Origin of the sequence: Proteus penneri (assembly GCF_003144535.1) — a bacterium.
GTDB lineage: Bacteria > Pseudomonadota > Gammaproteobacteria > Enterobacterales > Enterobacteriaceae > Proteus > Proteus penneri.
The window spans coordinates 57,672-115,342 of the sequence record NZ_PHFJ01000002.1 but is presented as its reverse complement, the minus strand read 5'-3'; the positions used below and the strand labels follow the sequence as shown (position 1 = coordinate 115,342).

Here is a 57,671-nt window from a genome sequence, read left to right as displayed (position 1 = left end):
CCTTTTGTTCTTCTTTTGCTTTAGCGGCAGCTAATGCTGCTTCACGCTTTTGAGCCTCTGCCGCCTCTTTTGCTTGTAAACGTTCAACTTCTAACGTTTTCAAACGTTCTTGTTCTTTCATTTGCTGCTGACGCAACTCTTCTTCTTGTTGCTCAGCTCGCTCTTTACGCTCTTGCTCGGCTTTTTGGACGTTAGCTTGTTGCGCTTTTTGCTGATTATACTGTTGCACCACAGCATTAGGATCGACCATAATAGCATCAATAACTTGTCCATCAGATCCACCGCCACCACCTAAATCCCATTTCTGAGTTAACGAACCCCAGATAAGTAAGGCTATAACGAGTAAATGCAAGGCGGTAGACAAGATAACTGAACCGCTCAATTTACTTCGAATTGGCTTCGTTTTCTTTCCCACGCTATTATCCAAACTTATTTCAACCTAATTACATAGGTTGAGTCATTAAACCTACAGATTTAACACCTGCTTGACGTAACATGTTGAGCGCTTTAATTATCTCATCATAAGGAACATCTTTAGCACCGCCAATAAGAAATACAACTTTCGGATTTTTTTCCAGTTGTCGTTTAGCTTCAGCCATAATCTGTTCTTGTGGTAATAATTCTAATACTTCCTGATCAACACGAATATTGTATTGCCCAACCCCTGCCACTTCGACAATCACAGGAGGGTTATCACTACTTGAAACAGTTTGTGTCTCTGTTGCTTCAGGAAGATCAACTTCAACACTTTGCGAGATAATAGGTGCCGTTGCCATGAAAATAAGTAACAGCACTAATAATACGTCGAGCAAAGGAACAATGTTAATCTCTGATTTTACGCCTCGGCGGCTACTGCGACCCCGTGCCATCAGCTCTCTCCTTCTGCGTTAACTATTTCTTTTCTGCGGAGGCAAAAGCTTGGCGATGTAAAATCGTCAGGAACTCTTCCATAAAGTTATCGTAACTTTGTTCCAGTTTATTTACACGCTGCGTAAACCGGTTATAAGCCATAACTGCGGGGATTGCCGCAAATAAACCGATAGCTGTTGCAATCAACGCTTCAGCAATGCCGGGAGCAACCATTTGTAATGTTGCTTGTTTAACACTACCTAATGCAATAAATGCATGCATAATTCCCCATACTGTACCAAACAGACCAATATATGGGCTGATAGAACCAACAGTGCCGAGGAAAGGAATATGAGTTTCTAAAGATTCTAATTCACGATTGAAAGAAACACGCATTGCTCTTGATGCCCCATTAACAACTGCATCAGGAGCATGAACGCTTGCTTGATGCAAACGGGCAAATTCTTTAAAGCCAGAATGAAAAATTTGCTCTGAGCCAGATAATTCATCACGGCGAGCTTGGCTATCTTTATATAAACGAGCCAAATCAGTACCTGACCAGAATTTATCTTCAAAATCTGCAGCTTCACGATCGGCGGCATTCAGAACTTTAGTTCGCTGAATAATAATCGCCCAAGATGCAATAGAAAATCCGATTAAAAGCAACATGATCAACTTAACTAAAAGCCCTGCTTTTAGAAAGAGATCGATAACATTCATGTCAGCCACTACTTAAACTCCGCGATAATGGACTTGGGAAGCGCTACTGGCTTCATTTTTGATGAATCTACGCAGACAACAAGCACTTCTGCGCTACATAATACACAACCATCTTCATTAATAATCTTTTGAGAAAATGTCATTGAAGCACCACGCAATGTGGTAATTTCACTTTCTACTTGCAAAAGATTATCAAGTCGAGCTGGCGCAATATATTCTATTGATAATTTACGTACAACAAATACAACATGATCATACTCCCGTAAATCATGCTGATGAAAACCTTTTTCTCTGAGTAGTTCAGTTCTAGCGCGTTCAAAATATTTCAGATAACTGGCATGATAAACAACACCACCGGCATCAGTATCTTCATAATAAACACGAACAGGCCAAAGAAACTGCATATTACCTCCATTACCTTTCCCGAGTTAAGTCCATAAATAATGTAGCTATAGGTTATCTAACTATACTTAAGAGGTCGCTCTAAGGGAATCGTAGTAACGTAAAGAATAGAAAACGCAGTTTTCAGGCGCCAATCATAAACTCTTCTTTGCAACACGCAATATGCTTTGTGCTCTGAATAGAAAAAATATTTTTATTAAGACAGCATAAAAATGCTTGCTAATTAGAAATTCATAGATTGTTTAATTTAATAGTATTATTTTTAATGACAGAAAAAAAACCAGTTAAAAACTGGTTTTATATATAAATCAATTAATTACTTACGATTGGAGTTTCATGAAGATAGTGCCATTGCCAACACTCATCATGAGAATTACGTCTCAATAACACTACAGATTCGCGCATAAGAATTTTCTTATTTTCACTGTGTATTTCTTGATATCTGACAAGCGCCAAACAATCTGACTGATAAATTATTTTATAATCTCTCGTTTGTATTTTCAGACCACGTCTTTTTCCTGCATTTTGTCTGAACATCGCGATAACGTCATCATAACTCACTGCTTTCCCACTGATCCCTACCATTGAAAACTCTTGAGATAAAAGGTTTTCTATTTTTGTAATGGCATCAACTGATAGTGGGTATTGTGTAAAAACTGTTTCAATCTCATCATGCAAAGATTTAATGCTTTCTATAATTGAGTCAGTATTAAAATTCATCTTGTGTTTCCTGTGTAATCACTTTTTTCTTTATTGTAAATAATAAAGTAAGAGGTAATATGCCTATCAATGCACATATTAAAAAGGTCATGCTATAAGCTGTTTGTGGTAAACAAAAAAGAGAAAGAATATTAAATAACATAGCAACCATAGTTGCCCCGATACTAAAAACAACTTGTCTATTAATATTCCAAATAATACTTGCTTGAACTAATTTTTGTGTACTAAAGTCATACAACGCTGTGGTTTGAGCGGTGTTAGCACCAATCCCCCCACCCACTCCGATAATTAGATAGGCAATAATCAGTAATGGAATATCTGTATTACTATTTACAAATGTTAATAAAGAAATACCAATACTGTGCAATAGCAATGCAATTATAAATAAATATTTCATACCTAATTTATTATAAAGTGCACCACTTATTGTCATTGAAATAAAAGCACCCAGTGCATACAACAACATGAAAAAACCTGTTCCTTGAGCAGTAAATTTTAAATATTGTTGTAAATAAAAAATAGCGAGAATATTCACCCCAGTAAAAAGACCTGGAATACAGTAATAAATAAAAATAGAGAGTGATAGATTTCTATTTTTTAATAATGCTAAATTAATAACCGGCGATGAATGATGCCGATAATGGTAATAATAAAGTACAGCAAAATTTGTTGAAAGTGCGGCAATCACTAAGGCAAATAATGTTGAGTGATATTCACCATAAGCAGATAATGCGAACAATCCAGATACAATGATCAAACTAATAAGAATGATCCCTTTAATATCAGGTATAACATTTTCTTTAGGTAAAGGCTCTTTTACCCAGATAAAGGCCAGAAACGCAGTTAACAATGAGAATGGAATATTACTATAAAAAACCCAACGCCACGAAACAACATCAACAATAAATCCACCTAATGTCGGTGATATTGCCGGTGCAATCAAAGCTATCGCCATAATGATCGTTGATATTTTGCTTCTTTCATGTCCTTGAAAATATTGAAAAGTTAATGCTTGTCCGATTGGGATTAGCAGTCCACCACTCACACCTTGAATAAAGCGCCAAAAAATAAGTTCGCTGAAAGCGTGAGAATATCCGACTAATGCGACCGATAAACTAAACATCAACATTGACGTTACCATCAATGCTTTAATTCCAAAACGTTGAGATAACCAGTGACTCAAGGGAATAATTAATGTTAATCCCAGAATATAACTATTTGAAACCCATGTAACAGAAACGATAGAGATCTGCATATCATTGGCTATTGCAGGTAATGCAATGGCTGACATAAAAATGTTAATACAATCGATAAAAAAGCCCAGCAAAAATATAGATGCAATTCGATAGCGGTAAGTCATAAAAATCCTCCGCACATAGAGTACGGAATATTGACGAATTTCGTCTATCTGACAAAATAGAATTTATTGTTTAATCAGAGTAAACAATCATGCAAAATCAAATTGATCGAATTCGCTCTTTTATTGCTGTTGTTGATACCGGTTCATTTACTCAAGCAGCAAAATATTTGCGCCTAAGTAAATCGATGGTGAGTATTCATATCAAAGCATTAGAAACAGAATTGGATGTCTCTTTACTCAATCGTAATACTCGACGATTTTCACTGACAGAAACGGGTGAAATGCTTTATCAAGACTTTCGTCTTGTGTTAAGTCAGTTAGAACAAACTTTGGATAAGGCGCGATTAGGACAACAAGAGCTGCAAGGATCGTTACGATTAAGTTCAACAACTGAATTTGGTGAACACTATATTTTGCCATTACTCAATCAATTTATACAGTTACACCCAAAGCTAAAAATACAATATGCATTTAATTCTTCTATTGAGGATTTAATAAACCATAAGCTTGATCTCGCTATTCGACTTGGTACATTGAAAGATAGCAATTACCGATCTACAAAGCTGGCTGATTATAAGATAAGTTTGGTTATTTCCCCTGGTTTATTACAGAAATTCTCAATAAAAACTATCGACGACTTAAAGGTTATTCCTTATTTAGCAAATAGTAATTTACGTCAAAGTAAACTTTCACCATCTTTAGAATTTAATATCTTACTCTCTCAGTTATCTCAAAATGCTTATTTTGAAACTAATACTATTTCGGCATTAAAAAAAATGGTACTTTCGCATACAGGAATGGCTATTTTACCACATTGGTTCATTCATCAAGAATTATTGGAAGAGAAATTAGTCGTGCTGTTTCCTGATATTTCTTTGTTAACACAATCCGTTAATATTATTTTCCCTTATAGTGAATATATCCCAAGAAAAACACGTTTATTTATTGATTACTTAAAAGAAAATATCCAGCTATAACGTTAGAAAAGTGAGCGAATGTAGCAAGGATATTTAGAAAATAAAATACCTTATTTCTTTTTCATACACTGAGTAGAAATAAGGTATTTTCTTAGAAGAAAAAGTAAATTAGCCCAACAACCAAAATAATAATTGCAGGGATTGGATGTAATAAACATTTTGCAACAACATGCTTAGGACGGAATGCTAGACCAAAAGTTGCTCCAGCACATACAGACCAAATAAGAAGGACACTTTGCCAAATTGCCAGTGAACTTGTGTTCGCGGCAAATCGGCTAGGGTCCCACATGACACAAAATGCCATTACCAACGCCATGATTAAAACAAGAGCCCTAATAGGGCCCTTGTCTAATAGTTGGTAGCTTTTATCCAACATTATTCTTCACTTTCTGAAGCTTTTTTCGCTTCAGCATGCTCGAAAGCCAGTCCTGCGATCACCGCAATACTACAAGCGAAGAGCGTTCCGAGAAGCCATGTAAAATACCACATTCTCTATGCTCCTTAGTACAGAGTATGATTATTGCCTTCGATAAATTTCTTATCGAGGCGACCATGCATTTTCCAGTAACACCAAATGGTGTAAAGGAGAACGATAGGTACAAAGATAATCGCAACAACTGTCATCACCTGAAGAGTAAACAGGCTAGAAGTTGCATCCCACATAGTTAAGCTCACATCTGGGAAAGTGCTTGAAGGCATCACAAATGGGAACATGGTCACACCACACGTCAGGATAACACCCGCAATTGTCAGTGAAGTGAACAGGAATGCCCAACCCCCTTTATTTGCTTTAGTTGCAACAATCGCCAGTAATGGAGATAACAGACCTAAGGCCGGTAATACCCATAACACAGGATAATTGTTGTAGTTAGTCATCCAAGCACCTGCTTCATGAGAAACGGTTTTCAGTAGTGGAGATGATGGACCAGCTGTATCAATAGCGCTTGTAATAATAAAGCCATCGATACCATAGATTAACCATACACCTGCTAATGCGAATGCGATGAAAGTAATTAATGAGGTAATGTACGTTGTTTTACGAGTACGCTCATGTAATTCACCAGTTGTACGCATTTGAAGATAACTTGCACCATGTGCAACAATCATCATTAAACTAACCACACCCGCTAATAAACCGTATGGGTTTAACAGACTTAACAGGTTGATCAGCGCATTAGTCGTACCATTATAAGATACACGTTGCATGCTATCGACTTCTAAAGGTACACCTTGTAACAGGTTACCAAAAGCAACACCGATAACTAATGGTGGAACGAAGCTACCAATAAAGATACCCCAATCCCACATACCACGCCATTTTGGAGATTCCAGTTTAGAACGATAATCAAAACCCACTGGGCGGAAGAATAAAGCCGCCAGTACGAAAATCATACCAAAATAGAAACCCGAGAATGCTGCAGCATAAACCATTGGCCATGCAGCGAATAATGCACCACCTGCTGTGATTAACCATACTTGGTTACCATCCCAGTGAGGTGCAACAGAGTTAATCAAAATACGGCGTTCAGTGTCATCTTTCGCGATAACGCGTAGTAACACACCAACACCCATATCAAAACCGTCAGTGACTGCAAAGCCAATTAGTAAGATACCAATCAGTAGCCACCAAACAAATCGCAATACTTCATAATCAAACATAGTGGACTCCTGTGTTACTTACTTTGAGAAGAAGCTGTCTTCTGTTCAAAGTGATAGCGACCCGTCTTCAGGCTGCTCGGCCCAAGGCGACCAAATTTGAACATCAGGAACATTTCAGCAATTAGGAACAGTGTATACAGACCACAGATAAGTCCCATAGATACTAGGATATCAGCCTGTGTCAATGAAGAAGTTGCTACAGCCGTAGGCAGGATTTCACCAATCGCCCATGGTTGACGTCCATATTCTGCAACAAACCAACCTGCTTCAACTGCGATCCATGGTAATGGAATACTAAACAGAGCAGCACGCAGTAACCATTTATAGTTACCAATGCGGTTAGACAGAACTGTCCAGAAGGAAATCGCAACAACTAGTAACATCAGGAAGCCTGAAGCGACCATGATACGGAACGACCAGAACAATGGTGCGACATTAGGAATAGTATCTTTTGCAGCAGATTTGATTTGCTCTTCTGTTGCATCAACAACTTTATCAGTATAACGCTTCAGTAATAAGCCGTAGCCTAAATCTTGTTTAGTATCATTAAATGCTGCACGAATAGCAGGATCAGTATTACCTGCGCGTAATTCGCTTAATAATTCGTAAGCTTTCATACCATTACGAATACGAACTTCGTGCTGACTCATCAGATCATTAAGGCCTAATACAGGTGTGTCGAAAGAACGCGTTGCAATAATACCCATGACATAAGGGATTTGTAATGCAAACGAGTTTTCCATTTTTTCTTGATTAGGGAATGCAATCAGATTAAATGCAGCTGGAGCGGGTTCTGTATGCCATTCACCTTCAATCGCAGCCAATTTGGTTTTCTGTACGTCACCCATTTCGTAACCAGATTCATCACCCAGCACGATAACAGATAATACAGCTGCGATACCAAAAGTAGCAGCAACTGCGAAAGAACGTTTTGCAAAACCGATATCACGACCTTTGAGCAGGTAGTAAGAGCTGATACCCAGAACAAAGAATGCACCAGTACAGTAACCAGCAGCAACGGTGTGAACAAATTTAACTTGAGCGACAGGGTTTAAAACCAGATCAGCAAAACTCAACATTTCCATTCGCATGGTTTCAAAGTTGAAGTCTGCAGCGACAGGGTTTTGCATCCAACCATTCGCAACAAGGATCCACAGAGCAGAGAAGTTAGAACCGAAAGCAACTAACCAAGTTACCATCAAGTGTTGCTTCTTACCTAAGCGATCCCAACCAAAGAAGAACAACCCGACGAAAGTTGATTCTAAGAAGAACGCCATTAAACCTTCGATTGCTAAAGGTGCACCGAAGATATCACCGACGTAATGAGAGAAATATGACCAGTTAGTACCAAATTGGAACTCCATGGTCAATCCAGTTGCGACACCCAGAGCAAAGTTAATACCAAATAACTTACCCCAGAACTTTGTCATATCTTTGTAAACTTGTTTACCCGACAGAACATATATCGTTTCCATGATTGCCAGCATAAACGCCATACCCAGCGTTAATGGGACAAACAGGAAGTGATACATTGCTGTTAAGGCAAACTGTAACCGTGACAGTTCGACAATATCAAACATCTTGACTCCTTGCTCCTAGCAGGAAGACACCGACTTGCGGCAACCCGACTTTATTAAATTATAAAGCCTCATAACTACCAGCAATAAATGCCTCTAAAAACAACAACGAATATTAAAGACCAAAAACACAATACCTTACAAATAGTACGCTTATATTTACATATAATAAATATATTTTGCGTGACCCAGATTTGAATTTTGAGCTTAGGTCAACAATACGACTTTTAGGTTTGTAACAGCATATTTGATCGTGTGCCAATTTAAGCATATTCAGAATTTTTTTCCACAATTAATAACTTGACCCACATCAAAAAAACACTTTAATGTTAACTAGTTGCGAATAAATTGCCCAATAGTTACCATTGTGTTAATGCAATGTTGTTTTTATTTTTGAGTGTTATTTACCTCCTTATAACTTCCATAATAAAATTAACTTTTTATTTTCATAAAAGACTTAAAAATAAACACATTTAATTGTGTTTTATTAATTTTAATATCAATTTTATTTTTTTGCAGGTAAATAATAAATATTTTAAAAAAATAAGCTATTAATTAATAAGTTGAAATTTACAAAAATGTATATATAAAAAAAATACTCTCAATTTTTGATCTAACAAAGATATATGAAAAAGTCTAATCTTGCTTATTTATTCCTAATATTATTTTTTATAACCTCTTTTTTATTCTAAATAGAAAAAGTACAATAAATCCATATTTAGCTGACAAAATACAAAACAGCCATTTACACAAAAACAAATAACCACAAATAAATCAATAAGATAGATAATTTAAATAAGTCAATCATTGAACGACATGAGAAATAATACGAAAACTTTTTTATTATTTTTTCTTATTTAAACAAAATGTTCTTCGAGATAATACCAACTTCTTATTATCAATTCTTATAACGATAAATAGAACATAATCTGACTTTAATCGTCATTTTGATGTTTTGTATAATAGAAAGGTATTTTTTCCTACCAAAGAGCTTGCCTCCTTCTCTTCTTTATGCATTCATTAGCATGCTTAACCGTCTTATATTCTTAGTAAAAATCAGCGTTACAGGGTGATCCTTGTATAAATTTAACGCTAATTATTACGATATTTATAGAAGAACCTAGTATTGAAAACACCATAAAACAAATGTTCATTTTTTCTAGATGACACTCTTTTCATTCAAAACACGTATTTAAAATATTATTTTTAACAATCCAAGAGACTTGTTTATGGTTTTTATCATTATTTTTAGGATCGACAATAAAGTAAATAAATAGAAAAATGCGTTTTCGCATACAGATCAATTTTTAAAAAAGATAATATAAAACAACTTATTAGCGTAAATTTAGGCAAGGTATTGATATGTTAATTACAATACTAGCTATTTATATAAGCTGTTAAATGAAACTAGAAATAAAAATGCCAGCTTCTTTTTTGGAAACTGGCATTTTAGATAGTATTAATCTGAAATTATTAACAGAATTGTTACTTACTTGATCAGTGATTTAATTGCTTCACCGATATCAGCTAAGCTACGGACAGTTTTCACACCAGCAGCTTCAAGAGCAGCAAATTTCTCGTCTGCGGTGCCCTTACCACCAGCAATAATTGCACCCGCATGTCCCATACGTTTGCCTTTAGGCGCTGTTACACCAGCAATATAGCCGACAACCGGCTTAGTAACGTGATCTTTGATATAAGCGGCCGCTTCTTCTTCCGCTGTACCACCAATCTCACCGATCATTACAATCGCTTCTGTTTGTGGATCTTCTTGGAAAAGCTTCAGAATATCAATAAAGTTAGAACCCGGAATTGGGTCACCACCGATACCAACACAAGTTGATTGACCTAAGCCAACGTCTGTTGTTTGCTTAACAGCTTCATAAGTTAATGTACCTGAACGAGATACAATACCTACTTTACCTGGTAAGTGAATGTGGCCAGGCATAATACCAATCTTACATTCACCTGGAGTGATAACACCTGGGCAGTTAGGGCCAATCATACGCACGCCAGCTTCATCTAATTTCACTTTAACAGTCAGCATATCCAGCGTAGGAATACCTTCAGTAATAGTAATAATTAGTTTGATGCCTGCATCAATCGCTTCTAAGATTGAATCTTTACAAAATGGCGCCGGTACATAGATAACTGTCGCAGTTGCACCTGTTGCTTCAACGGCTTCACGCACTGTATTGAATACCGGTAAGCCTAAGTGCGTAGTGCCGCCTTTACCTGGTGTAACGCCACCGACCATTTGTGTACCATAAGCAATTGCTTGCTCAGAGTGGAATGTTCCTTGGCTACCAGTAAAACCTTGGCAAATTACTTTGGTGTTTTTATCGATTAAAATAGACATTATTTTGCCTCCGCTGCTGCAACAACTTGTTTCGCGGCATCAGTTAAGCTTTTAGCTGCGATAATATTTAATCCACTATCCGCTAATTTTTTGGTGCCTAACTCTGCATTGTTTCCTTCGAGACGAACAACCACAGGAACATTAACGCCAACTTCTTCAACTGCGCCAATAATACCGTCTGCGATTAAGTCACAACGAACAATACCGCCGAAAATGTTGACTAATACAGCACTGACATTTTCATCTGACAAAATAATTTTAAATGCTTCAGTTACACGCTCTTTTGTTGCACCACCACCTACATCGAGGAAGTTAGCGGGTTCGCCACCGTGAAGTTTAACAATATCCATAGTACCCATTGCTAAACCTGCACCATTGACCATGCAACCAATGTTGCCATCTAATGCAACGTAGTTCAGTTCCCACTGTGCCGCTTGTGCTTCACGAGGATCTTCTTGTGAAGGATCGTGCATTTCACGCATTTCTGGTTGACGATACAACGCGTTGCTATCTACGCCTAATTTACCATCAAGACAAATCAGATCGTCTTCTTTAGTGATAACCAAAGGGTTAATCTCAATTAGCGCAAGATCACGCTCTAAGAAAATAGAGGCTAATCCCATAAAGATCTTAGCAAATTGACTGACTTGCTTGCCTTTTAAACCCAGTTTAAATGCTAATTCTCGTCCCTGATAAGGCATAGGGCCTGTCAGTGGATCAATAATTGCGCGATGAATAAGTTCTGGCGTTTCTTCCGCCACTTTTTCGATTTCAACGCCGCCTTCTGTTGAGGCCATAAAGACAACGCGACGGGTACCACGGTCAACAACCGCACCAAGATAAAGTTCTTTAGCAATATCAGTTGCTGCTTCAACCAAAATCTGTGTAACAGGCTGACCATTAGCATCTGTTTGATAAGTGACTAAACGTTTGCCTAACCATTGTTCAGCAAATGCGCGGATCTCTTCTTTAGATTTAACGACTTTTACGCCGCCCGCTTTACCACGTCCACCCGCGTGAACCTGACATTTCACGACCCAAGGGCCTTGACCAATTTTTGATGCAGCTTCTTCTGCCTCACGCGGTGTAGTGCAGGCGAAACCAGCAGGTGCTGGTAATCCATACCGTGTGAAAAGCTGTTTTGCCTGATACTCGTGTAAATTCATGATGTTCTATCCATAATCTTGTTGAAAGTCGGGCTTTCTTATTTTTTTGACTATAAGCCAGTAAAATCTGGCTTCACGAACACACTGTACTTCTTTGATGCTTGTGTCTGTTGCTAAGTAGGCAGGAGGAGCATCTCCTGCCTAAAAGCGATATCTATTACCTATACATCAAGTAATAAACGAGCTGGATCTTCTAGCATCTCTTTAACGGTTACTAAGAAACCGACAGACTCACGACCATCAATTAAACGGTGGTCATAAGACAGAGCCAGATACATCATTGGTAGAATAACAACCTGGCCATCTACTGCCATTGGGCGATCTTTAATAGCATGCATCCCTAAAATGGCACTTTGTGGTGGGTTGATAATTGGAGTTGACATTAATGAACCGAAAACACCACCATTTGTGATAGTGAAGTTACCGCCAGTTAAGTCTTCAACAGTTAACTTACCGTCACGACCTTTTACAGCTAATGCTTTGATATTTTTCTCAATATCGGCCATGCTCATTGCATCCGCATCACGTAATACTGGTGTTACCAGACCACGTGGTGTCGATACTGCAATACTGATATCGAAGTAGTTGTGATAAACCACATCAGTGCCATCAATAGAAGCGTTCACTTCTGGATAACGTTTCAGGGCTTCAACAACGGCTTTAATATAGAAAGACATAAAACCTAAACGTACACCGTGACGTTTTTCGAATGCTTCACCATACTGAGCACGTAACTCTTTGATTGGTTGCATGTTGATTTCGTTAAATGTTGTCAACATTGCAGTGGTGTTTTTCGCTTCTAATAAACGTTCTGCTACACGTTTACGTAAACGTGTCATTGGTACACGTTTTTCGCTACGGTGAGATAACGGTGCTTGAGGAACTTCTGCTACAGGTTGTGCCGTTGACTTATTCGCAACATGGCCTTCGATATCTTGGCGAGTTAAACGTCCACCTACACCGCTACCTTTCACATCCGCAGGGTTAATATCGTGTTCAGCCACTAAGCGACGTGCTGTTGGACTTAAGGCATCATTATTGTCTTTTGCAGCAATATCTGCGCTTTGACGCTGTGCTGGCGTACTATCTTGAGCAGGTTTCACATCAGCAGGAATGCCAGTGCTATCACCTAAACGAATACGGCCTAGCAATTGGCGTGAACCAACAGTAGCGCCCTCTTCTTCAAGAATGCTTTCTAAAACACCAGCTTCACTTGCAGGAACTTCTAAAACAACTTTATCTGTTTCGATTTCAACCAGCACTTCATCGCGTTGAATGCTATCACCAGGTTTTTTATGCCAAGTTGCGACCGATGCGTCAGCAACTGATTCAGGGAGATCCGGTACTAGAATGTCTACACTACTCATTTTCTATCCTTATTTATTCAACTTTCAGTGCGTCTTCAACCAGAGCTTTTTGTTGCTCCTGATGAACAGAGGTATAACCAACAGCTGGAGAGGCTGATGCAGGACGTCCTGCATAACGTAATGTTGCACCCGTAGGGATCGCATCACGGAAATTATGCTGGCTGCAATACCAAGCCCCCTGATTTAAAGGCTCTTCTTGACACCAAACGAAATCTTTCACATGGGAGTAAGGTGCCAGAATTTGCGCAATATCTTCGTGTGGGAATGGATACAGTTGTTCAATACGAATAATGGCAACGTTGTTTTGTTCATTAGCACGACGCTGCTCTAATAAATCGTAGTAAACCTTACCTGAGCACATCACAACACGTTTCACATCAGCTGGTTTTAAATCATCAATTTCACCAATGACCGGTAAGAATTTACCATTGGCTAATTCATCTAACGCAGAAACCGCTAATGGATGACGTAACAGTGATTTTGGTGACATTACGATAAGTGGGCGACGCATGCCACGTAACGCTTGACGGCGTAACATATGATAAACCTGGGCCGGAGTTGACGGCACACAAACCTGCATATTTTGTTCTGCACACAGTTGCAGATAACGTTCTAAACGTGCAGAAGAGTGCTCTGGGCCTTGGCCTTCATAACCGTGTGGCAACAACATGACTAAACCACACATACGACCCCATTTTTGCTCACCTGAGCTAATGAATTGGTCGATAACCACTTGAGCAACGTTTGCGAAGTCACCAAATTGTGCTTCCCAAATCGTTAAACCTCGAGGTTCTGTTGTGGCATAACCATATTCAAATGCAAGTACTGCTTCTTCTGTTAATACAGAGTCCCAGGCATTAAATTGTCCTTGAGCATTATGAACATTAGCTAATGGTACATAAACAGAGCCATTTGTTTGGTTATGAATAACGGCATGGCGATGGAAGAATGTGCCGCGTCCCGCATCTTCACCAGAAAGTCGAATGGTGATACCTTGATCAACTAAAGTTGCATACGCTAATGTTTCTGCTGCCCCCCAGTCGAGTAGTTTCTCTCCTTCAGCCATAGCAGCACGGTCAGCATAAATTTTCTCAACCCGAGACTGCATCACGATTTCTGAAGGAACGGTACTCACACGACGCGCTAAATCTTGTAAACGCGTTTTCTCTACTTTATGTGGATACTCTTCATTCCATTCGTGATTTAAATACGGTTCCCATGTGTAAGAATGCAGCCCCATTGGGCGATATTCTTCAACAACACAATCACCCCGATCCAACGCATCGCGATAGAGATTAACCATCTCTGTCACATCATTGGCATCAAGCAATGATTGAGCAACCAGTTTATCCGCATAAATTTTACGTGGTGTTGGGTGTTTTTTGATTTTTTGATACATCAGAGGCTGAGTCGCATTTGCCTCATCCGCTTCGTTGTGACCATGACGACGGTAACAAACGAGATCAATCATAACATCACGTTTAAAGGTATTACGGAAATCTAATGCTAGGCGAGTGACAAAAGCAACCGCTTCAGGATCATCTGCATTAACGTGGAAAATTGGTGCCTGAACCATTTTCACAATATCAGTACAGTATTGTGTTGAACGGGCATCTTTTGGATTTGAAGTCGTAAAACCAACTTGGTTATTGATAACAATACGAACTGTACCGCCGACTTCATAGCCACGCGCTTGAGACATATTCAGGGTTTCTTGCACAACACCTTGACCTGTCACAGCCGCATCACCATGAATAGTGATAGGAAGAACCATATTGCTACGCGCTTCATCTAAGCGATCTCGACGAGCACGAACAGAACCAATGACAACTGGGCTAACAATCTCTAGGTGAGATGGGTTAAAAGCTAATGCGAGATGAACTTGAGCGCCTTCAGTCGCAAAATCAGATGAGAAACCTTGGTGATATTTAACGTCACCTGTTCCCAAATGTTCTTTATGAATACCCGCAAATTCATCAAATAAATCAGCCGGTTTTTTACCTAAGATATTAACCAGCACGTTTAAACGTCCGCGGTGCGCCATACCAAGAACCACTTCACGAGTGTCTTGTTTACCAGCATGGCGGATTAAATCTTTTAACATCGGAACTAATGCATCACCACCTTCTAAAGAGAAGCGTTTTGCACCTGGGAATTTCGCGCCTAAATAGCGCTCTAAACCTTCAGCTGCGGTTAGCTCTGTCAGGAAGCGTAACTTTTCTTCTTTCGTGAATTGGTCTGCTACATTCACTGATTCTAAACGTTGTTGTATCCAGCGTTTTTCTTCAGTATTAGTGATATGCATATATTCAGCACCGATTGAACCACAGTAAATGCGTTTCAGTGCTTCATATAAATCACCTAACTTCATCGTTTCTTTGCCGATAGCAAAAGAACCGACATTGAAGGTTTCTTCAAAGTCTTCTTTAGTTAGATTATGGAAAGCTGGATCTAAATCTGGCACAGATTCTTGTTTCCATAAACCAAGCGGATCGAGATTAGCGTTTTGGTGACCACGAAAACGGAAGGCATTAATGAGCTGCAAAACTTTCACTTGTTTTGAGTCCATTGCCGGATCGCTTACCGAGGTATGATATCGAGTGGATTCTTTTGCGAGGCGTCTGAAATAGTCGCGGGTTTGAGAATGCGACTGTTCTATGCCTTGACTTGCGGGCAGTTGTTGAAAAATCTCTCTCCAACTTTCGTCAACAGAGTTTGGGTCAGTTAGGTAGTCTTCATAGATATCTTCTATGTAAGACTGATTCTCTCCTGCTAGAAAGGTTGATTCTAGCCAGTCCTTCATTGCGCCGTTCTGCATTATGATCCCTTAAGCTATACAGCTTTAGTTCGCCGTGGATAACTAATACCGTGATTAAACGGTGTCGATTGCAAGGTTCTCTTATGACCCGCTATCTCGCAGGTTCTTTAAATATGGAGCTTTAGCTCTCAAGGAACCTTTAAGCACTGTCTAACAGTGTTTAAAGGTGCCTTACTATTTACCGCAAACGTCTAACTTAGTTTTTCCATTAACCGCCCTAACTATTTTAGGGCGGTTATTATTTTATGCACTACGTTTTAACAACATCGACTTAATATGGCCAATCGCTTTTGTTGGATTGAGTCCTTTAGGACATACGCTGACACAGTTCATGATGCCATGACAACGAAACACACTGAACGCATCGTTAAGATCATCAAGGCGAGATTCTGTTTCTGTATCGCGACTATCAATTAAGAAACGATATGCAGCTAACAATCCAGCAGGTCCGATAAACTTATCTGGATTCCACCAGAATGACGGACAAGAGGTTGAACAACAAGCACAAAGGATACAATCGTAAAGCCCATCAAGCTTTTCACGCTGTTCTGGTGACTGTAAGTTCTCACGAGCAGGAGGATTCTTGCCATTATTAATTAAATACGGACGAATTTTCTCGTACTGTGTATAGAACTGAGTCATATCCACTATTAAATCACGAATTACTGGTAAACCAGGTAACGGTCTGATCACAATTTTCTTACTTCCTTTCTGTAAAGATGAAATAGGTGTGATACAAGCCAAACCATTTTTACCATTCATGTTCACACCATCAGAGCCGCAAACACCTTCACGACAAGAACGACGAAACGATAAGGTAGGATCTTTTTCCTTTAATTGAATTAATGCATCCAACAGCATCATGTCACGCCCTTCAGGAACTTCTAGGGTGTAATCTTGCATATGCGGCGCATTATCAACGTCGGGATTGTAACGATAAATCGAAAATTCAAGTTTCATATTTAAAAGTCTCCGCAACTTCAATAACACCGCTAATTAATATGTACGCACTTTTGGTGGGAAAGCTTCACGCAGTTTCGGCTGCATATTGACTTCACGTCGTGCCATTGTTTCGGTTTGCGGTTGATATAATGTATGGCATAACCAATTAGCATCATCACGTTCTGGGAAATCGAAACGGCTATGAGCTCCACGGCTTTCTGTACGGAAGTTTGCAGATACCGCGGTGGCATAAGCTGTTTCCATCAAGTTATCTAATTCTAAGCATTCAATACGCTGTGTATTGAATTCACTTGAATTATCATCCAGTCGTGCATTTTGTAAGCGCTCACGAATCACTTTCAGTTCTTCTAAGCCTTTTGCCATTGCATCACCTTCACGGAATACCGAGAAGTTATGCTGCATACAAGATTGCAGTGCTTTACGGATTTCAACTGGATCTTCACCAGAACGGTTATTTTCCCAGCGATTTAAGCGAGTTAATGCAGCTTCAATATCAGAATCGCTCGCATCACGCATTGTGCCTTGTTCCATCAGTGATTCTTTTAAGTGCACCCCTGCTGAACGGCCAAATACAACGAGGTCTAACAACGAGTTACCACCTAAGCGGTTTGCACCATGAACAGATACACAAGCAATTTCACCAACTGCGAACAGTCCAGGAATAACCACGTCCTCGCCTTTCTCGTTCACACGAATAGCTTGACCCGTTACTTTTGTTGGAATACCCCCCATCATATAGTGACAAGTAGGTATAACAGGGATTGGCTCTTTAACTGGGTCAACGTGTGCGAAAGTACGAGAAAGATCAAGAATACCCGGTAAACGAGACTCAAGAACTTCTTTACCGAGGTGATCAAGTTTCAATTTCGCATGAGGTCCCCAAGGACCATCACAACCACGACCTTCACGAATTTCGATCATAATAGAACGAGCAACCACATCGCGGCCGGCAAGATCTTTGGCGTTTGGTGCATAACGTTCCATAAAGCGTTCACCGTCTTTATTTAACAGATATCCGCCTTCACCACGACAACCTTCGGTCACCAATACGCCCGCACCCGCAATACCGGTTGGGTGGAATTGCCACATTTCCATATCTTGCAGAGGAACACCTGCGCGAACCGCCATACCTACACCATCACCTGTGTTGATATGCGCATTTGTAGTTGACTGGTAAATACGACCCGCACCGCCAGTCGCTAAAATCGTGGCATTTGCTTTGAAATAAACAACTTCACCCGTTTCGATACAAATTGCAGTACATCCAACAATATCGCCATCTTGGTTTTTCACTAGATCCAGTGAATACCACTCTGAAAAGATGGTTGTGTGATTTTTTAAATTTTGCTGATAAAGGGTATGCAATAATGCATGTCCAGTACGGTCAGCAGCAGCCGCTGTACGCGCAGCTTGTTCACCACCAAAGTTTTTTGACTGACCACCAAATGGACGCTGATAAATACGGCCATCATCTAATCGAGAAAATGAGAGCCCCATATGTTCCAACTCTAAAATTGCTTCAGGGCCGGTTTTACACATATATTCGATAGCATCTTGGTCACCAATATAATCGGAACCTTTTACCGTATCGTACATGTGCCATTCCCAGTTATCCTCATGAGTATTACCTAGCGCAACAGTAATACCACCTTGAGCGGAAACAGTATGAGAACGAGTGGGAAAAACTTTAGAAATCAGTGCACAAGACAGACCCATTTGAGAAATCTGTAAAGCGGCACGCATACCGGCACCACCCGCACCAATAACAACAGCATCAAACTCTCTTACTGGCAGATTCATTACACACCCCACACCACAATTGTTCCATAAATAAGATAAACCAACAGCGCAACAACAATAATCAGTTGTAAAGTCAGGCGTAATGCCAGCGGTTTAATATAGTCCGTTAACACTTGCCACATTCCTATCCACGCGTGAATAAGAATAGAAAGCAACGTCAAGATGGTGAACACTTTGGTTAAGGATGAGCTAAAGAACCCACGCCATACCTCATAGGTTATTTCTGTTGTAGCAATAAATCCCACAAGATAAAGAACATATAAAACGATAATAATGGCTGAAGCACGCAGAAATAACCAATCCTGTATGCCAGTACGGCCTAAAGTAGAAGAATTACTTACCATACTAATACCCCCGCCAATATTGATAAAATTACTGTAATAACCATTGATGCAGCCGCTGAGTTGCGACCGACAATCAAGGTTTCATCAATAAAGCCGAAGTCCATCAACATATGACGAATACCACCACAAATATGGTATGCCAATGCCGTTAGGATGCCCCACAAAATAAATTTTGCGAAGAAACCAGTCATTATTTCAGCCGCTTGCTGAAAACCTTCAGGAGAAGAGAGAGAGGTGCCAAGTAACCACAGTAAGATGCCAACTGCGACTAACATAATAACACCAGAGACACGATGCAAGATCGATGCGATAGCAGGGAGTGGAAACTGTATCGTCTGTAAATCCAGATTGACAGGTCTTTGTTTTTTCACAATTTATGCCCACACAGCTTTTATAATTTTTCCTTCCTCCGGACCTGGATGGAAATCAAACAGCGAATGGGGTACAAAGGCACATTTTAAGTAAAATGTTAAATCCGTCTATTTTACAAAAATTGTGGATTCGTTACGCTGGTTCTCCATACAACAACGGTTCCGGAGACCTGCGCGCAGTATAAGTGCTTCACAAACTTATTACAATTACCACACAACTTGTGTGCCCGACATTTGCCTCGAACAGTGAGAAGGATCACTATTTAATACATCCGATGCAAAAATGATTATCATTTTTGACACACGCACAACATTTTCATTACATTTACTGCATAATTTTAATGTTTATGTTTTTTTTGTGCGCAAACACGCTTCCAGAAACCTCAAACTTATGTAAAAGTGTTGTCAGTACTAATTCTAAGTGCATTGCATAAAAAAGCACCTAAAAAAACATAACATCAAAAGCTCCTTAACATAAGTGACACACTATAGACCTAGATATGACGGGCATTAAGTAAAACTCGGCTGGGTACCTTACATCAACTATAGTTTCACTATCGAAGTGCATCTTTATGAAGATACCCTCGACTTTGTTAGGAGACATATAAGCGCTAAGGAGATTATAAATGGCTGATAACAAAGCTAAGCTAACGATTGCTGAAACATCTGTAGACTTGGACGTTCTATCCCCTACACTCGGTTCCAAAGTTATTGATATTCGTACTCTCGGCTCCAAAGGTTATTACACCTATGATCCTGGCTTTACCTCAACCGCCTCTTGTGAGTCAAAAATCACTTTTATTGATGGTGATAACGGTATCTTACTTCACCGTGGTTTCCCTATCGGGCAATTAGCGACTGAATCAACATACTTGGAAGTCTGTTATATCCTGCTGTACGGTGAAGCACCGACACAGGAGCAATACGATAAATTTAAAACCACAGTGACGCGTCACACCATGATCCATGAACAAATTACCCGACTGTTCAATGGGTTCCGTCGTGATTCACACCCAATGGCCGTGCTGTGTGGTGTTACAGGTGCTTTAGCTGCGTTCTATCACGATGCATTGGATGTCAGTAATCCGGTTCACCGTGATATTACGGCTTACCGCCTGCTCTCTAAAATGCCAACAGTGGCAGCGATGTGTTACAAATATTCGATTGGTCAACCTTTCGTTTATCCAAGAAATGACCTCTCCTATGCAGGTAACTTCTTGCATATGATGTTTGCAACACCATGCGAAGAGTATATTGTTAACCCAGTACTTGAACGCGCAATGGATAGAATTTTCATCCTTCACGCAGATCACGAGCAAAATGCATCAACATCTACAGTACGTACTGCAGGCTCTTCAGGTGCAAACCCATTTGCATGTATCGCAGCAGGTATCGCGTCACTTTGGGGACCCGCTCACGGTGGTGCTAACGAAGCTTGTCTACGTATGCTGGAAGAGATCAAAACGGTTGAACACATTCCTGAATTTATTAAACGAGCAAAAGATAAAAATGACTCCTTCCGTTTAATGGGCTTTGGTCACCGTGTTTACAAAAACTACGATCCTCGAGCAACAGTAATGCGTGAGACCTGTCATGAAGTGTTAAAAGAATTAAACCTCAATGACAGCTTGCTTGAAGTGGCGATGGAATTAGAACGTATTGCGCTAAACGATCCGTATTTTATTGAGAAAAAACTGTATCCTAACGTTGATTTCTACTCTGGTATTATCCTGAAAGCATTAGGTATTCCATCCAATATGTTTACGGTTATTTTTGCGATTGCACGTACAATTGGCTGGATTGCTCACTGGAATGAAATGCACGAAGATGGTCTGAAAATTGCGCGTCCTCGTCAGCTTTATACTGGTTATGATGAGCGCGATTTTAAAAGTGAAATTAAAAAGAAATAATTGATTTTTTTATTAATTATCCTTGTTAAGCCCCGATTAAATCGGGGCTTTATGTTTTAAAGTTATCGATAAAATCGATCAGCTTTTCAAATATTCTTGTGGTGTCTGACCTGTCATTTTCTTAAAAAAGGTAATAAAGGCGCTGTCACTGGCAAATCCTAATATCTGACTAATATCTATATAACGATGATGAGTAGCTAATAATTCAATGGCTTTCATTAATCGCCACTGTTGACGCCATTGCTGATAACTTAAGCCTGTTTCTTTGTAAAATAAGCGTGTAATCGTTTTCTCACTCGCTCCCACATACTTTGCCATTTCTTGTAACGGTGGCGGCAAATCATCAAATGATAAACGTTTTAATCGCCTATCTTTCGGCATAAATAAATGATTAGGTTGTCGTTGAGCCTGCGTGATTTCATCAAAGAAAACCGCCAATAAATTGGCGTAGCGTCCTTCTTCCCATTGTGTATCAAAATCAGCTACAGAAATACGCTCAAGAATTTCTCGTAAAAGAGGAGAAAGCGTAAATATCTCACTCTCACTTGGAAATTTATCATGATATTTATCGGAAATATAAACAGAGCGATATCCCACAGAGGCATACATTTCGACTCGATGTTCCAATTTTGCGGGGATCCACGCAATTCTCATAGGGGGTAAAACAGAAACCCGAGAGGCCAAAGTAATTCGCATACATCCTGACTGCGTAAATAATAATTGTCCTCTATCATGAGAATGAAATCCTGAATCGTGCTTTCCCATTTCTGCTGCAATACCCACAACTGATGCAAGATGCTCTTCTGGCACAAAGTGGTCGTATTGATTAAGCCAAGCCATCACTTGTCCTATTTGAAAAATAATATGTCTTTATGTTTATAACAAGACATTCATTATCTCTGTATTCTGCTCATCAAGATTTAAGGATGTAGGATAAAAAGATGAACAAAAAACTCTCTTTATGGTTAGCAATTGCGTTAATGATGTTTCCACAAATTGCAGAAACCATTTATAGCCCAGCACTTACTGATATTGCAAACGGCTTTCATGTCAATGCAAACGAGGCTGGACAAACACTTTCGCTCTATTTCTTTGCATTTGCATTGGGGGTCATTATATGGGGTCGGTTATGTGATGTCATTGGTCGTCGTCCGACAATGTTAGCTGGGTTGTTTATTTATTCTATTGCTTGTCTTGGTGTTTTCATGACACAAGATTTTTCAGTCTTACTTGGATTGCGCATGCTTTCCGCTTTTGGTGCTGCGGTAGGCTCAGTAGGCACACAAACCATTATGCGTGATGTCTATAGTGGCGATGAGTTAGCAAAAGTATTCTCAGTTATGGGAGCCGCTATCGCATTAAGCCCGGCAATAGGTATGTTAAGTGGTTCATTATTAGTGAGTTATGCCGGCTACCAAGGCGTATTTAGTGGCCTAGCCCTTCTTGCCTTGATTTTACTGTTATGGAGTGCTTTTGCTTTACCTGAAAGTCGCCCTGAAGCAATAAAAACAGCCCCATTAGGAGAAACGGCAATAAAAATGCTTAAGGATAAGCAAATTGCTAAAACTGTATTATTAATTGCCTTTTTTAATATCAGCCTTTTTGCTTATTATCAGTTAGCACCTTTTATGTTTGATAAACAAGGTTATAGTGCAAGCACCTTTGGATATAGTGGCATTGTGTTAGCAATAGGTGTCGGTATTGGCTCTTATATTAATAAAGCATTATTAAATCATCATTGGTCATGTGGAAAATTAGTTTTACTTGCCAGCTTTATTGCATTAGTGAGTGCTGCGGGTGTTTATTTTTTACGTGATCACATTAGCTTTATTATCCCAATGATGACGAGTGTTATTGCTTATGGCATTGCTATTCCAAATATCTTAGCCACAGCATTAGCACAATATAAAGATCGTTTAGGCACTGCGGGGGCATTATTAGGCTTGTTCTACTATTTGTTAATTGGTGGCGGGCTCGCACTTGCAGGATGGGGACAAGATTTAGCCATCACCTTACTGATTTGTAGCCTCGGCTCCTTGTTGTTGTCTTTCTCTCGCCAAACAACTAAATAATAATTTATCCCGTATCCCTAAAAGGTACGGGATTTTCTCTTACAATTGATCTTATTTTCCGCTGTTATTTTTTTAATCAATTTAGCTAAGTGTTAACGCTTATTTTGTTAAACAGACAATTCTTAAATTTTTCAAATACCACAAAAAATGCCTTTATTATCACTTCTTCATTTTCAGCACTTTTTCCTGATATAACGTTTTATATATTGCAGAATTGAATATTAATAAAGCTAGGTTAGCTTTTTTAGCGTTTACATCTATAAATTTAACAAATGATATACCTTACTTTCGTTTCCAACAATGATAATCAAATTGTTCGTTTCGCTATTTCATGGTAAAAAAAACTGTTTATCCATACATAGCTTAAGGAACTGGCGTGATAAAAAAAATCTTAGACATTTTCCCTATTTTTGGGAAAAAAGACGTCGATATTACTGAGAAATATCTCCAAGAATCTCTTGTACTACTTGCTATATTTGATGAAGGATTACCTAAACGTGCATTAGATTATGTACTTACAGGCAAAAACCCTGAAATTCTTTTTGAGTTAAATAAACTGGATGCAGCAAAAGCAGCCGTTTATTTTCATCGTGCAGGAACATTAGAATGGTGGTATGCCAGTAATATTGATACAGGAAAATATAGTAAAGTTATCACCCAAGGCCTTAATGCCCGCCATAAGCTTTACTCTAAAGTTGGCGAAAGCTTTTCCTTAGAACAAGTCGCTCGTTATGCAAAAGTCATTGCAGCCGCATGTCAAGATATCAATATCAAAGTGACAACAACTGAAGTGCCAACTTGGGTTATTTACCTGTTAGTTGATGCGTTTTACACTACTTATGATAATGCACGTAATCTTAATTTAGAGCATCGTAAACATTGGAGTATGGAATTTATCGCTAATATGGTCGAAGCAGAGGCCAATATTGCAGGCGAAAATGCATTATTCGCACTATTTGATAGAAAAGATATCTCTGAATATTATGCTTCTAATCTTAAGCGTATTTATGAACTTCATGATTTAAAAGATTATCTACTTTCACATCAAGAATTTATTAGAACAGAATTAATTGAAAAACTATCAGCAAATGGTTTAGTTGAGCTCATTAACTATCTAAATAAAAATACGATATTACGCGATACTTTTGCAGATATTATTGTTTTACTTGCCACCAGTAACTTAAAAACCGTTAAGAAAACCGCAGAGCCAATTTTAAATACCTTACCGGCTGAAATTGTAAAAGAAAATTTAACCCATGTTTTAATGAATGGTACACCAAAACAACGTACACAAGCGGCTGATTTATTTGCTCGCCAAGGTGAAAACCGTGATGTACTTGAAGAAGCGTTAAAACATGAAACCTCAAAAGCAGTCATCAAAAGTATTGAAAGTGCCCTACAACGCTTTAGCGTTGCTGATAATGCAAACACTGTTGATGCCATCGAAGCCCCTGATTTTACGCCATTAGAAGATACACCATTACCCGATAGTGCCCGTGATATGATGGTCAATAACTTCAATGAAATGTTAGCTAAAGCGAAAGAAAATGCTGAACGCGAAATTGAAGAAAATAAAACATCGAAGCACTCTTATAATTGGGCACAACGTCATTATAAAGATTTATCTAAGATTGATGAAAAACAATGTCGTGCATTAGTTGATAAACTCAACAGTGGGCAAGGCACTATTCAGTCGAATGAGATCCAAATTATTAAACACAAAAATCGTATTCCTAATTTGCCAGAATACACATTCTTTCATGCTGTGCGTGTGATAACCAACAACCGCCAACATGCCGATCACTTCTCCTCTCACTACTTTAATGGTGATATTCCTGAGCGTTTATTTAGTGATATTGAATTACGACAAGTTGAAAATGTATTAGAAAGATGTGGCTTCAAACGTGCAGCCCGTGTCACAGCGGCACTATGCTTAGAATCCTATCAAGATGGTTTACGCCGTTTTCGTAAACCAGAACAAATTTGGCCTTTCTTCTCTCAACATACTGATTATATTGCAGAAGCCCTAAACTTAATGCCAAACCAAAGTGAACATCGTTATCGTCAATTTGAAACATCACAAGGTATAGAAGTATTAGGTCGTTTCCCAACCATTCCTGCACAATTTGTTCCGCGCATCATGGAATTGGCATTAGGCGAAAATAAAACACACCGCGTTTCTGCACAAAAATTATTAGAAACTCTGCCTAATATTCATTTAAGTGCACAAGAAGGATTAACCTCAAGTAAACAAGAGATCCGTGTTACAGCCATTGAATGGCTAGCTCGCTTAAATAATCCGGATTCCTTACCTGCGCTTAATGCCTTATTGAAAAAAGAGAAACGCGAAGTAGTGCGAGCTTCTTTACTCACTGCATTAGAGCAATTAGGTGAAGACATTTCGAGCTATTTATCACCAAAAACATTATTAGCAGAAGCTGAAAAAGGCCTTAAAGCCAAAGTACCAGCAAGCCTTGCTTGGTTTAATTTTGAGGCAATTCCTGCACTCACATGGGAAAATAAAAAAGCGGTTGATCCCGCGATTATTCGTTGGTGGATTATTCTGGCAGTAAAATTAAAAATGCCAGGAGGCAACGCGCTATTACAACGTTATATCGGCCTGCTTTCTACAGATAGCCAACATAAACTTTCTAGCTTTATTCTGCATACCTTCGTTGCTCAGGATATTAAAGGGCCATCACTGGAAGAAGCAATGGTAGAAGCGCAACGTGAAGCACCGGGACGTTTAAGCAATTATCAAAACTGGGCGAAGCGTTATCCTGAATATTACGCTAAATATGAAAACTACACTTTAGAGCAAGTAATTGAAGAGATTAAAAACGAGGTATTACGTCGTTATTTAGGCTCTGCAATCAGTGATAAAGGTATGTTAGCGCTTATCTGTGGGATTGAAGGTCATGTTGCGGTATCTGTACTACGCAACTATATGCGCGATCATTATCAGCGTCGTGCACAAATTGAAGCGATGATTGATGCGGTTGCTTCAAGCAATGATCCTATTATCATCCAACTTCTTCTTTCGTTATCTCGTCGCTATCGCACTGCATCTGTTCAGGAAAAAGCCCGTCATTTAGTTACGCAAATCGCAGAGCGTAATGGCTGGAGTGCAGATGAATTAGCCGATAGAACTATTCCAACCGCAGGTTTTGATGATACCGGAACATTAGTGCTGGAATATGGTGAACGTATTTTCACTGCAAAAATGGATGCAAAACAAAAACTTGTTCTATTTAATCCAGAAGGAAAAGAAGTTAAAGCGTTACCTGCTGCGCGCAAAAATGATGATGCGGAGCTGATTAAGGAAGCGAAAAAACTTTTCACTTCAAGTAAAAAAGAACTTAAACAAGTTATTGAATTACAAAGTGTGCGTTTATATGAAGCCATGTGTGCTCAACGTCAATGGTTAAGTGCAGATTGGCAAGAATATATTTTAGCTCACCCAATTATGCATAAATTAATTGAACAATTAGTTTGGCAGGAAGTTAAAAATGGCGAAGTGATCAATACGTTCCGCCCTTCTGATGACGGCGCATTGCTTAACCTTGAAGATGACGAAGTCACTTTACAAAACGACTCATTTATTCAATTAGCCCACGCGGCATTAGTTAATGAAGATGAACGCAAAGCATGGATTGCTCATTTTAAAGATTACAAAGTGAAGTTCTTATTCTCACAAATGGAACATAAGATCCCAGAGTTAGATCTAACGCAAACAGAAGTTGAAGACCGAAAAGGCTGGATCACAGACACTTTCACTTTACGCGGTATTTTAACCAAAATGGGTTATCAGCGTGGCCCAGCAGAAGATGGAGGTTCGTTCTCCCACTATTACAAATTCTTCTCTAGTTTAAACTACTACGTCAACATCGGTTTCAGTGGTAGCTATGTGCCAGAGGAAAACATTCCTGCTGTCTTATTTGATTTGAGCTTTGAGAAAAATCAGCAAAATTACTGGGATCGCAATAATGTTGAGCTAAAAGAAGTTCCGCCAATTTTATTAGCTGAAAGCTATGCTGATTATCTAAAAATCGCTGAAGCTTGTGCAGGATTTGATCCTGAATGGGAAAAGAAAACACCTTGGTAATAATTAGGGATAACTAGGAAAGAATATGGCTAAAAAAGCACCCGCAGATCAACAAGTAATCAGGGAAAGTGCTGAGGTTCGATTTGCTCAAGAGTTAGAGTGTTTAACAAAAGCAGATGTTAATAATCCTAAACCACAAGGATGGCTTCGCTCTCCTCGTGCTGTACGCCAATTTATTTTAGGTGATGATGCATTAGGCATCACACCTAAATTTTTCGGTGACGATGCCTTGGTTGATCGCGCGATTGTCACATTATTAGGCAAGCAAGGTTTAATGCTAGTGGGTGAACCAGGTACAGCAAAATCAATGCTCTCAGAGCTTTTTGCTGCCGCCATCAGCGGTGATTCAGGATTAACTATTCAAGGCACTGCGGGCACTACAGAAGATCACATCAAGTACTCATGGAACTATGCGTTGTTATTAGCAGAAGGCCCAACAGAGCGCGCTTTAGTGGGATCACCGCTTTATCAAGGTATGTTGCAAGGTAAAATTGTTCGCTTTGAAGAGATAACCCGTTGTCCTCCTGAAATTCAGGACGTACTGGTTTCTTTGATGTCAGAAAAACAGTTAATGATCCCCGAAATGGGTGATGGTGCGCGTATTAGTGCAAAACCTGGGTTTAACCTTATCGGTACCGCAAACTTACGCGATCGTGGTGTTCATGAAATGTCAGCCGCATTAAAGCGCCGTTTTAACTTTGAAACCGTAAAACCTATTCGTGATCCGGCATTTGAAATTAGCTTGATCCAATCACAGCTTGAAAATGAATTAGGCTCTTTAGCTAATGAAGTGACGGTGCCTGCTGACGTAGTGGAATTGCTGGTAACCACATTCCAAGAATTACGTTCAGGTAATACACAAGATGGCGGCAATATCAAAACGCCTGATGCAGTTATGTCAACCGCAGAAGCTGTAAACATTGCTTATGCTTGCGCCTTAGAAGCGCATTATTTAGGTGATGGAGTGATGAATGCTGGTGCAATTGCACGCCAATTAATCGGTGTTGTATTAAAAGACAATGCTGATGATATCAAGCGTATTCGTTATTACATGGACAATGTAGCCAGAGAAAGAGCCAGAAACAGTAAAGAGTGGAAAGCGTTCTTTGATGCATCAAAAGAGTTTTGGCAATAACACGCTGAGATTAATTGCTACACAATAAATACATTATTTATCAATTAAAGGCAGAGTTAACTCACTCTGCCTTTTCACCCAGAAAAGGGATCGACACGGTGATGCTACCTTCAATACCTTTGCCAGAAAGAATTGACCAAGCACGACTGAAATGGACGTCGTTACAGCAACAACATCTCTATTTTGCCCCAGTACGCCATCACAGCCCCGCTTGTGCTTATGCGGTTTTATCACTAATTGATTCGGTAAAGCCTGACTATATATTAATTGAAGGCCCTGATACCTTTAATTCTCTTATTCCAAGCCTGACTGATAAAGACACCCTGCCTCCCGTGGCTATTATGGGGCAAGCAGAATATTTGCATAATGATGGTAACCAAGAAGGGCGTGAGAAATCACTGCACTCTGCCTATTTTCCATTTTGTGAATATTCTCCTGAATGGCAAGCATTGCGAGGTGGTTTACGCATCAATGCAAAAACACGCTTTATCGATTTGCCATGGGCAGCTCAGGTTAATAACGAAGAGTATAGTGATTCACAAAGTCGTAGCTTACAAAAAGAACGTTATTTAGCCCATAGCCAGTTTATTGCACAATTAGCCAAAAAATGTCATTGCCGTGATCATGATGATGTTTGGGAGCATCTTTTTGAGCTACGCAACATTGAAGCTTTAGCTGATTGGCAAACCCTCTTTAATGATACCTTTATTTGGTGTGCACTTGCGCGCCTTGATTATGAGCCAGAAGTACTTGAATCAGAAGGTTCTTCGCAACGTGAAGCTCATATGCTCACTCATATTCAAACCATCAAACAACAAGATCCTAATGCCAAGATTTTAATTGTGACAGGAGGATTTCATACCCTTGCATTAATTGAAGGTCTAGCCAATTCACAATCTCACTCTTTCGCCATTTCTAGCACAGAGCAAAAGCAATTCACTAAAATGCAAAGAATGGCCGAAAAAGAACAAGCTTGGCTTATTCGCTACAGTTTTGACCGATTAGATGCACTTAATGGCTATGCTTCTGGTATGCCATCTCCGGCTTTTTATCAACAAGTTTGGCAAAGTTTAATGCAACAACATTATGATAAATTAGAAAATAATGCTCTTGCTAAACAACCTACCCAAATTTATCGCAATAAAATGGGGATCGCATTTTTAAGCTCAGTGGCTCAATCTATTAGAGAAAAACAATTTGATAATCCACCTAGCTATTTAGCCGTAAAACTGGCTGCCGAGCAAAGTTTACGCCTTGCTTTACTGAGAGATCACGCTGGTATGGGTCGTTATGATTTGCTTGATGGTTTACAAAGTGCCTTTATTAAGGGCAGTTTAGATGATAGCCAAAGCGAGTTATGGACAGAAATTAAAACCTGTTTTTCAGGCTATCTTTTAGGCAAAATTCCATTAGGTACGGCAACGCCTCCTTTAGTCAATGAAACCTATGAGCGTGCTAGAGCGTTTCGCTTCAAACTGGATGATACATTAGCAAAAACCACTAAGTGTGATGTTTACCGCAACCCGCAACATCGCTTAAGAAGTCGTTTTTTACATTTACTGGCTTTCTTAGAAATTCACTTTGCACATCGAATCAATGGCCCTGACTTTCTTTCTGGTCATCAATTGGATTTATTATTTGAAGAGTGGCAGTACGCTTGGACACCTAATGTGGAAGGCGAGCTGATTTCATTATCAGAGAAAGGCTCACAACTTGAAGCTATCGCCTTAACTAAGTTGTTATCGATGGAAAAACAGCTTGAGGAGCAAGGGCAAAGCCGTTCAAGTCAAAGTGCCGTCACGTTATTAACACAAGCGGCATTAATTGGCCTCCACCAGCGCATTCCATCACTCTTTAAACTGTTAGATAGCTATATTCAGCAAGATTTTCGTCTTGAGTCATTAACTCAATGTGGACATAAATTGATCCATTTATGGCGAGGTCGCCAATACCTTGATATTACCGATGAGCTTTCACTTGAAAATCGTCTACATCAAGTTATTCCACAAGCTTTCTTTTGTTTAGAACAACTCGCTCAAGGTGATGAACAACAACAAGAAAGCAATTTACAAGCTTTGCTCTCTTTACGTGAACTGATTGAATTTATGCCATCACTCAATAATCCACATGATTACAAAAGTGATTTCTATCAGCAACTCAATCGCCTTGATGGTCAACTAGATGCAGTTCCTTTATTAAAAGGTGCTGTTGATGCATTGCGCTATTTAGGCTCATATATTGATGAAACCACGCTGACAAACGCATTAAATGCCACGTTTAGTACAGGAAGTTTGCCTGAACAAGCTATTGGTTATTTTGTCGGGATGATGCGCACAGCACCAGAGCTTGTGATCCGCTTACCTTTATTGGTTGATCACTTAAATACCTTGTTACAACAATGGGATGAAGAACGTTTTATTCAGATCTTGCCTGATCTGCGTTTTGCATTTAGCCAACTTAATCCCAAGCAAAATGCAGAGCTTGCACAATATATTGCCAACGATATTGGTTTAGATACACAAGCGTTATCATTATGGCAGTCAGAATTTAGTGCTAAACAGATGCTTGAAGCCACTAAACTCAATCAAAAACTGCAACAGCGTATAACGGAACAAGGCATGATTTCTTGGTTTGATACTAAGAAAACAGAGAAAGGAGACAATGCCCATGAGTCAGCATAATGACGATATGCCTGAAGATAAAATACAACAAGCAAAACGCTGGCGCCTGATTTTAGGTCAATATGCTGATGATGCTCTTGGGCAAGCAACGTTTAATGCTGATGATTTAAAAGTTGAACGCACACTCGACTTTCTCTATCGCCGAGAATATCAGCGCCGAGGGCTTCGTCAAGAACGAGGACGTCATGGCTCACTCGATGCATCGCAACTTACTGCGGTAAACTGGTTAAATCAAGCACGTAAGCTATTCCCTAATAGCACCTTTGAACGTATGCAATCACAAGCTATTGAACGTTATCAAATCAGTAGCTTTCTTAAAGATCCCAATACGTTAAAAGCAATGGAGCCCACAAAAGTGTTAGCCAAAACACTATTAAGCTTACGTGGACGAATGAGCGACGAAACACGAGATGCGGTTAAAACTATTATTCGCAAAGTGGTTGAAGATATTTTACGTCAAATTCGTAATAATTTTCGCCAATCGTTAACAGGTCGTCGTAACCGTTTTAGACGCTCTTTAGTCCCCAATAGTCGTAACTTTGATTGGCGTGCAACTATCGCGGCGAATTTAAAACATTACGATACTCAAAATCGCCGTTTAGTGATTGAAACACCTTATTTTAACTCACGGATGCAACAGCATTTTCCGTGGGATGTGATTCTTTGTGTTGACCAAAGTGCGTCAATGTCTAGTTCCATTATGTATGCGGCTGTTTGTGCCAGTATTTTAGCTTCATTGCCTGCCGTTAATGTCTCTTTAGTGGTTTTTGATACTCAAGTTGTCGATTTATCTCATCTAGCAGACGATCCTGTTGAGGTTTTAATGACCGTACAATTAGGAGGCGGTACTGATATTGCTGGTGCAATGCAATACTGTGAAAGTTTAGTCAAAAACCCTAAACGTACCGTTATTTCACTAATCAGTGACTTTGAAGAAGGTGGCTCATTAAACCGCTTATTAGATTGCACACAACGTCTTAATAGCCAACAAGTTAAATTATTAGGGCTTGCTGCACTTGATGATGAAGCTCAACCTGTTTATGACTCTGCGATTGCACAAAAACTCGCGGACAGAGGTATGCAAGTTGCCGCTTTAACACCAGAACATTTCGCGCAATGGCTAGCAGAGGTAATGCAATGAGTTGGCAAACCGTTTACTTTCATTACGATGAAGATGCGCTCACTGTATTTGCTAATGCAGGATTATTAAGACGCGCAAGAAAAGATGTTGATAACGAAAAAGTATCTCTCACTGATGCCAATACAGGGCAATTCAGTAGTGATGGACAAAATGTTGTTTTACACGAAGCGGGTATTCAACAAGCCAGTTGCGATTGTTCTGCATCTGGTTGCTGTAAACATATTTTAGCCGCCATTTTATGGCTCCAAGCTAATAATAGTGCTGATAATTCAAATAACGATAATAGTGGTGAAATATCATTAGAAGTCATTACTGAGCCTGTTGAAATCGCCCCTCTGCTACCCACATTATTTGCTCTTGATCCAGAAGCATTAATCAAAAAAGCGGGTAAACCAGCCTGTCGAGCAGCAATTAAATTAATTGAGCAATGGGAAAATATAACATTCAATCTAGAAGACACAGGAACTCAGTTAAAAATTCAACTTCCTGATGTGAATGAACCTGTTATTTTCTTACAAGCGAGTGGTTACGATGGCATATTATCGCCATTTTCTGACTCACAGAAAAAAGCCTTTCATCTCGCTATCGTGGCTAAATTATTTGAACAACATGCTCAACCATGGACATGGCCTGAAGATTTAATGACGGTGCAATCTTCTAAACGTCCTCTGAATGATGAAGAAATAGCTCTAATTAATACCATTGAACAATTTATTTATGATTTATTACGTCAAGGGCTATCACATATTAGCTTAAGCAGTGCCACACAGTTGCATTTATTAAATATGTCCGCTCGAGCGGAAGGTTTACCTCGTTTAGCGTCTTATTTAAGAACATTAAGCACTCAAGTCAAACTGTTGGCAGAAAGACACTTCACCATGGATGAAAGCAATGTCTTGCGTTTATTAGCCCATATTTCTGCCTATTTATTCCAATTATCTAATGCGACACCAGAACAGTTAAAAGTGTTACGAGGGCAACTTCGTCGTCAATATGATGATAAAAAAAATAGCCTTTCTCTTATTCCAGTTGGTGCAAATTGGTGGACAGCACAAAGTGGCGCATTAGGAGCAACGTTTACCTTTTGGGATAGCGAAGAAAAACAGCTATTACAAGCGACACAAGCGCGCCCTAATCAGCTCGATACCTTGTTTAATCGTTATGGTGTTTGGAACAGTTTGTCATTATGGAAACAAACTGCGGATAAATTAATGCGTCGTCCTTTTTTATTACAAGATCCTCGTATTTCTGATGAAGGAAAACTCGCCACTATTGGTGATAGCTTTGCTCAAAATCAAGCAGATTTTCTTGATATGACGGACTATAACAATTTACAAACTGAGCTAGGCATCAATAATTGGCAAGATTTACCTGATTACTTTGCCCATCAAACAGAAGGGTTTCTTTCCCCTCTTGTTTTGCATATCAAAAACTATAAACCTTTAATTTGGTATGAGGTTGAGCAATGCGTCATTTGGGAAGTATCAGATAATCATGAAAATTCAGCATTCTTGCGTCTCTATTGGGAAGGAACAACACAAAATAATCTAGAAGAGTTGCGCTTTCTTACCAAAAAAGAGTTAGAAATTGTCGCCATCACGGTGCAACCCGTTCGGCGTGATCTCAATATAGACTTGTTACCAACGACTATTTGGATCAAAACAGAAAAAGGCATTGAACTGTTTTATCTCGATTTTGACCAATTTCCACGTAAGAAAAAACAATCAGGCTTTATTAGCCGTATTCAAGAATATATGGCTAAACGTAAGCAACAAACAGCAATGCATCACAGTGAACCGACATTAGCACAAAAGTTCTGTCGCCCTATTTTGTCTGTATTAGAAACCCAAGCATGTACCGGACGGGAATTACTCTCAGAAATGCAAAAAGAGCAATTAGAAATAAGCAAACACACCGCAGACGATTTAGGGATGACATTAATAGCTGATCAATTAGCTTATTATTTGGCATTAACTTCCCGTGACTCACGGGCGTTATTACAGTTAATTTGGCTATGCGATAATCTGCAACAATTGCAGATCCCGTTACCTATTCAACTTAACGAGTAATTGATATTAGCGAAAAAAGCTATCTCTCTTTAATTTGGGAGATAGCTTTTAAGATAAGAATAAATGGGTTTATGCTGGATTATCAATATCAACAAATGTCACGTCGAAGTGATGTGTTTGAGCAAGCCATTCACCTAATGCTTTAATACCATAACGCTCTGTCGCATGGTGCCCAGCGGCAAAGAAATGAACGCCCATTTCTCTTGCAATATGAATAGTCTGTTCTGAAACTTCACCTGTTACAAAGGCATCCACACCTTGCTCTGCGGCATCTTGAATAAAGCCTTGTCCGCCCCCCGTACACCACGCAATACTGCGAATAGCGTCAGGTGCATTATCACCACAATGCAATACATTGCGTTGTAACGCTTTTTCTAAACGTGCTTTTAATTCAAGCGGTGTTAAAGGTAAATCAAACACGCCTTTAGGCACTAACGGTAATATTTCACCTTCAACTTTAACGCCCATTTTTAACGCTAATTGAGCATTGTTCCCTAAGATTGGGTGCGCATCTAACGGCAAATGATAACCAAAAAGATTAATGTCATTGCAAAGTAATGTCTTTAAGCGATTACGCTTCATTGAACGAATAACAACAGGTTCGTTTTTCCAAAAGTAACCATGATGTACTAAAATGGCATCAGCGTTTAATCGCACAGCCTCATCAAGTAATGCTTGGCTTGCCGTTACACCCGTTACTATTTTTTGAATATGAGGACGTCCTTCAACTTGAAGTCCATTAGGTGCATAATCTTGAAAGTTCTCAATGCTTAACTTTTCATTAATCACCAATTCCAGATCAGTATTCTTCATTTTATTTATTTCCCTGTTATCACGAATGCCACTATTTATATAACAATAAGATAAATAGCATTAGGTTAATAGCCTTCGTTTAAATGACTTATTACTGCTTATTGTAACGTAAAAATTAAAGATTATTTGAAGATAAGGAAAAACAAGAAGGTCACACGGGAAAGTACTTAAAGCGGGATGAAAATAACGCCCACATTTGCAGGCGTTATTTTTATATTCTGTTATTTGTGGCTATTTAGTGCCATTTCTGATTTTGCCAACCAAACGGGTTTATCACTTGTTTTAGACCATACACGATGTATATAGCTATAAAATTGTGCACGTTTAGGATGAAAAATCATAACAGGAAATGCCACAACACCTAGCGCAACAGCACCAGAACGACGGGCTAAAACATGTTTTTTTGTATATTCGTTATAAGCTGGCATAGTGCCCTCCTGTATAGAGATTGATTTGATGGTGAAATTTTACCTCATTTGATGAAATTTTACTACTGATCAGACCACTTAATTCGTGCGAAAAATCACCTTTATTTTGCTTGATATGTAATTAAATTTCAGAATGGAAACAAAAAAGAAATATTCAATAAATTTTATTAACAATTGAATAACGATATTTTTACTTATCTTAAATCGTGATAAGTAACACTAGTCATAGGTTACCGAAAAGGTAAAATTATAAATCAGCGAGGAAATGGGAGGAGATATGGAATATTAAAAAATACAAGTTTACTGCGAAACAAGACAAATTTAGCAGAAAAAGGAAAGGTTAAAGATATTATATATCTATCTAACTCTTTAAATAAATTAGGATTTTTATTAATAGCGATAAACACTTTTGCTCTAATTTATCATTATAAAATGTACACACATAGCGTTTAAGATTAAATATGAGTTCTTGTGCTACGGAGCGTTTTATTTAAAAAAATCCCTCTATTAAAGAGGGAGGTAATTTTGATTAAAATATTTTGCTTTATTTCTTAACCGTTTTACCTTTGCCACGTAGAGTTTCGGTTAAGCCTTTCAGAAAATACCTTACCAGCTGATCACCGCAATTACGGTAGTTTTTATGTCCTGGTTTACGAAATATCGCGCTAAGTTCTGGCTTAGAAACACGGAAGTCTGCAAGCTCATAAATCTTCAGAATATCCACATCTTTTAATTCAAAAGCGACACGCAGTTTTTTTAGGATAATATTATTTGTGATACGCTTTTCAACTTCAGGTGCTGGGAAGTTTTCATCTTTTCCACGACGATAAAAAATTAGGCCATTTAAAAAATGTCCCATCGCATTATCGTCACACTCGACAAATTCAGGTTCATCGTCTTTTTTCAGCCAACTATTGACTAACTCTTTTGTGACGGTGTAATCGGCTAGTTTCATGATTTCTACAACATGTGCATCACTTAGATCCAGCATGTAACGTACACTGCGTAAAACAAAATTATTTTGCATTATATTGATTATCCACTCTATTTTTAATTCTAAATCAACCTCAATGATGGATATCAATGCTGTGATCTAAAAATATTCAATAATTAAAAAATACACTCTACTTTTAGGTAGAGTGTATTCTATATAACTCGTTTATTGCACTAATTTATTTGTTAGCAAAAACATTATTTACTATTTCAATGGCTTCTTTTTCAATTAATTCACGGTGCTCGGGGCCACGGAAGCTTTCACAGTAAATCTTATAGGCTTCTTCAGTACCAGAAGGACGAGCCGCAAACCAACCGTAATCGGTCATCACTTTTAAGCCACCAATTGACGCGCCATTACCTGAAGCATGTGTTAAACGAGCTGTAATTGGGTCGCCAGCTAATGTGCTAGCAGTCACCATTTCAGGGGATAAACGTGACAACAGTGCTTTTTGTTCATGGGTTGCTGATGCTTGAATACGGTTATAGCTTGGTGAACCAAAACGTTGTGCTAATTCATTGTAATGTTCTTGCGGATCTTTACCTGTTACTGCTTTCATTTCGGCAGCCAGCAGGCATAAAATAATACCGTCTTTATCAGTTGACCATGGTTTACCATTAAAGCGTAAGAAAGATGCACCAGCACTCTCTTCACCACCAAAGCCAAACTCACCATTAAATAAGCCTTGAACAAACCATTTAAAACCAACAGGCACTTCAACTAGCTCACGACCTAAATCTGCCACAACACGGTCAATCATTGCACTTGAAACCAGTGTTTTACCCACTTTTACATCTTTAGCCCATTGTGGACGATGACGGAAAAGATAGTTAACCGCAGCCGCTAAATAGTGGTTAGGATTCATTAAACCAGATGGCGTCACAATACCATGACGATCGTAATCTGGATCGTTAGCAAAGGCTAAGTCAAATTTATCACGCAATTGTAATAAACCTTCCATTGCCCATGGTGATGAACAATCCATACGAATAACGCCATCATGATCGAGCGTCATAAAACGGAATGTCTGATCGACTTGATCGTTAACCAATTCAAGATCAAGACCATAATATTCACCAATGCGTTTCCAATACTCAATACCGGAACCACCTAATGGATCAACACCTAATTTTAAGCCGGCTTTCTTAATGGCTTCCATATCAACAACGTCACCTAACGCTTTGACATAAGGCATAATTAAGTCTTGAGCTTCAATATAACCACTCGCCAATGCTTCATCATACGAAAGACGCTTGATCCCTGCTAAATTATTTTCAAGCAGTTCATTAGCACGTTTTTCAATAACCGAAGTTAAGTCAGTATCAGCAGGCCCACCATTTGATGGGTTATATTTAATACCGCCATCTTCAGGTGGGTTATGTGATGGCGTGATAACAATGCCATCAGCAATATCTTGATGTGCATCGTTGTAAGTCAAAATAGAAAAAGAAACTGCCGGTGTGGGTGTATAGCCATTATTTTCTTGAATAACCACTTTCACTTTATTGGCAGCGAGTACTTCTAAAACAGAAATAAACGCAGGCTCTGACAGTCCATGAGTATCTTTACCCACATAACATGGCCCTGTTACTCCATTTTTTGCACGTACTTCAGCAATAGCTTGTGCAATTGCCAAAATATGGGCTTCATTGAAGCTATGGCGATTTGCACTTCCACGATGACCAGATGTACCAAATTTCACACGATGAGCATTATTGCTAACTTGAGGTTTAAGTGAATAGTATTGAGACGTTAATTGCGCCACATTAATCAGATCACTTTGACGAGTATGCTGCCCTGCTCTTGGATGAATTGCCACGAACCTTCTCCTATTAGACATCACAATCACGCTTTAAACAAAAGCCTTTGCAATGCATCAATTAACAATAGTGGTTAGATAGTTCCACACACCTTATCAATCTCATTTGCAGGAAATTGCATATCCTGCATGATGCTTTGTACCATTGTTCTTTTACGCTCTGTGTTCGAGTTAGTAATAACCCAAAACGGCGTACCTGAAATATGGCGCGGTTTTGTATGACGCCCACTATCGAGTAATGTTTGTTCATCACCAGCAAAATAGATGCGTGTTCGTCCATGTACTGTTTCAGCAGATTGAGTAAAAGTAGCACTATCTAGGCTATATAACGTAGAAAGGATCTGTAAAAAACGATCAACTGATTTTGTTTTTTCTGCATAGCTGTCAGATAACAACAGTTCTCGCATTTCACGAATCGGATTTTTTGCTGGCGTAATCGATTTAGGTTCAGCTTCCTGTTTCATAACAGGTGCTTGTACTGACTCAGTGACGACGACTGGTTGTACGGGCTGTTTGGCATCAAGCTTCAGTAGACGCCTTAAAATATCTGAAGCGCTTTCACCGATATGCCTAGTTTCGCTAGCAATATAGCGGTAAAGTTCGTCATCAATTTCTATCTTTTTCATTGCTACCCAGTACTGTTTTCAAAAAAAGTAATTAGGATTATAAGATATAATCTTTAAAAACAAAATAGGTAAAATTTCAATAACTTAAAGAAGATCTATTCAAGATCCTACCGTTTGAAAGGCTAAGCTCGGTATTTATCCTATTGTTTATCTTGGTATCATCTTCTATTCTTTGAACTTATTCACACAAAATCAGTTTTAAATTCAAACATATCACACCACCAACCACCAAATAATATAAAATCCTGACTATTTATTTTTTAGCAATGTTAATATTTCAATTTCTTAAATAACTTTAGAGCATATATCTATAAAATATTATTTTATGGATTTTTATAAATTTATCTTATTAATTATTTCTGAGTTTCATTACTCTTTTATATTATTGCGATAAGTTGGCTTAGCATCTTGTGCATGTCATCATAGAAAAAATCGCAATCATTTTGGTCATTAATATGAAACTCAATACATTATTAAATTATCAATTACACCAACCTGAAACTACACCTGCGCCTGCATCTAATTTACCTATCGTCTTGATCCACGGCCTCTTTGGTGACCTCAATAATTTAGGCGTTTTAAGTCGCGCACTTCGTCAAGATAATACCGTGATACAAATTGATGTGCGTAACCATGGACACTCTCCTCATAGCGAAAGTATGAATTATCAAGATATGGCGCAAGATGTACTTGCATTGCTTGATAATTTAGCTATCCCAAAAGCCATTATTATTGGGCACTCAATGGGAGGCAAAATTGCGATGGCGATGACAGCATTAGCCCCCGAACGTATCGCAAATATTGTTGTGATTGATATGTCTCCTGTTGCTTACAACGTTCGCCGTCATGACAAAATTTTTGCTGCGCTTGAAGCCGTAACAGAAGCTCAAGCCACACGTCGTCAAGATGCTATGGAAATCATGCGCCCTTTTATTGAAGAGGAAGGTGTGATCCAGTTTTTACTCAAATCATTCAAAAATGGTCAGTGGCTATTTAATTTACCTGCAATAAAAAATGCTTATTCAGACATTATTGGCTGGCAAGAGGTGCCTGCTTGGCATCATCCTGTATTATTTATTCGTGGCGGTTTATCACCTTATATTTTAGATGAGTATCGTGAAAATATAGCTCGCCAATTTCCTCTCGCAACCGCCTTTGTTGTCGCAAACACAGGGCATTGGGTGCATTCAGAAAAACCCGATACCGTTATTAAGGCCATTCGTCGTTTTTTAGAAAAAGCTTAATTAATAAACGTTATAGCTTAAAATAACGCCACTGAAAAATGAGAATGTCATAGAGTGTATAATTATTGTGCTTAAAAATAGTGTCTGTTGATAAAAAGACCAAATCACAATAGGTTAAATTCAGGAAGCAGTGGCGAGACATCACTATGTGGGGTATTATTGGGCGTTTCGCAATTTAGTCATTGGTATACGCCCTTTCACAGCAAAATTTATGGCAAAAGAACAAACTGATCGCACCACTCTGGATTTGTTCGCAGATGAACGCAGACCTGGGCGACCTAAAACAAACCCGCTTTCTCGGGATGAACAGCTTAGAATTAATAAACGCAATCAATTAAGACGTGATAGAGTCAATGGGTTACGTCGAGTTGAGTTAAAATTAAATGAAGATGCTGTGAATGCTCTCAATGAGTTAGCGACAGAAAGAAACGTCAGTCGTAGTGAACTTATTGAAGAAATATTACTAGAGCAATTGGCGCAAAATCACGCCTTAAAAATGCATCAAAACAAAAATAGCTAGCAGATAAACCACACAAATTCGACAGAATTAGCCTGCTATTTTCGTCAAAATACATTTTTAGTTTTCTATTATGAAAACACAATGCTTATCTTTCACTAGTAATTGTTCAAACACAGACAAATATACTCTAAATATTTTGAAGTGTAGCTAGGTGACAAGTGAATGAGTCACTAGGAACATACAAAAAGTATGTAACTTGTGAGAATAGACGTAGTCAATAACGCTACAATTTGAAATATAACGAATTTAGAATAAAAGAGGTTATCTCACTTTATGGCAATCATAGGAATATTCTTCGGCAGTGATACTGGCAACACAGAAAATATTGCCAAAATGCTTCAAGAAAGACTGGGCGCTGATAATGCCGAAGTTCATGATATTGCAAAATCTAGTCAAGAAGACATCGAAGCGTTCGATATTCTGTTACTAGGTATTCCTACTTGGTATTATGGTGAAGCACAATGTGATTGGGATGATTTTTTCCCAACACTAGAAGATATTGATTTTAATGGTAAGCTTGTTGCACTATTTGGTTGTGGTGACCAAGAGGACTACGCAGAATATTTCTGTGATGCAATGGGTACCATTCGCGATATTATTGAGCCTCGTGGTGCAGTTATCGTCGGACATTGGCCAACTGAAGGCTATCATTTCGAAGCCTCTAAAGGACTTGCTGATGATAATCATTTTATCGGTCTTGCAATTGATGAAGATCGTCAACCAGAATTAACCGAAGAGCGTGTTGACGCTTGGGTTGCTCAAATCAAAGAAGAAATGAGCTTAGACGAAATTCTGGGATAAAATAAATTCTCAATATTGAGAATGATAATTATTCAATGGTGTGCTAAGATAGTGTGATAGGTGGGGTGTTTATTTTTAAATATCATGCCTATAATCAATAAGGTTATTTATTCACCCGAGTATTAATGAATAAAACCTATTTGTGAGCACAAAAATTAAATTCACCATTAGCAACAGGATTAAATCCGCATGACCGACAATAATAAAGCGTTAAAAAATGCTGGGTTAAAAGTTACACTTCCTCGCTTAAAGATCTTGGAAGTGCTCCAGGATCCTGAGTGCCATCATGTCAGTGCTGAAGATCTCTATAAAAAACTCATCGATATCGGTGAAGAGATTGGTCTGGCAACCGTGTATCGCGTCTTAAACCAATTTGACGATGCTGGTATTGTTACCCGTCATAATTTTGAAGGTGGTAAATCAGTATTTGAATTAACTCAACAACACCATCACGATCATTTAATTTGTCTTGATTGTGGTAAAGTTATCGAGTTTACAGATGATGCGATTGAAGTGCGCCAAAGAAACATCGCTGAACGTCATGGTATCAAACTTTCCAATCATAGCCTTTATCTATATGGCCACTGCGCTGAAGGTAATTGTAAAGAAGATAGCCACGCACATGATGAGAAATAATTCATTCTGGATAATCTCTCAGTAAAAAAAAGGAACTGCCAACAGTTCCTTTTTTATTGCCTAAAATCCGAGGATAACTCTACTTAGCTACACTGATGCTGTGTTTAATATGCTTTAAATGAACCACGATAGTAAATGTAACAATGACTAACAATGACCAAGAGCCCCATTTTCCTGCATGTACTGCAGACCAAGCACCCATTTGATTAGGATATTGCCATACACCAAAAAATGTACCGAAATTCTCAGCAAGCCAAATAAAGAAACCTATTAAAACAAAAGCCAATAATAGTGGCATTTTTCGCTCTGTATCATAAGGCGTAAAGTAAACCACACTACGAGCATAAAGACCTAAAATAAAGGCAGTTAAATACCAGCGATAATCGCCGATAAAGTGATGAGAAAAGAAATTAATATAGATAGCGAGCGCAACCAAAGTTGCCATCCAATAAGGTGGATAATGTTCAATTCGTACTTTTAAAAAACGCCATGCTTGAATTAAATAACTTCCTACTGCGGAGTACATAAATCCTGTAAACAAAGGAACTTCCCATAATTTAGTGTAAGCAAAATCAGGGTATTTCCACGATCCAATTGCCGCTGATGTTTTAAATAATTCCATCACAAAACCAACAATGTGGAAAAAACAGATCGCTTTTAATTCATCCCATGTTTCGAGTTTGCCCCATACCATCCATAATTGGAAAGCAATAGCGAGAATAAGTAAAACGTCATAACGAGGTATTCCTAATATTCCTTTACTTGGTGTTGCAAATAAAATAAAAAAGAAAAACCCCGCAAATAAACAAGAACGCGCTTCTTTCACACCAAAAAAAAGAAATTCAACAATAAATCGTTTTATACCTCTAAAGGGCTTCAATGGTGGTTCTAATAAAAAATCATCCAGTCGCTTTAACATGCTTCTTCCTGAAAACGTGCATTATTAAATAGCATTCAATGCAAAATAATAAATTAAGGAGAGATAAAATGAATGAGAAGAAATTTGCCATAGAATGAAAAAACGTACAAGGATGAAAAGAACGAAAAAGAAAGGATTTAAAAATAAAGGTATTTACCCCCCACTACGATACCCACTCTGACTGCCTATTAGGGTAAATACCTTACGCAAATTTTGCGAAATAACTGAAGCACAAGAGATAAACATAACCCACTCACATTTATCTCAGACGGCATGACATGACGACTTTACTTCTTACTACTGCTGACAACTTCACTTTATTAACGAGGCTAATTTTTGAGAATAATATTTATTCTTTTTAATTTATCCCTACTCTTTCTATTACTTATTTTTACTCATCGTAATCGTATTTAACTTTTTATTTTATTCAGGATAAAGTGCAATTAATGCACTTTATCCTCACTCTGATATTAGAAAATAGTAAATGGCATAATTACGTTAAACTTAACGTCTTTTTCATCTTGGAAGATATTACCAAAACCACCTTCATAACTTGGGATATCGGAATGGTTATCATAACGGGTATAATGAAGCTTAAAGAGTGTCCCTTTAGCGCGACCTTCTTGAACCGTATACATAATATCCGCATTCCATGCACTTTCTCTGATGCGCTGACCTTGATCATAAATGGCTTTACCACTTGGCTTAGCATCCCATGCATAAACATAAGAAGTGCCTACCGCCCAGCCAGATAGATCCCAATTTTTCAGATCGTACATTACACCCGCATAAAGTGCTTTTTCACCATTGGCGTTAAAGTCAGAACGACCATCCCACCAAATATCAAGACGACCATTTGATGTCGCCCAACCCGGCGTCATACGTTGTAAGAAATAACCTTGATTACCTTCGGCTTTAACCCATGTTCCTTCTACTTTGAAGTCAAATACATTGTAGGTATAACCAAAAGTCAGTGCTTGTAACCATGCCAGCCCATCATAAACGTCATTAACACCACCACCGGTCACTTTATCTTTAGCACCGTAGAATTGGTAAGATGTTCTTAATGCATTATCAGCAATTGGGAAATCATAAGAAACTTTACCAAAATACTGATCGATATAACCATCGGCCTGACCAAATGCAGCTTCTAACACTAGGCTGTTTTTAAAATCATATTTGGCGCCAAAAGAGTGAAGATAGCTGATATTGGTTTCTAGATCAGCTTTACGGAAGTTATACATATTCCGATACCATGGTGCTTTATATTCATCTGTCCACATATAGGAGAAAGATAATTCACCGCTTTTATCGAAGTCGAAAACAGCACCCGCTTCAGCACCGCGGTAAGTTCCCGGTAAGAAGCTCCAATGTGGACGCAATAACGTTTGACCTTTAGGTTGAATATATCCCCCTTGAGCCCAGAAATTGCCTAATTTGAATTTTGCAGCTGCTTTATAAACGCTTAAGCCACTGCGATCGCCAGTCCATTTTTCATCCCAGCGACTTTTTGCGTCACTAAAACCGATTTCGTTAGGTGCTGCGGGGCCACTATTATTCAATTCAGCTGCACCAAAGGCAGCTAAATCAATACCAATAAAATCACCAAGGTAACCTGATGAGAAGTCTAGATTAGCGTTGAAAGTAGAATGGTGTAGGTTAGCTTTGTATTTGCCGTAATCAGGACTATTTGGTGTTAACTCTTTTCTATCACGGTCACGTTGCCAATAAAAAAGGCCGCCTGTTAGGGTTGAGTCATCAATAAATCCTTCAGCATGAGACATTTTTGCAGGTAGTGCAGTTACAAGCAATGCGCCCATAACGACAAGTGCCACCCTGCCTGGTTTAGCATGTTGCATAACCATAGCATTGTTTCCTCTTTGACTTTGACTAAAAAAGAAATAAGCACAATGCCTATTTCCAAATATAAAACCCCAAGTGGGGAAAAAACCTAAATTAGGTTAGAAACAGCATATTTTTCGCGACGCGAATTATCAACCAAAAAAAGAGAATTTTTATCAAAATATAACCAAGGGCACATAACTAAATGATCGTTTCATTTTCTTGCTTTTATAATCCCTCATTAAAAATAAATATAACAAATTGATTTTATTTAATTTTTACACCAATCTTTAAACGATATTAGATTTCGTTTTTATTAAAAGGAATAATAAGTAGTGCTTATAAATAAGCTTTTTTAACGATGTAAAATATGTGCATTCAATCACACTTTTCTTACTACAGTCTTATTTAATGAAATGGTATGAAAAAACGGAAGAATAAAGTGATAACAAGTTAATTATTTCAAATGAAACAAATAAAAAGTTATCGTTTGAAATGAAAAAATTGAGATTAATTGATCCCAGAAGAATAAATATTAAATATAAACAGATGAAAAATCGTACAATCTTAAAAAGAAAACAGATGAAAAAATGCTCGATAACTTAATTACCGAGCATCCTATTAATTTTGGTACTAACGATACTTAATACAACTCAAAATAAGGTTTAAATTAACCTTGTTGAGAAATCTTCGCCCAAGTGTCGCGTAAGCCCACGGTACGGTTAAACACAAGTTTATCCGCCGTTGAAAGCTTATCAACACAGAAGTAGCCTTCACGCTCAAATTGATACGCTTTTTCGATAGCTGCATCTTTTAAGCTACGTTCAACAAAACCTTCACGAATAACTAAAGATTCAGGGTTAATTGTTGATAAGAAATCATCTTCTGCCGCTGGATTTGGCACACTAAATAGACGGTCATAAAGACGGATTTCAGCAGGAATAGCGTGTGGAATGCTCACCCAGTGAATAACGCCTTTTACTTTACGTCCATCAGCAGGATCTTTATTTAAAGTCTCAGCATCATAAGTACAGTAAATGGTTGTGATTTCACCTTGCTCGTCTTTTTCAACACGCTCAGCTTTAATAACATAAGCATTACGTAAACGTACTTCTTTACCTAGCACCAGACGTTTATATTGACGGTTTGCTTCTTCTTTGAAGTCTGCGCGATCAATATAAATTTCACGGCTAAATGGCACTTCACGCGTCCCCATTTCCGGCTTATTTGGGTGATTCGGCGCAGTTAAAATCTCTTCGCCTTCTGGCATATTTTCAATCACTAAACGAACCGGATCGATAACCGCCATTGCACGTGGTGCATTTTCGTTTAAATCATCACGAATACAAGATTCTAATGCAGCCATTTCAACATTGTTTTCTTGTTTCGTCACACCAATACGTTGGCAGAACTCACGAATAGATTCTGCTGTATAACCACGACGACGTAAGCCTGAGATCGTTGGCATACGAGGGTCATCCCAACCATTCACAATGTTTTCTGTCACAAGCTGATTCAGCTTACGTTTTGACATCACTGTGTATTCAAGGTTAAGACGTGAGAATTCATATTGACGAGGATGACAAGGGATAGTGATATTATCCAGCACCCAATCATATAAACGACGGTTATCTTGGAATTCTAAAGTACATAAAGAATGTGTGATATTTTCCAGTGCATCAGAAATACAGTGGGTAAAATCATACATTGGATAAATGCACCATTTATTTCCAGTTTGGTGGTGTTCAGCAAATTTAATACGATAAAGCACCGGATCACGCATAACAATAAACGGTGATGCCATATCAATTTTCGCACGTAAACACGCTTTACCTTCTTCAAAGCCACCAGCACGCATTTTTTCAAATAGTGCTAAGTTCTCTTCTACGCTACGTGAGCGATAAGGGCTGTTTTTACCAGGCTCTTTTAATGTACCGCGGTATTCACGAATTTCTTCAGCGCTCAACTCATCGACATAAGCTAAGCCTTTATTAATCAACTCAATCGCATATTGATAAAGCTGATCAAAATAATCTGAGGAGTAATGAATGCTACCTTCCCATTGGAAACCTAACCACTGAACATCTTTTTGAATTGAGTTGATATACTCAATATCTTCTTTTACTGGATTGGTATCATCAAAACGTAGATTACATTTTCCCTGATAATCTTTAGCAATACCAAAATTCAGGCAAATTGATTTCGCATGGCCGATATGAAGATAGCCATTAGGTTCAGGTGGGAAACGCGTATGAACGCTATCATGTTTCCCAGTAGCCAGATCTTCGTCAATAATTTGACGAATAAAGTTCGTTGGGCGGGCATCTGCCTCATTCATGGTCATTTTTTCCTCAAAGCAAAACGCATAATTAACCCACTATAATCCAATAAGCAGGTTTCATAAATACCTTAGCTAAATACACCCCTGAGATATTTATCAAAATAGAGATAAAAAAACGGGAAGTTCGAAAGACTCCCCGTTTTATCGTCTTATTTAACCATCTCTTTATAGAGGATTAAATATCTGTATAGAATTTATTTTAATACTTTGTAGATAACGGTTTTATTTCCAACCACTTCACCTGTAACTTGTTCAGCAATTTTATCAAAATCATCGATATTGCTAACAATCACAGGGCTTATCATCGATTTAGCATTAGCATTCAGATATTCAAGATCTAATTCTAAGATAGGTTGACCAACTTTAACCTCTGCACCTTCTTCAACTAAACGCTTGAAGCCTTTGCCACCTAACGCAACAGTATCAATTCCCATATGCACGATGATTTCAACCCCATTGTCAGTCTCAATACAAAATGCGTGGTTTGTATCAAAAATCTTAACAACAGTACCTGGCGCAGGCGCCATTACGATATTAGAAGTTGGTTTAATTGCTACACCATCACCAACAATACCACTAGAGAACGCTTCATCAGGCACATCTTTCAATGCCACGATTTCGCCATCAAAAGGCGCAATCATTTCAAGTAATACTTTTGAATTTGTGTTGGCTTGTTTTACAGCTGTTTTTTCCGTAGATACTGTCGAGGTAGCAGGCGCTTCATAAGCGGCAACAGGGCCTTGTGTTAATACATCACGCATCGCGTTAGCGACTAATTCAGCACGCGTACCCACAATCACTTGAACACTTTGTTTGTTTAAACGAATAACACCTGATGCACCTAAACGTTTTGCATAGGCATCATTAACAACTGTGGCATCTTTTACATTTAAGCGTAAACGGGTAATACAAGCATCAATACCGGTTAAATTATCAGAACCACCGATAGCCGCGATATATTGACGCGCTTCTTGCTGGATACCTTCTTTACTATTTGCTGGCGCTGTTTTGATATCTTCATCATAACCATCAGCTGTTTCATCACCAATCACTTCATCTTCACGACCCGGCGTTTTCAGGTTGAATTTAGTAATAGTGAAACGGAAAATACCGTAATAAATAAAGAAGAAAACAATACCTTGAACAATCAGCATGTACCAATGAACAGCTAGTGGGTTGCGTGAAGATAAGAACATGTCCACTAAACCTGCACTAAAGCCGAATCCTGAAATCCACTCCATGCTTGCCGCGATATAAACAGAAATCGCCATTAAGAATGCGTGAATAACATAAAGCACTGGTGCCACGAACATAAAGGAGAATTCAAGCGGTTCAGTAATACCGGTGAAGAAAGCAGCAAATGCACCAGCAAGCATGATACCTGCAACTTTTGCTTTGTTCTCTTTACGTGCACAGTGATAAATCGCTAGTGCTGCACCCGGTAAGCCAAACATCATTACTGGGAAGAAACCTGCTTGATAACGACCTGTTACACCCACAGTTGCTAAGCCAGAATCAATAGCTTGCTGACCTGCTAGAAAATTAGGAATATCGTTAATACCAGCGACATCAAACCAGAATACAGAGTTCAACGCATGGTGTAAGCCAACTGGAATTAATAAACGGTTAAAGAATGCATAGATACCCGCACCCAATGCCCCCATATCTTTAATACTTTCACCGAAGCTGACTAATCCACCATAAATCACAGGCCAGATATACATCAGAATAAAAGCGACGATGATCATTAAAAATGAGGTTAGGATAGGAACTAAACGGCGACCACTAAAGAACGACAGTGCACGAGGCAGTTCAACGCTACTAAAGCGGTTATAAAGCTCGGCAGAAAGTACACCAACCAAGATCCCAACAAACTGGTTATTTATTTTACCAAAAGCAACGGGAACCTCTTCTAAAGGCAGACCTTTGATCATTGACACCGCTGCTGGAGAACAGAGTGTTGTCACGACTAAGAACCCAACAAATCCTGTTAAAGCGGCAGCGCCGTCTTTGTCTTTCGACATACCATAAGCAACACCAATGGCAAACAAAACTGACATATTGTCGATGATAGCAGCACCAGATTTGATAAGTAAGGCAGCAAGCGCGTTATCGCTACCCCAGCCTACTGGATCAATCCAGTAGCCAATCCCCATCAGAATTGCTGCTGCAGGTAATGTAGCAACAGGCACCATCAGCGCCCGCCCTATCTTCTGCAGATAACTTAAAATATTCACAAACTCCCCCTTGGATAGCCCCTATGCGGGATCTTATTCATACTCATTCATATTTTATAATAAAATTGATGAGCTAATTATTTAATTCCATTTTTAGTCTAAAAAAATTATTTTGTATCGCAAATTAATTAGTCATAATTTGTGATTGAAGTCACCAATACCGTATAATTTTTAGCTGAAATGCTGGCTAAGTCAGAAAGCTTATTTTATGATTAAAAATATCTTTTGGCGGGACATTTCGATCATCAGCTAAAAATGAAAAGAAATTCGTGTTATACACTCTAAATCATTCGAGTTGCAGGTAGGCTGCAAGCAAAGATATCCCGATGAGTATACTCATGTATGTGATTCGGGTAGCTGAGCGTAGCCACCCCCCCTGCAACTTGAAGGATGACGGGTATAGATGAGCCACTGATAATCACACGATAAAATAACACGTTACTGAGTTATCAGATTTGTCTTTTTTCTATGAGGTTACTATGAGGTTAATCCCCCTATCCACGGCAAAGCAAGTTGGTAAGTGGTCTGCAAATTACATCGTTGAAAAGATCAACGCATTTAATCCAACGGCAGAACACCCTTTCGTACTTGGTTTACCGACTGGTGGCACGCCATTGGCGACATATAAAGAGTTAATTGAATTACATCGTGCAGGAAAAGTTAGCTTCCAACACGTTGTGACGTTCAATATGGATGAATATGTTGGTATTCCATCAGATCATTCACAAAGTTATCGTACTTTTATGTATGAAAACTTCTTTAATCATATTGATATTAAAGATGAAAATATCAATTTATTAAACGGCAATGCAGAAGATCCGCAAGCAGAATGCGAGCGTTATGAGGCTAAAATTAAGTCTTATGGCAAAATCAATTTATTTATGGGCGGTGTAGGTAACGACGGTCACATTGCATTTAATGAACCTGCGTCATCACTCTCTTCACGCACTCGTATGAAAACGCTAACTGAAGATACACGCTTAGCAAATTCACGTTTCTTCGACAATAATGTTAATCATGTTCCTAAATATGCACTGACCGTTGGTGTAGGCACATTATTAGATGCTGAAGAACTAATGATTTTGGCGACAGGTTTTAATAAAGCGCAAGCAGTACATGCAGCAACGGAAGGCGCTGTTAACCATTTATGGACGATTTCTTGTGTTCAACTTCACCCTAAAGCTATTTTAGTGTGTGATGATCCTGCAACAATGGAATTACGAGTAAAAACATTGCGTTATTTCCAACAGATTGAAGCGCAAGAGTGTCAGAAATACCAAGACTAAGTTTAGTAAAATAAGTACCTACTGATTAAGTAGCGGAAAAGGCTAAACTTTCTTACTTATCAGCCAGAATTTGCTGGCTGATATCGGCTTTTTTAGATTGACTTCCCTTATCAGGAGACAAAGGTATGTTTGCCTTAACAAATGCTGTTATTTATACAGGTTACGACCGTTTAGAAAACCACGCCATTATTATTAACGGCTCCCGTATTGAGCAGGTTTGCCCACAGGATCAGCTGCCAAAAGATATCACTGTTCGTGATATGAAAGGTGCAATTGTCTCTCCCGGCTTTATTGATTTACAGGTTAATGGTTGTGGTGGTGTACAATTTAATGACACACCAGAAAATGTCACTGTTGAAACATTAGAAATTATGCAAAAGGCGAATGAACGTTTAGGTTGCACTAGCTATTTGCCAACGCTAATTACCTGTTCTGATGAATTGATGAAAATAGGCATCGAAGCAACTCGTGCTTATATGAAGAAACATGAAAATAAAGTATTGGGATTACATTTAGAAGGTCCTTATATCAATGTGATTAAAAAAGGGACACATAATCCACAATACATTCGTCAACCAAGTGCTCAGATGATTAACTATTTGTGCGATAATGCTGATGTCATCGCCAAAATCACCCTTGCGCCAGAAATGGTTGATGAAAAGTATGTTCGTCAATTAATCAAAGCAGGTATCATTGTTTCTGCGGGGCATTCCAATTCAACTTATGAAGAAGCACGTAAAGGATTCCGTAATGGTATCTCATTATCGACTCACCTTTACAATGCTATGCCTTATATTACAGGCAGAGGCCCGGGGCTTGTAGGCGCCATTTATGATACACCAGAGGTTTATGCTGGTATCATCGCCGATGGTTTACATGTTTCATGGGCAAATATTCGTAACAGTAAGCGTTTAAAGGGTGAAAAATTACTTTTAGTCACAGACGCAACTGCGCCAGCGGGGCTTGATCCTAATAAAAATGAGATGGATAGCTTCGATTTTGCCGGTAAAACCATATATTATCGTAATGGTCTTTGTGTCGATGCAGATGGCACATTAAGTGGATCATCACTGACCATGATTGGTGCGATTAAAAATAGCGTGATCCATGTAGGTATTCCATTAGATGAAACCTTGCGGATGGCTACACTTTATCCTGCTCGTGCGATTGGGATAGAAAAAGAACTCGGGACAATTGAAGCAGGAAAAATTGCTAATCTCGCTTCTTTTGACAAGGACTTCAACCTTTGCACAACATTTGTCAATGGTATTGAAATAACTGATAACTAATGGATGTATATGCTGATGAGTCATAACAACACTGAAACGCAAATTGGCAATATCGATCTTGTTAAACAACTTAACAGTGCGATTGTGTATCGACTGATTGATCAACACGGGCCGATTTCCCGTATCCAAATAGCCGAACAAAGCCAACTAGCACCAGCCAGTGTGACTAAAATTACTCGTCAGTTGCTTGAACGCGGGCTGATTAAAGAAGTTGACCAACAAGCATCAACAGGTGGACGCCGTGCGATTTCCATCATTGTTGAACACCGTAATTTTAATACAGTCAGTGTACGATTGGGTCGTAATGATGCCACCGTCGCTCTTTATGATCTAAGCGGTAAAGTCATCATTGAGCAGCACTATCCTTTAGAGCAGAGTACTCAAAATGAAGTTGAAGCCCTGCTCATCAATGCAATTGATGATTTTATTAAGCAAAACCAACGCCGCATTCGTGAGCTTATTTCAATTTCCGTGATCTTACCCGGCCTTGTTGATCCAAATAAAGGCATTGTTCGTTATATGCCTCATATGAAAGTAGATAATTGGGCTCTAGTCAATAGCTTAGAGAAACACTTTAATTTGCCTTGTTATGCTGGACATGATATTCGAAGCCTTGCACTAGCCGAGAATTATTTTGGTGCGACACGAGATTGTGAAGACTCGTTATTAGTCCGGATCCATCGTGGTGCAGGTGCTGGTGTTATTATTAATAATAAAATTCTACTCAATCAGCGTGGTAACTTAGGGGAGATTGGTCATATTCAAATCGATCCTCTAGGTGAACGTTGCCATTGTGGTAATTTTGGTTGTTTAGAAACGATAGCGTCCAATACTGCTATCGAAGCAAAAGTGCGCTATCAGTTAGAGCAAGGGTATCCAAGCCAGTATTTATCGCTAACACAGTGCCAAATCCAAGACATTTGTCGAGCGGCTATTAAAAATGACCCTCTAGCAGTCGAAACCATCAAACAAGTGGGTTTACATTTAGGTAAAGCTATTGCGATCGCTATTAACCTGTTTAACCCACAAAAAGTAGTTTTGGCAGGTGAATTAACTGAAGCGGCTGAAGTTTTACTTCCCTCAATTCAAAGTTGTATTAATACGCAAGTATTAAAAGAATTCAGAGAAGATCTTCCTATTGTTATATCTGAGCTTGATCATCGTTCTGCCATAGGGGCTTTTGCCTTGGCTAAACGCGCAATGCTTAACGGAGAATTACTTCAACAGTTATTAGAAAAGTAGTTTATTGTCGATAAATTATGCTTTTTGAGTTGAATTTATACTTTTCTGATCTTCATTGTGAAATAAGCATAAAATTCAATCAGTAATATTCAAAGAAAAAGAAATGTTACGTGAGTTTCTCGTCACATTTCTTTTTTTATGCCCATTGTTCTTCATCTTTTTCCTCTTTAGTTTAATATCATTTCTCTTACTGCTTTGTTTTTTCTTTTTATTCACACACTATTGCACCTTATACTTTGAGATATTTTTCATCAACAAGGTTGTTTTTTGGATCTTTTTTCGACAAAATGATTAACCATCGAGCAAACGGACACGTTTCTCGAAAATTAATGCAAAAAGCAGTTGACGGATTTGTCTGTAATACGCATAATGCGCCCCGCAACGCCGACGAAGGTTATGCAAAAAAAGATGGCTATGTAGCTCAGCTGGTTAGAGCACAACACTCATAATGTTGGGGTCACAGGTTCGAATCCCGTCATAGCCACCATCTTTTTGCGGGAGTGGCGAAATTGGTAGACGCACCAGATTTAGGTTCTGGCGCCGCAAGGTGTGCGAGTTCAAGTCTCGCCTCCCGCACCATTTTAACCTCGTCAAGAATTTATCAGTTGGGATATCGCCAAGCGGTAAGGCACCAGGTTTTGATCCTGGCATTCCCAGGTTCGAATCCTGGTATCCCAGCCATATTTCTGATAAATTAGCGTGTTGACAATTGAATTAGCGGATGGGGTATCGCCAAGCGGTAAGGCACCAGGTTTTGATCCTGGCATTCCCAGGTTCGAATCCTGGTACCCCAGCCATCTTTCCGTTAGATTCAATCTGGCTATGTAGCTCAGCTGGTTAGAGCACAACACTCATAATGTTGGGGTCACAGGTTCGAATCCCGTCATAGCCACCATTTTTGGGATATCGCCAAGCGGTAAGGCACCAGGTTTTGATCCTGGCATTCCCAGGTTCGAATCCTGGTATCCCAGCCATATTTTGAAAGAGAGACTCGCAGAGCGAGTCTTTTTTTCTCCAAGTTGTTGCGGGAGTGGCGAAATTGGTAGACGCACCAGATTTAGGTTCTGGCGCCGCAAGGTGTGCGAGTTCAAGTCTCGCCTCCCGCACCATTGATTACTAACGTGTTTATCACGAAATCAACAAATAAGACTCGTAATAGCGGGTCTTTTTTGTTTTTATCGCTTAATTTTTTCCTATCTGTTCTCTAAACATCATTTCTCCCTCTTTTTTTCTTATTCCTCTACTCTCAAAGTACAACAAACTCCACATCATCATTTTTATTTTTTCTCATCACTCCACACTTTATTGCTCTTTCTGTACATATCTCACCCAACATACTATACTCCCCCATAGTATATTTAAGGATTATGTATGCCACACTCACCAGCAGAAAAAAAAGCCGCGTTAACTCGCGTAAGAAAAATTAAAGGGCAACTTCTTGCATTAGAAACTGCACTTGAAAATGAAAACGAATGCAGTCAGGTATTACAACAAATTGCCGCCATTCGAGGTGCTATTAATGGCCTGATGGCAGGTGTACTCGAAAGTCATTTACGAGAAGGTCTTATGGATGCCGTCGCTTCTCCTGAAGATCAAAAAAATTCCGTTGATGATGCCATTTCATTAATCCGCACTTACCTGCGTTAATAACAAAAAGGATACACTATGAAATCTCGTGCAGCAGTCGCATTTGGCCCCGGAGAACCTTTAAAAATTGTTGAAGTTGATGTGATGCCACCAAAAGCCGGTGAAGTGCTCATTAAAATTAGTCACACAGGTGTTTGCCATACCGATGCATTTACGCTGTCGGGTGATGATCCTGAAGGTGTATTCCCTGCTATTCTTGGCCATGAGGGTGCCGGCGTGGTTGTAGAGGTTGGTGAAGGTGTCACGAGTGTTAAACCAGGTGATCACGTTATTCCTCTGTACACAGCTGAATGTGGCGAATGTCTATTTTGTAAATCAGGCAAAACAAACTTATGTGTTGCCGTCAGAGCAACGCAAGGTAAAGGCTTAATGCCCGATGGGACAACACGCTTTTCCTATAATGGACAGCCTATTTATCACTACATGGGATGCTCTACTTTTAGCGAATACACTGTGGTGGCTGAAGTTTCTCTGGCAAAAATCAATCCAGAAGCTAATCACGAAGAAGTTTGCTTATTAGGTTGTGGTGTAACAACAGGTATTGGCGCGGTTCACAATACTGCAAAAGTGCAAGAAGGTGACTCTGTTGCTGTGTTTGGTTTAGGTGGCATTGGTCTTGCCGTTCTTCAAGGCGCAAGACAAGCCAAAGCAAGTCGTATTTTTGCTATTGATACAAATCCTGAAAAATTTGCATTGGCTCGCCAATTTGGTGCAACAGATTGCCTAAATCCTAATGATTACGATAAACCTATCCAGCAAGTTCTTGTCGAAATGACACAGTGGGGTGTTGACCATACTTTTGAATGTATTGGTAATGTTAATGTCATGAGAGCAGCATTAGAAAGTGCACATCGCGGCTGGGGTCAATCCATTATTATTGGTGTCGCAGGTGCAGGACAAGAGATCTCAACTCGTCCATTCCAATTAGTGACGGGTCGTTCGTGGAAAGGTACAGCTTTTGGTGGTGTTAAAGGCCGTAGTCAATTACCCGCAATGGTTGAGGATGCAATGAAAGGCAATATCGAACTTAAGCCTTTTGTAACCCATAAACTCCCGTTAGAAAAAATTAATGAAGCTTTTGATTTAATGCACGAAGGTAAATCAATCCGAACCGTTATTCATTTCGATTAACCATCATCAAACTTATGTTTCATAGGTTTGTCTTTGCTTTTAAAGGAGTCAAAATGGAAAGGATTGAACGTCATGCCTGTTTTGGTGGTTGGCAAGAAGTCTATCAACATACATCAACGACGTTAAATTGTGAGATGAAATTTGCTATCTACCTTCCTCCTATGGAAGAAGAGCAAAAATACCCTGTTTTATATTGGTTATCAGGCTTAACCTGCAACGAGCAAAATTTTATTACTAAAGCTGGTGCTCAACAATTTGCAGCGCAACATGACATTATTTTAGTTATACCCGATACCAGTCCTCGCGGTGAAAATGTCGCTGATGATAGTGCTTATGATTTAGGGCAAGGCGCAAGTTTTTATCTTAATGCCACCCAATCGCCTTGGAATGAGCATTACAAGATGTATGACTATATTGTTGATGAACTTCCTACACTGATAGAAACGCATTTTCCTGTGACTCATCAACGTGCCATTAGTGGGCATTCAATGGGAGGACATGGTGCCTTAACAATTGCACTGCGAAATTCAGCACGCTACTGCAGTGTGTCAGCGTTTTCTCCGATCGTGGCACCGTCAGTTGTTCCTTGGGGTAAAAAAGCGTTTAGCGCTTATTTAGGCGATGATATGACGCAGTGGCAACAATATGATGCAGTGGCATTGATTAACCAAGCAGAAAGTGTGTTACCTATGCGTGTTGATGTCGGTCTTGATGATCCCTTCTATCAGGAACAATTAAAACCCGAGCTATTTGCTAAAGCCTGTAATGAAAAACAGTTCACTTATCAATTGAATTTACATCAAGGGTACGATCACAGTTACTATTTTGTGGCGAGTTTTATTGGTGAGCATATTGCTTTTCATGCCAAACATTTAAAAGCGTAACAACAATGCGATGATCTTATTGCTGATATCCAACTCCGATCATCGCATTTCTAATTACTTAATACCTAATGCATAACGTAGCGCCGCTTCTTTAGCCTTACCAGCATGTTGCGCAGCTAAAAGGCCGATATTTCTAACGACTTTTAACCCTGGTAATTGGTGACTAAAAGCGTGATAAAAAACATCCATTCCCGCTTGCATGACTAAATTGTCAGGCATACGACGACGCTGATATTTCTTCAATAACGCCATTGAATCCCAAGGTTCAAAATGTTTTTTGGCATCAGCCACTAAGTCTAAGAAACAATCCACATCACGGTAACCTAAATTGACACCCTGCCCTGCTAAAGGATTGATAGTATGAGCCGCATCGCCCAATAAAATAATCCCTTTATCAACGTAACGGC

Annotated in this window: 47 protein-coding genes and 7 tRNA genes (2 of these 54 cut by a window edge); 25 read left to right on the top strand and 29 right to left on the bottom strand. The window is 39.0% G+C overall.

Annotated elements, in window-relative coordinates:
* From tolA to CUB63_RS03525, 6 genes are all read right to left on the bottom strand, one after another.
* A protein-coding gene (tolA, locus tag CUB63_RS03550) for a cell envelope integrity protein TolA (protein ID WP_109847468.1) crosses the window boundary here: on the bottom strand, positions 1 to 415 show its 5' portion. Its footprint begins 653 nt before the window's first position; 415 of the gene's 1,068 nt are visible here — the first part of the coding sequence; it begins with the start codon at positions 413 to 415; its stop codon lies beyond the left edge, outside the window.
* 28 nt (positions 416 to 443) lie between these two features.
* A complete protein-coding gene (gene tolR, locus CUB63_RS03545; RefSeq protein WP_023581195.1) occupies positions 444 to 869 on the bottom strand; it encodes a colicin uptake protein TolR in 426 nt (141 codons plus the stop codon).
* A 22-nt stretch (positions 870 to 891) separates the two neighbouring features.
* Entirely contained in the window at positions 892 to 1,578 is a 687-nt protein-coding gene (gene tolQ, locus CUB63_RS03540; protein WP_036912094.1) for a Tol-Pal system protein TolQ, read from the bottom strand.
* On the bottom strand, positions 1,578 to 1,973 hold the full coding sequence (gene ybgC / locus CUB63_RS03535) for a tol-pal system-associated acyl-CoA thioesterase (protein WP_006537646.1): 396 nt from the start codon (positions 1,971 to 1,973) through the stop codon (positions 1,578 to 1,580). The genes tolQ and ybgC overlap by 1 nt, the downstream gene beginning before the upstream one ends.
* A 310-nt stretch (positions 1,974 to 2,283) precedes the next feature.
* A complete protein-coding gene (locus tag CUB63_RS03530) occupies positions 2,284 to 2,691 on the bottom strand; it encodes a DUF4440 domain-containing protein (RefSeq protein ID WP_109847467.1) in 408 nt (135 codons plus the stop codon).
* Entirely contained in the window at positions 2,681 to 4,051 is a 1,371-nt protein-coding gene (locus CUB63_RS03525; protein ID WP_109847466.1) for an MFS transporter, read from the bottom strand. The genes CUB63_RS03530 and CUB63_RS03525 overlap by 11 nt, the downstream gene beginning before the upstream one ends.
* Before the next feature lie 89 nt (positions 4,052 to 4,140).
* Between CUB63_RS03525 and CUB63_RS03520 the strand changes: the two genes are divergently transcribed.
* A complete protein-coding gene (locus CUB63_RS03520) occupies positions 4,141 to 5,028 on the top strand; it encodes a LysR family transcriptional regulator (protein WP_109847465.1) in 888 nt (295 codons plus the stop codon).
* A 91-nt stretch (positions 5,029 to 5,119) separates the two neighbouring features.
* Here the strand turns inward: CUB63_RS03520 and ybgE are convergent, their stop codons facing one another.
* From ybgE to sdhC, 12 genes are all read right to left on the bottom strand, one after another.
* Positions 5,120 to 5,404 (bottom strand): cyd operon protein YbgE, encoded by a 285-nt coding sequence (ybgE, locus tag CUB63_RS03515; protein WP_109847464.1) that lies wholly within the window; start codon positions 5,402 to 5,404, stop codon positions 5,120 to 5,122.
* Positions 5,404 to 5,517 (bottom strand): cytochrome bd-I oxidase subunit CydX, encoded by a 114-nt coding sequence (gene cydX / locus CUB63_RS03510; protein ID WP_072062915.1) that lies wholly within the window; start codon positions 5,515 to 5,517, stop codon positions 5,404 to 5,406. Before cydX ends, ybgE begins: the two co-directional genes overlap by 1 nt.
* A gap of 12 nt (positions 5,518 to 5,529) precedes the next feature.
* A complete protein-coding gene (gene cydB, locus CUB63_RS03505; protein WP_006537654.1) occupies positions 5,530 to 6,687 on the bottom strand; it encodes a cytochrome d ubiquinol oxidase subunit II in 1,158 nt (385 codons plus the stop codon).
* A 14-nt stretch (positions 6,688 to 6,701) separates the two neighbouring features.
* The gene (gene cydA, locus CUB63_RS03500) at positions 6,702 to 8,267 is read right to left on the bottom strand and encodes a cytochrome ubiquinol oxidase subunit I (RefSeq protein WP_006537655.1); all 1,566 of its coding nucleotides are present in this window, start codon (positions 8,265 to 8,267) and stop codon (positions 6,702 to 6,704) included.
* Positions 8,268 to 9,753: 1,486 nt separating this feature from the next.
* Positions 9,754 to 10,623, bottom strand: coding sequence for a succinate--CoA ligase subunit alpha (sucD, locus tag CUB63_RS03495; protein ID WP_006537657.1), 870 nt, complete (start codon positions 10,621 to 10,623; stop codon positions 9,754 to 9,756).
* Positions 10,623 to 11,789 carry an ADP-forming succinate--CoA ligase subunit beta gene (gene sucC / locus CUB63_RS03490; RefSeq protein ID WP_006537658.1) on the bottom strand — a complete coding sequence of 389 codons (1,167 nt, stop codon included), beginning with the start codon at positions 11,787 to 11,789 and terminating at the stop codon, positions 10,623 to 10,625. The genes sucD and sucC overlap by 1 nt, the downstream gene beginning before the upstream one ends.
* Before the next feature lie 161 nt (positions 11,790 to 11,950).
* On the bottom strand, positions 11,951 to 13,156 hold the full coding sequence (gene odhB, locus CUB63_RS03485; protein WP_072062917.1) for a 2-oxoglutarate dehydrogenase complex dihydrolipoyllysine-residue succinyltransferase: 1,206 nt from the start codon (positions 13,154 to 13,156) through the stop codon (positions 11,951 to 11,953).
* Between the two features lie 13 nt (positions 13,157 to 13,169).
* Entirely contained in the window at positions 13,170 to 15,974 is a 2,805-nt protein-coding gene (gene sucA / locus CUB63_RS03480; RefSeq protein ID WP_109847463.1) for a 2-oxoglutarate dehydrogenase E1 component, read from the bottom strand.
* Positions 15,975 to 16,217: 243 nt separating this feature from the next.
* Positions 16,218 to 16,934, bottom strand: a complete 717-nt coding sequence (locus CUB63_RS03475) for a succinate dehydrogenase iron-sulfur subunit (protein ID WP_006537662.1) — start codon at positions 16,932 to 16,934, stop codon at positions 16,218 to 16,220.
* 36 nt (positions 16,935 to 16,970) lie between these two features.
* Entirely contained in the window at positions 16,971 to 18,737 is a 1,767-nt protein-coding gene (gene sdhA, locus CUB63_RS03470; RefSeq protein WP_109847462.1) for a succinate dehydrogenase flavoprotein subunit, read from the bottom strand.
* Positions 18,737 to 19,081: a succinate dehydrogenase membrane anchor subunit gene (gene sdhD / locus CUB63_RS03465; protein WP_006537664.1), complete on the bottom strand. Its 345-nt coding sequence runs from the start codon at positions 19,079 to 19,081 to the stop codon at positions 18,737 to 18,739. Before sdhD ends, sdhA begins: the two co-directional genes overlap by 1 nt.
* Positions 19,075 to 19,455, bottom strand: a complete 381-nt coding sequence (gene sdhC, locus CUB63_RS03460; RefSeq protein ID WP_129586864.1) for a succinate dehydrogenase cytochrome b556 subunit — start codon at positions 19,453 to 19,455, stop codon at positions 19,075 to 19,077. The genes sdhD and sdhC overlap by 7 nt, the downstream gene beginning before the upstream one ends.
* A 623-nt stretch (positions 19,456 to 20,078) precedes the next feature.
* Between sdhC and CUB63_RS03455 the strand changes: the two genes are divergently transcribed.
* A complete protein-coding gene (locus CUB63_RS03455) occupies positions 20,079 to 21,362 on the top strand; it encodes a citrate synthase (protein WP_072062920.1) in 1,284 nt (427 codons plus the stop codon).
* 78 nt (positions 21,363 to 21,440) lie between these two features.
* On the opposite strand, the gene CUB63_RS03450 is transcribed toward CUB63_RS03455, so the two are convergent.
* The gene (locus tag CUB63_RS03450) at positions 21,441 to 22,202 is read right to left on the bottom strand and encodes an AraC family transcriptional regulator (protein WP_006537667.1); all 762 of its coding nucleotides are present in this window, start codon (positions 22,200 to 22,202) and stop codon (positions 21,441 to 21,443) included.
* 101 nt (positions 22,203 to 22,303) lie between these two features.
* On the opposite strand from CUB63_RS03450, the gene CUB63_RS03445 reads away from it, so the two are divergent.
* The 6 genes from CUB63_RS03445 to CUB63_RS03420 all read left to right on the top strand — a co-directional run bounded on the left by CUB63_RS03445 (position 22,304) and on the right by CUB63_RS03420 (position 34,565).
* Positions 22,304 to 23,434, top strand: a complete 1,131-nt coding sequence (locus CUB63_RS03445; protein ID WP_109847461.1) for a multidrug effflux MFS transporter — start codon at positions 22,304 to 22,306, stop codon at positions 23,432 to 23,434.
* A gap of 376 nt (positions 23,435 to 23,810) precedes the next feature.
* Entirely contained in the window at positions 23,811 to 27,539 is a 3,729-nt protein-coding gene (locus CUB63_RS03440; protein ID WP_109847460.1) for a DUF4132 domain-containing protein, read from the top strand.
* Positions 27,540 to 27,564: 25 nt separating this feature from the next.
* Positions 27,565 to 28,674: an ATP-binding protein gene (locus CUB63_RS03435; RefSeq protein WP_006537674.1), complete on the top strand. Its 1,110-nt coding sequence runs from the start codon at positions 27,565 to 27,567 to the stop codon at positions 28,672 to 28,674.
* 98 nt (positions 28,675 to 28,772) lie between these two features.
* Entirely contained in the window at positions 28,773 to 31,355 is a 2,583-nt protein-coding gene (locus CUB63_RS03430; protein WP_109847459.1) for a DUF5682 family protein, read from the top strand.
* Complete coding sequence (locus CUB63_RS03425) at positions 31,342 to 32,496, top strand: VWA domain-containing protein (protein WP_109847458.1); 1,155 nt, start codon at positions 31,342 to 31,344, stop codon at positions 32,494 to 32,496. Before CUB63_RS03430 ends, CUB63_RS03425 begins: the two co-directional genes overlap by 14 nt.
* The gene (locus tag CUB63_RS03420) at positions 32,493 to 34,565 is read left to right on the top strand and encodes an SWIM zinc finger family protein (protein WP_109847457.1); all 2,073 of its coding nucleotides are present in this window, start codon (positions 32,493 to 32,495) and stop codon (positions 34,563 to 34,565) included. Before CUB63_RS03425 ends, CUB63_RS03420 begins: the two co-directional genes overlap by 4 nt.
* Before the next feature lie 69 nt (positions 34,566 to 34,634).
* On the opposite strand, the gene CUB63_RS03415 is transcribed toward CUB63_RS03420, so the two are convergent.
* From CUB63_RS03415 to seqA, 5 genes are all read right to left on the bottom strand, one after another.
* Positions 34,635 to 35,378: a type 2 GTP cyclohydrolase I gene (locus CUB63_RS03415; RefSeq protein WP_072062926.1), complete on the bottom strand. Its 744-nt coding sequence runs from the start codon at positions 35,376 to 35,378 to the stop codon at positions 34,635 to 34,637.
* Between the two features lie 221 nt (positions 35,379 to 35,599).
* Entirely contained in the window at positions 35,600 to 35,806 is a 207-nt protein-coding gene (locus tag CUB63_RS03410) for a YbfA family protein (protein WP_006537681.1), read from the bottom strand.
* Positions 35,807 to 36,350: 544 nt separating this feature from the next.
* Positions 36,351 to 36,833 (bottom strand): YehS family protein, encoded by a 483-nt coding sequence (locus tag CUB63_RS03405; protein WP_109847456.1) that lies wholly within the window; start codon positions 36,831 to 36,833, stop codon positions 36,351 to 36,353.
* 145 nt (positions 36,834 to 36,978) lie between these two features.
* Positions 36,979 to 38,619, bottom strand: a complete 1,641-nt coding sequence (gene pgm, locus CUB63_RS03400; RefSeq protein ID WP_109847455.1) for a phosphoglucomutase (alpha-D-glucose-1,6-bisphosphate-dependent) — start codon at positions 38,617 to 38,619, stop codon at positions 36,979 to 36,981.
* 74 nt (positions 38,620 to 38,693) lie between these two features.
* Complete coding sequence (seqA, locus tag CUB63_RS03395; protein WP_109847454.1) at positions 38,694 to 39,245, bottom strand: replication initiation negative regulator SeqA; 552 nt, start codon at positions 39,243 to 39,245, stop codon at positions 38,694 to 38,696.
* A 455-nt stretch (positions 39,246 to 39,700) separates the two neighbouring features.
* Between seqA and ybfF the strand changes: the two genes are divergently transcribed.
* The 4 genes from ybfF (at position 39,701) to fur (ending at position 42,446) form a co-directional block, all read left to right on the top strand.
* Complete coding sequence (gene ybfF / locus CUB63_RS03390; RefSeq protein WP_109847453.1) at positions 39,701 to 40,489, top strand: esterase; 789 nt, start codon at positions 39,701 to 39,703, stop codon at positions 40,487 to 40,489.
* A gap of 211 nt (positions 40,490 to 40,700) precedes the next feature.
* Positions 40,701 to 41,009: a LexA regulated protein gene (ybfE, locus tag CUB63_RS03385; RefSeq protein WP_036912278.1), complete on the top strand. Its 309-nt coding sequence runs from the start codon at positions 40,701 to 40,703 to the stop codon at positions 41,007 to 41,009.
* 273 nt (positions 41,010 to 41,282) lie between these two features.
* Complete coding sequence (gene fldA / locus CUB63_RS03380; RefSeq protein ID WP_004244384.1) at positions 41,283 to 41,810, top strand: flavodoxin FldA; 528 nt, start codon at positions 41,283 to 41,285, stop codon at positions 41,808 to 41,810.
* 189 nt (positions 41,811 to 41,999) lie between these two features.
* Positions 42,000 to 42,446: a ferric iron uptake transcriptional regulator gene (gene fur / locus CUB63_RS03375; RefSeq protein WP_006537692.1), complete on the top strand. Its 447-nt coding sequence runs from the start codon at positions 42,000 to 42,002 to the stop codon at positions 42,444 to 42,446.
* A 79-nt stretch (positions 42,447 to 42,525) separates the two neighbouring features.
* On the opposite strand, the gene CUB63_RS03370 is transcribed toward fur, so the two are convergent.
* The 4 genes from CUB63_RS03370 to nagE all read right to left on the bottom strand — a co-directional run bounded on the left by CUB63_RS03370 (position 42,526) and on the right by nagE (position 49,785).
* On the bottom strand, positions 42,526 to 43,365 hold the full coding sequence (locus CUB63_RS03370) for a DUF817 domain-containing protein (protein ID WP_072062931.1): 840 nt from the start codon (positions 43,363 to 43,365) through the stop codon (positions 42,526 to 42,528).
* A gap of 470 nt (positions 43,366 to 43,835) precedes the next feature.
* A complete protein-coding gene (gene chiP / locus CUB63_RS03365) occupies positions 43,836 to 45,230 on the bottom strand; it encodes a chitoporin ChiP (RefSeq protein WP_109400672.1) in 1,395 nt (464 codons plus the stop codon).
* A 647-nt stretch (positions 45,231 to 45,877) separates the two neighbouring features.
* Positions 45,878 to 47,545 (bottom strand): glutamine--tRNA ligase, encoded by a 1,668-nt coding sequence (glnS, locus tag CUB63_RS03360; protein WP_072062933.1) that lies wholly within the window; start codon positions 47,543 to 47,545, stop codon positions 45,878 to 45,880.
* A gap of 197 nt (positions 47,546 to 47,742) precedes the next feature.
* Complete coding sequence (gene nagE / locus CUB63_RS03355) at positions 47,743 to 49,785, bottom strand: N-acetylglucosamine-specific PTS transporter subunit IIBC (protein ID WP_109847452.1); 2,043 nt, start codon at positions 49,783 to 49,785, stop codon at positions 47,743 to 47,745.
* Positions 49,786 to 50,264: 479 nt separating this feature from the next.
* Here nagE and nagB point away from each other — a divergent pair, with 479 nt between their 5' ends.
* The 13 genes from nagB (at position 50,265) to fghA (ending at position 57,264) form a co-directional block, all read left to right on the top strand.
* Positions 50,265 to 51,071 (top strand): glucosamine-6-phosphate deaminase, encoded by an 807-nt coding sequence (gene nagB, locus CUB63_RS03350; RefSeq protein WP_069370072.1) that lies wholly within the window; start codon positions 50,265 to 50,267, stop codon positions 51,069 to 51,071.
* 125 nt (positions 51,072 to 51,196) lie between these two features.
* A complete protein-coding gene (nagA, locus tag CUB63_RS03345) occupies positions 51,197 to 52,360 on the top strand; it encodes an N-acetylglucosamine-6-phosphate deacetylase (protein ID WP_006537702.1) in 1,164 nt (387 codons plus the stop codon).
* Between the two features lie 9 nt (positions 52,361 to 52,369).
* The gene (nagC, locus tag CUB63_RS03340; RefSeq protein WP_082147312.1) at positions 52,370 to 53,602 is read left to right on the top strand and encodes a DNA-binding transcriptional regulator NagC; all 1,233 of its coding nucleotides are present in this window, start codon (positions 52,370 to 52,372) and stop codon (positions 53,600 to 53,602) included.
* Positions 53,603 to 54,012: 410 nt separating this feature from the next.
* Positions 54,013 to 54,089: transfer RNA gene (locus tag CUB63_RS03335), tRNA-Met, on the top strand.
* A 7-nt stretch (positions 54,090 to 54,096) separates the two neighbouring features.
* A tRNA-Leu gene (locus CUB63_RS03330) sits at positions 54,097 to 54,181 on the top strand.
* A 27-nt stretch (positions 54,182 to 54,208) separates the two neighbouring features.
* A tRNA-Gln gene (locus CUB63_RS03325) sits at positions 54,209 to 54,283 on the top strand.
* A gap of 41 nt (positions 54,284 to 54,324) precedes the next feature.
* A tRNA-Gln gene (locus tag CUB63_RS03320) sits at positions 54,325 to 54,399 on the top strand.
* Positions 54,400 to 54,420: 21 nt separating this feature from the next.
* Positions 54,421 to 54,497: transfer RNA gene (locus CUB63_RS03315), tRNA-Met, on the top strand.
* A 4-nt stretch (positions 54,498 to 54,501) separates the two neighbouring features.
* A tRNA-Gln gene (locus CUB63_RS03310) sits at positions 54,502 to 54,576 on the top strand.
* Between the two features lie 50 nt (positions 54,577 to 54,626).
* A tRNA-Leu gene (locus CUB63_RS03305) sits at positions 54,627 to 54,711 on the top strand.
* 262 nt (positions 54,712 to 54,973) lie between these two features.
* Positions 54,974 to 55,249 carry a metal/formaldehyde-sensitive transcriptional repressor gene (locus CUB63_RS03300; RefSeq protein WP_006537705.1) on the top strand — a complete coding sequence of 92 codons (276 nt, stop codon included), beginning with the start codon at positions 54,974 to 54,976 and terminating at the stop codon, positions 55,247 to 55,249.
* Between the two features lie 18 nt (positions 55,250 to 55,267).
* Entirely contained in the window at positions 55,268 to 56,380 is a 1,113-nt protein-coding gene (locus CUB63_RS03295; protein WP_072062936.1) for an S-(hydroxymethyl)glutathione dehydrogenase/class III alcohol dehydrogenase, read from the top strand.
* Positions 56,381 to 56,433: 53 nt separating this feature from the next.
* Positions 56,434 to 57,264, top strand: coding sequence for an S-formylglutathione hydrolase (fghA, locus tag CUB63_RS03290; protein WP_109847451.1), 831 nt, complete (start codon positions 56,434 to 56,436; stop codon positions 57,262 to 57,264).
* A 54-nt stretch (positions 57,265 to 57,318) separates the two neighbouring features.
* Here fghA and ubiF read toward each other — a convergent pair whose 3' ends face one another.
* Positions 57,319 to 57,671, bottom strand: partial view of a 3-demethoxyubiquinol 3-hydroxylase gene (gene ubiF, locus CUB63_RS03285; RefSeq protein ID WP_082147313.1) — the 3' portion only. 835 nt of this gene lie beyond the right edge of the window; the window shows 353 of its 1,188 coding nt (coding positions 836–1,188); its start codon lies off the right edge, out of view; its stop codon occupies positions 57,319 to 57,321.

Coding starts and splice junctions, on each gene's coding strand:
- tolR (WP_023581195.1), bottom strand. CDS start 869: ATGGCACGGGGTCGCAGTAGCCGCCGAGGCGTAAAATCAGAGATTAAC.
- ybgC (WP_006537646.1), bottom strand. CDS start 1,973: ATGCAGTTTCTTTGGCCTGTTCGTGTTTATTATGAAGATACTGATGCC.
- CUB63_RS03530 (WP_109847467.1), bottom strand. CDS start 2,691: ATGAATTTTAATACTGACTCAATTATAGAAAGCATTAAATCTTTGCAT.
- CUB63_RS03525 (WP_109847466.1), bottom strand. CDS start 4,051: ATGACTTACCGCTATCGAATTGCATCTATATTTTTGCTGGGCTTTTTT.
- CUB63_RS03520 (WP_109847465.1), top strand. CDS start 4,141: ATGCAAAATCAAATTGATCGAATTCGCTCTTTTATTGCTGTTGTTGAT.
- ybgE (WP_109847464.1), bottom strand. CDS start 5,404: ATGTTGGATAAAAGCTACCAACTATTAGACAAGGGCCCTATTAGGGCT.
- cydX (WP_072062915.1), bottom strand. CDS start 5,517: ATGTGGTATTTTACATGGCTTCTCGGAACGCTCTTCGCTTGTAGTATT.
- cydB (WP_006537654.1), bottom strand. CDS start 6,687: ATGTTTGATTATGAAGTATTGCGATTTGTTTGGTGGCTACTGATTGGT.
- cydA (WP_006537655.1), bottom strand. CDS start 8,267: ATGTTTGATATTGTCGAACTGTCACGGTTACAGTTTGCCTTAACAGCA.
- sucD (WP_006537657.1), bottom strand. CDS start 10,623: ATGTCTATTTTAATCGATAAAAACACCAAAGTAATTTGCCAAGGTTTT.
- sucC (WP_006537658.1), bottom strand. CDS start 11,789: ATGAATTTACACGAGTATCAGGCAAAACAGCTTTTCACACGGTATGGA.
- odhB (WP_072062917.1), bottom strand. CDS start 13,156: ATGAGTAGTGTAGACATTCTAGTACCGGATCTCCCTGAATCAGTTGCT.
- sucA (WP_109847463.1), bottom strand. CDS start 15,974: ATGCAGAACGGCGCAATGAAGGACTGGCTAGAATCAACCTTTCTAGCA.
- CUB63_RS03475 (WP_006537662.1), bottom strand. CDS start 16,934: ATGAAACTTGAATTTTCGATTTATCGTTACAATCCCGACGTTGATAAT.
- sdhA (WP_109847462.1), bottom strand. CDS start 18,737: ATGAATCTGCCAGTAAGAGAGTTTGATGCTGTTGTTATTGGTGCGGGT.
- sdhD (WP_006537664.1), bottom strand. CDS start 19,081: ATGGTAAGTAATTCTTCTACTTTAGGCCGTACTGGCATACAGGATTGG.
- CUB63_RS03455 (WP_072062920.1), top strand. CDS start 20,079: ATGGCTGATAACAAAGCTAAGCTAACGATTGCTGAAACATCTGTAGAC.
- CUB63_RS03450 (WP_006537667.1), bottom strand. CDS start 22,202: ATGGCTTGGCTTAATCAATACGACCACTTTGTGCCAGAAGAGCATCTT.
- CUB63_RS03445 (WP_109847461.1), top strand. CDS start 22,304: ATGAACAAAAAACTCTCTTTATGGTTAGCAATTGCGTTAATGATGTTT.
- CUB63_RS03435 (WP_006537674.1), top strand. CDS start 27,565: ATGGCTAAAAAAGCACCCGCAGATCAACAAGTAATCAGGGAAAGTGCT.
- CUB63_RS03425 (WP_109847458.1), top strand. CDS start 31,342: ATGAGTCAGCATAATGACGATATGCCTGAAGATAAAATACAACAAGCA.
- CUB63_RS03420 (WP_109847457.1), top strand. CDS start 32,493: ATGAGTTGGCAAACCGTTTACTTTCATTACGATGAAGATGCGCTCACT.
- CUB63_RS03415 (WP_072062926.1), bottom strand. CDS start 35,378: ATGAAGAATACTGATCTGGAATTGGTGATTAATGAAAAGTTAAGCATT.
- CUB63_RS03410 (WP_006537681.1), bottom strand. CDS start 35,806: ATGCCAGCTTATAACGAATATACAAAAAAACATGTTTTAGCCCGTCGT.
- CUB63_RS03405 (WP_109847456.1), bottom strand. CDS start 36,833: ATGCAAAATAATTTTGTTTTACGCAGTGTACGTTACATGCTGGATCTA.
- seqA (WP_109847454.1), bottom strand. CDS start 39,245: ATGAAAAAGATAGAAATTGATGACGAACTTTACCGCTATATTGCTAGC.
- ybfF (WP_109847453.1), top strand. CDS start 39,701: ATGAAACTCAATACATTATTAAATTATCAATTACACCAACCTGAAACT.
- ybfE (WP_036912278.1), top strand. CDS start 40,701: ATGGCAAAAGAACAAACTGATCGCACCACTCTGGATTTGTTCGCAGAT.
- fldA (WP_004244384.1), top strand. CDS start 41,283: ATGGCAATCATAGGAATATTCTTCGGCAGTGATACTGGCAACACAGAA.
- fur (WP_006537692.1), top strand. CDS start 42,000: ATGACCGACAATAATAAAGCGTTAAAAAATGCTGGGTTAAAAGTTACA.
- CUB63_RS03370 (WP_072062931.1), bottom strand. CDS start 43,365: ATGTTAAAGCGACTGGATGATTTTTTATTAGAACCACCATTGAAGCCC.
- chiP (WP_109400672.1), bottom strand. CDS start 45,230: ATGGTTATGCAACATGCTAAACCAGGCAGGGTGGCACTTGTCGTTATG.
- glnS (WP_072062933.1), bottom strand. CDS start 47,545: ATGAATGAGGCAGATGCCCGCCCAACGAACTTTATTCGTCAAATTATT.
- nagB (WP_069370072.1), top strand. CDS start 50,265: ATGAGGTTAATCCCCCTATCCACGGCAAAGCAAGTTGGTAAGTGGTCT.
- nagA (WP_006537702.1), top strand. CDS start 51,197: ATGTTTGCCTTAACAAATGCTGTTATTTATACAGGTTACGACCGTTTA.
- nagC (WP_082147312.1), top strand. CDS start 52,370: ATGCTGATGAGTCATAACAACACTGAAACGCAAATTGGCAATATCGAT.
- CUB63_RS03300 (WP_006537705.1), top strand. CDS start 54,974: ATGCCACACTCACCAGCAGAAAAAAAAGCCGCGTTAACTCGCGTAAGA.
- CUB63_RS03295 (WP_072062936.1), top strand. CDS start 55,268: ATGAAATCTCGTGCAGCAGTCGCATTTGGCCCCGGAGAACCTTTAAAA.
- fghA (WP_109847451.1), top strand. CDS start 56,434: ATGGAAAGGATTGAACGTCATGCCTGTTTTGGTGGTTGGCAAGAAGTC.